Source organism: Kaistella pullorum (assembly GCF_014837035.1).
Classification (GTDB): Bacteria; Bacteroidota; Bacteroidia; order Flavobacteriales; family Weeksellaceae; genus Kaistella; species Kaistella rhinocerotis.
On the sequence record NZ_JACSPS010000001.1, the window covers coordinates 863,538 to 921,208 of the forward strand.

Consider the following 57,671-nt stretch of genomic DNA (forward strand, 5'->3'; position numbering starts at 1 on the left):
TCTGCGCGTTTTTAGGCGGATAAACATCAAATTCTTTCCATTCTTTCTTTCCGGTATCATACATCATCGCTTCGGGCAAACCGGCCTCAGCTTTGGAATTCCCTTTAAGATAATGACTGAAAAATTTCGTTTCCAGATTTTTTTGATAATAGGTCGCAATGCTGTCTCCGAAATAAATTTCATTGTGAAAATGTTTCCCGGTTTCCCGGCTCCACGCGCCGTGCGAGAATGGTCCCATCACGATGGTGTTTTTAGCTTTTGGGCTCGTTTTCTCAATGGTTTTATAAATATTTAGAGGTCCGGACAGATCTTCAGCATCAAACCAGCCGCCAACGGTCATCACCGCGTGCTTCACGTTTTTTAAGTGTGGTAGCAGACTTCTTTTTTGCCAGAATTCATCATAATTCGGATGATTCATAATCTCGGTCATAAAGAAATTGTCTTTGTAGTATTTATCATAGCCGTCTTTCAGCGTTCCCATATCACGGTAAAACTTTAAGCCGTCCTCTGAAGTGGATTTAATCATGCTGTCGCTGTACCACGCCTTATTTTCAGCTTTTGTCTTTTGGACGCCGAAAACCGGAAAGGTCTTGAAGTAACCCAGCATAAACTTGCCATTGTGCAGAAAATCATCATTCCAGAAATCTGAAATCGGAGCCTGCGGCGATGAAGCTACAAGCGCCGGATGATCCGCCAATATCCCTGCAGCCGTGTAGAATCCGGGATAAGAAGTGCCGTATTGGCCCACTTTGCCGTTATTGTTTTTTACATTTTTAAGCAACCATTCAATCGTATCGTAAGTGTCCGTGCTTTCATCAACATCTTTTTTGGTTTTGCGCTCCACCTGTGGCGTCATATTGGTGAAGGTGCCTTCGCTCATGTACCGGCCGCGCACATCCTGATAGACGAAAATATATTTGTCATTCATCAGCAACTTGTTGGGGCCCAGCGATGCACGGTATTCGTTTTCGCCATATGGCGCGATGCTGTAGCAGGTACGCTGCATGATGAAAGGGTATTTCTGAGACTTCGAAATGCCTTTTGGAATATAAATGGCAGTGAAGAGTTTTACACCATCGCGCATCGGGATGTACACTTCCTGTTTCGTGTAATTATCTTTTACAAATGTATTGTCGGGACGCGTCTGCGCGAATGTGGAGAGTACGCAGAAAATCAGCGCAAATTCCAGGAATTTTTTCATGAATGATAATTTTGTCCGAAAGTATAAAAAACATACTAAATTTAAGAGGTAAAAACGCGGAATAATGAGCTTATTTGATAATAATTCGGATCCAAACATCAATCTTTTGCCACACGACGGTACTGTAAATTACTATGGGAAGATTTTAACTAAAGATGAGGCCGACCGATTTCAACAGGCACTTTTGAATACCATCCAATGGCGCAATGATGAGGCCGTGATTTTCGGTAAAAAAATCCTCACAAAGCGCAAAGTAGCGTGGTACGGCGATGAAGAATTTAAATATACCTACTCTAAAACGACCAAAACCGCACTTCCCTGGACTGCGGAACTGCTGGAGCTAAAGAAAATTTGCGAGGCAGAAACAGGTGAGATATTCAATTCGTGTTTGCTCAATCTCTATCATTCCGGCGACGAGGGAATGGCCTGGCACAGCGATGCGGAGAAAGATCTAATGAAAAATGGCGCCATCGGATCCATGAGTCTGGGTGCTGAAAGAAAGTTTGCATTTAAACATAAATCAACCGGTGAAAAAATTGAGCTGATGCTGGAACACGGCAGTTTGCTCGTGATGAAAGACGAAACCCAAACGTTCTGGCTGCATCGGCTGCCGCCCACGAAGAAGGTGAGCGAACCGAGAATCAACCTTACTTTCCGCACGATTCAAAATATCTCTTAAGCGTGGGAACTAAAAAGCTTAAAATATGTCCGTTGAGGAAAAATACCTGAAAAATTGTGAAAAGTTTAATACTTGTTAGCTATTTGGCATCAATTTTAATGGCTAAATTTGAAATTACTAAATCATAAAATCATCAAACTATGAAAAAACTAATTGCAGCCTCAACTCTCGTATTGGCGGTTTCATTTACATCTGTAGCGTGCAAGAAGAAGGTGACTGATGCCGATCTTCAGACGCAGGCAACTACCGTAGTTACTGCGAATCCTCAGGCAACTGTGGAAGTGAAAGACGGTACGGCACATCTTAGCGGTACTTTTGAAGATGAAGCCTCACGTGATCAGATGATTGCATCTTTAAAGGCAATTCCAGGAATCAAAGACGTTATGGACATGTCCAAAATAGAGGCGCCTGTGGTAGTGGAAACTGTGTCCGCAGTAGATCCGGCTGTTCAGCAAAAAGTGACTGACGCCGTGAAAGACTTCCCTTCAGTTTCTGTAGAAGTTGTAAATGGCGAACTCACCCTTACCGGAAACGTTTCACCGGAGCAGGCAAGAAAAATCAAGATGTCTGTAGATGCCCTTCAGGCCGGCAAAGTAAATTATAATTATACCGTAAAATAATAGCTATGAGTACATTACAGGATAAATACGCCGGTGTAATCGCTGCAGCACAGTCTGCGGGAATCCGGAATCTTCAGATTGCCGAGCAGGACGGTATTTTATACGTTTCAGGCGATGCCGCTTCTAGCGCCGCGAAAGACAGTGTCTGGAATGCTTTAGGCGCGATCGATACAACGTATTCTGCATCAGATATTAATTTAAATGTGCAGGTTTCAGGCCTTTCGGCAGGCTCATCACTTACCGTGGCTACAGATAATTCAAACCTGAATATCCGCCAGGAAGCTTCTACCGACGCCGCAATCGTGGGCAAGGCAGGCAAAGGCGACAGCGTAACACTGGTGGAGCAAACCTCCGATGACTGGTGGAAAGTACGCACCGCAGATGGCGTGGAAGGTTATGCTTACTCGCGCTATCTCCGTTCATAGAAAGTCTTTTCGTTATATATTTGGTAACCTCTGGATTTGTTTCAGAGGTTTTTTTATGGGCCATCCCGAAAAATTGCCCGCGCTATTGTCCGCGCCAATTTTCGGGACCGCGCTCTCCGTTACAATCTCCGCGGTCTTTTCAGGCCGCGGAGGATTTTCACTGCGATCGCTTGTCCGGCGCAGTTTCCCAAATTTATGTATGTTAAAAAAACTATATTTGTAACCTTACACACAACAAAAATTAACATGAAAGGTCAAAACAAGCTTTTTATTGCCATCGTAGTGGCGCTCATCATAGGAGTGATCATGGGTGGGGTGGTACACACACAGTTTCCCGAAAATGCAGAAGGATTTTCCACCAACATCAAACTTTTGGGAACGATATTCATCCGTCTGGTGCAGATGATCATCGCACCGCTTGTTTTCACCACGCTTGTTGTAGGTATCGCTAAGATGAGTGATATGCGGATGATAGGCCGTGTGGGCACGAAAGCCATGCTGTGGTTTATCACAGCGTCTTTGGTTTCCCTGATGATCGGACTTATTTTTGTAAACTGGCTCGAACCGGGTTACGTAATGCAACTAGAAAAACCCGCGGCGGATGCAGCTGGAGATGTGGTGGCAAACAGCCAGGGACTTTCATTGGAACAGTTCGTAAAACACATCATCCCGAAAAGTTTGTTCGAAGCTTTCGCGACCAACGAGGTCCTGCAGATCGTCGTGTTTTCCATTATGTTTGGCGTTGCCCTCGCTAACATGGGTGAAGATTATACAAAACCGATCGTTCGCGCGCTCGATATCCTTGCTCACGCCATCCTGAAAATGGTAGGCTATATCATGTGGTTTGCACCTTTTGGTGTTTTAGGAGCTATTGCCGCAGTAGTTGCAACGAACGGATTTGATATATTCAAAGTATACGCAATTTACCTCCGCGACTTCTTCTTCGCGTTGGCCATCCTGTGGCTAGTTCTGTGTATTGTCGGCTATTTAATTCTTGGAAACAGACTTTTTGAACTATTAAGAAGAATAAAAGAGCCGTTGCTTATCGCGTTTTCCACCACAAGTTCAGAAGCGGTTTTCCCGAAACTCGTGGAAGAACTCGAAAGATTTGGCTGTAACAACCGTATCGTTTCCTTTATTCTACCGCTGGGTTACTCTTTCAACCTCGACGGAAGTATGATGTACATGACGTTCGCCGCGATATTCATTGCACAGATCTACGGAATTGATATGTCGCTCGGGCAGCAGATAATCATGCTGTTGGTTTTGATGCTTACCTCGAAGGGGATCGCGGGCGTTCCGCGTGCCAGCCTCGTGATCATTGTGGCAACATGCACAATGTTCGGCATTCCGCCTGAAGGAATCGCGCTAATTCTTCCAATCGATCACTTCTGCGATATGGGTAGAAGTATGACTAATGTTTTAGGAAATGCGCTCGCTACTTCCGCTGTTTCTAAGTGGGAAGGTCAGCTTGATAACCACGGCGGGGATCTTTAATACATTTATTTAGGTTTAAAATTTAATAAGTCAGCCTTGAAAAACAAACTGGGTACAGCGGTAACATTGGGTTTCGCGCTGTTTGCAATGTTCTTTGGCGCGGGCAATCTTGTATTGCCGCCCTTTATAGGCCTGCAATCCGGAGATGAATGGTTTGCTGCCGTTTCGGGTTTCTTCACTACAGGTATCATCGCACCATTTTTAGGTGTGCTCACCGTAGTGCTGTTCGGAACTTCTTTTACCGATCTTGGCAAAAAAGTGAACCCTACAATTGTAACCGTGCTCGCGCTGCTGATTATGCTCTGTATCGGACCTTTTGTGGCGATACCGCGTACTGCCGCTGCGACATTTGAAATCGGCATCCAGCCTGCTTTCACGGGTTTTAATCCGGTTGTCTTTTCGGTTTTATTTTTTTCGGTTGTGTTCTTTTTGTCGGTTTCACCGTCAAAGATCGTAGATATCATCGGCAATTTCCTTACGCCTTTTCTGATCATCAGTCTGGGGGTACTGGTGGTTTTAGGACTTTTAAATCCAACCGCAATTGCCCTCGAAACGGATCTGAGCGCGCAGGAGTCTTATGTTTACGCATTCCATCAAGGCTATCAAACTTTAGATGTTCTGGCATCTGTCATTTTCGCGGGCATCATCATTTCCGCCGCCATTGATAAAGGTTTTACCAACGCTAATGAGCGGTTTAAAATAACAGTTTTCGCCGGTCTTATTTCTATGATGGCCCTGCTTTTCATCTACGGCGGCCTGATTTATCTTGGTGCACATTCAGGGATTTCGGTGTCACAGGAGATTTCACGCGTGGATCTGCTGCTCTCTATTTCGAGAGCGGTGATGGGAACTAATGGTACAGTCGTAATTTCTATGGCGGTGGCACTCGCTTGCCTCACAACAGCGATTGCACTCACGGCCGCGATGGGCAGTTTTATCGATAAGTTGACGAAGGGGAAAATCAGTTACCGTGTTGCTGTAATACTTACATGCATCGTTTCGGGCTATTTTTCGGTGAAAAGCGTTGATGAAATCATCGAATATGCGGTGGTGATCTTAAGTTTTGTCTATCCGATCACATTCGCGCTTATACTGACACTTTTATTCTTTGGCAAAATAATTTTTTCGAAATCACCTTATATCGCAGCAATTGCAACAGCGGGCGTCGTGGCGTCGCTAGCGGTATTCAAACATTTCGGTCTGTTCAGTGAGCAGATTGATGTTTTGAACACCTGGTTGCCACTGTCTGAGCATGAACTTGGCTGGGTTTTGCCTTCCTTCCTTGCATTCTTCATTACTGCTGGCTTAAACCGTGGCCTGCGAAAGTCCCGGAATACGTCACCTTCCTGATTGATGTCAGGTTTAACTTACTTTTTATTCATTCTAAATTACAGATTAAATTACGTAAATTTGCCTTTCAATCAGAGCAAATATTATGTTGACCAAAGATAAAGTTCAGGCCTTTCTAAAAGAAATTGAAGTTGATGATTTAGTGCACAATTTCCAGGTAATGGGCAAAGATGTGTATATTGATATGACCGCGCATTCACCGGCCATGCATGAAAAAAAGAAACTTGAAGCCGCAATGAAACAGGCTTTTTCTTCCCAGTTCGGTGAAGATGTTGTCTTAAAGCTTAAAATAGCTTCACCGGAACCGTCGGAAATTCAACAAAGCCAGATCAAAGGCAAGCAGATTCCGGGAATCCAGAATATTATCGCAGTTGCGTCCGGCAAAGGTGGCGTGGGTAAGTCTACGGTAGCTGCAAATCTCGCGGTTACATTAGCCAAAATGGGCTTTAAAGTAGGAATTTTAGATGCCGATATTTACGGTCCGTCTGTCCCAACTATGTTTGATACAGAAGGTGCAAAACCTCTTTCTGTAGAGATCGACGGGAAGAATCTGATGAAACCAATCGAAAATTATGGCGTGAAAATGCTGTCGATTGGCTATTTTTCCGGTGCGAACCAAGCGGTGGTTTGGCGTGGTCCTATGGCGAGCAAAGCATTGAATCAAATGATTCGTGATGCGGCTTGGGGCGAACTTGATTTTCTGTTGATCGACCTTCCTCCGGGGACGGGTGACATTCACCTTTCCATCATTCAGGAAGTTCCGGTTACCGGCGCCGTGATTGTGAGTACACCTCAGCATATTGCTTTAGCCGATGTACGTAAAGGTATTGCGATGTTCCAGATGGAAAGCATCAACATTCCGGTGCTTGGACTCATCGAAAATATGTCTTATTTTACCCCTGAAGAACTTCCGGAAAACAAATATTATATTTTTGGCAAACAGGGCGCGCAGTATCTTGCTGAGGACCTCGGCATCCCGGTTTTGGGTGAAATTCCAATCGTACAGAGTATCCGTGAAGCCAGCGATGTAGGTCGTCCGGCATCATTGCAGGAAGGGACACTTATCGGTGATGTGTACAAAAAGGTTGCGCAGAATATGATAGAAAGTCTTGTGGAAAGGAATAAAAACCTGCCGGCGACAGAAGCGGTGAAAATCACTACCATGGCTGGCTGCTCTCCGAAGAAATAATTAAAAAATGCGCAAAGCAACATTTTGCGCAGCAAAAATAGAGTCTCTATGCACGAACAAACTGTAAATAATGTGATGTACGCCCTCGAAAAAATTCGGCCTTTCCTGAACAAGGACGGTGGCGATATAGAGCTTGTAGATGTGCGGGACAGCATAGTTTATGTAAAACTGCAGGGAAACTGCAATGGCTGCCCGATGAGTTTCTCTACCATGAAACTTGGCGTAGAGAATACCATAAAACAACATGCTCCTGAGATCCAGGAAGTTGTAAATGTGGAGTAAAATCTCTTCAGAACCTTACTCAAAAGCAATTCGTAACTTTGAATTGCTTTTTTTTGGCACTGAAGTTTTTTAGGACGCCACAACGGACAAAAATGGCGGAAACCTGCGGGTTTTTCGCGATATAATTGGTATTTTAGCGCACTAAACCTCACTGATATATGATTGCCATTATAGACGGCGGCTCTACAAAATGTGACTGGGTTATTCTTGAAAATTCAGGCAAACTTAGCCTTCGGACCACCACGCTGGGCTTTAATCCGAACATTATAAATCCGGATTTTATTCCACAGGAAATCAACCGCAATCAGGATCTGTTTTTTCTGAAAAATCATATCGAAAAAGTGTTTTTCTACGGTTCAGGCTGCGGAACTTCGCACAACTGCAAAAAAGTGTATAAAGAGTTTTCTGAAATTTTTCCGAATGCAGAGGTTTCAGTTCGGGAAGATATGACGGCTGCAGCGTATGCCGCCTACAACGGATCACCCGCTATAGTTTGTATATTAGGCACCGGCTCGAACTCGTGTTTTTTTGATGGTGAAAGAATCCGGGTTGATCTGCCTTCACTCGGTTTTCTTATTGGTGACGAAGGCAGCGGGAGCGCGCTCGGAAAACAGTTGCTTCGCCGTTTCTTTATGAAAAAACTGCCTAAGGACCTGGAAGAGGATTTTAAACAGACGTATAATCTGACGATAGAGGAGGCCATCCAAAAAATGTATCACAACCCGAGAGCGAATGCATATCTGGGTGAATTTAACCAGTTTATTGCCAACCGCAGGAAGCACCCGTATTTTCAGAATATGGTGTTTGATGAAATGAAGAATTTCCTTGATTATCAGGTTCTCCCATATCCGGAAGCGAGGGAAGTAGAGGTGAACTTCATTGGGTATATTGCCTTCATTTATGAAGATATTCTGCGCTCAGCCGCCGCAGAACTCAATCTTAAAATAGGGAATGTAGTGCAGAAACCCATTGAAAGCCTTGTGAATTACCATAAAAAGTACATGCTGAATCTTTAAGAGATCTCAGTTCAAATTTAATCAGGCCCAAGCGCCTTCGGCAATTTTATGTGCCGGTTTTTTTTTATTTAATTATGTCAAATCAAAACAACCGCGACGAAAAAGCGTTCAATCAGGCAGCGCTTGATTATCATCGTCAGCAACCCAAAGGAAAAATTGAGGTCATACCCTCGAAACCGCATACTTCACAGCGTGATCTTTCGCTTGCGTACTCTCCAGGTGTGGCGATTCCGTGCCTCGAGATAGAAAAAGACCCAAAGCTTGCTTACGAATATACAGGAAAAGGCAATCTTGTAGCGGTAATTTCGAACGGAACAGCTGTTTTAGGTTTAGGCGACATCGGTGCCGAAGCATCAAAGCCTGTGATGGAAGGTAAAGGACTTTTATTTAAAATCTTTGCCGATATCAACGTTTTTGATATTGAAATCGATGAAAAAGATCCTGACAAATTCATTGAGATCGTAAAAGGAATCGCGCCAACTTTTGGTGGAATCAACCTTGAAGATATCAAAGCGCCCGAAGCGTTCTACATTGAGCAACGCCTGAAAGAAGAGCTTACTATTCCCTTGATGCATGATGATCAGCACGGAACCGCGATCATTTCTGCAGCAGCGCTCATCAACGCACTGGAAATTGCCGGCAAAGATATCGGTGACGTGAAAATGGTGGTCAATGGTGCCGGTGCGGCTGCCATCGCCTGTACGAAACTGTATCTGGAACTTGGCCTTAAAAAGGAAAATGTGCTGATGTGTGATTCCAAAGGTGTCATCAGCCACACCAGAGAAAATCTTACGCCGGAAAAATTAGATTTTGTTCGCGAAACCGATTTGAAAACCCTTGAAGAAGCTACGCGTGACGCGGATGTTTTTATCGGACTCAGCAAAGGTAATGTACTCACGCCGGAGATGCTCTTGTCTATGGCGGACAATCCGGTGGTATTCGGGTTGGCCAATCCGGATCCGGAGATAGAATACGACCTCGCAATGGCCACACGTCCGGATACCATCATGGCGACAGGCCGAAGCGATTATCCTAACCAGGTGAACAACGTACTTGGATTCCCTTACATCTTCCGTGGTGCGCTGGATGTGCAGGCAACAGGAATTAATGAAGCGATGAAGCTGGCTGCTGTGTATGCCATTGCTGAATTGGCCAAAGAACCTGTACCGGAAGCGGTAATTTTAACGTATAATCTGAAGAGTTTGAATTTCGGTCGTGAATATTTTATTCCAAAACCGTTTGATAACAGACTCATTACTAAAGTTTCAATGGCCGTTGCTAAAGCTGCGATGGAAAGCGGTATAGCCGGCAAACCAATCGAAAATTTTGACGATTACGAAACCGCTTTGCTCGACAGGATGGGCCGTGATGAGAAACTGATCCGAATGATGCAAAACCGTGCGAAAGCCAATCCTAAAAGGGTTACGCTCGGCAACGCAGAAGAATATAATGTATTGAAAGCGGCGCAGATCCTCTATGAAGAAGGTATTGCACAGCCAATTCTCTTAGGCGATAAGAAATATATTCAGGAGCAGATGCAGAAATTCGGCATTGAGCTTAATGTTCCAATTGTAGATCCTGCCAGCGATGAGCAGGAAGAAAAGCGCAAAATTTACCGCGATGACTTGTGGAAACTGCGTCAGCGCAAAGGAATGAATGAGTACAAAGCGAAAAAATTTGTACGTCAGCGAGATTATTTCGGGCCAATGATGTTGAGAAATGGTGATACAGATGCGCTGATTGTTGGTTTTTCGAAAAATTATTCATCGACATTAAGACCTCTTCTGGAGACCATCGGTAAAATAAAAGGTGTAGATAAAGTTTCGTCGATGATGATGATTCTCACCGAAAAGAAGCCAATTTTCTTCGCTGATGCGTCGATCATTCAGAATCCTACAGCGGAAGATCTTGTAAATATTGCAAAAATGGCTGAAACTGTCGTGAAAAGTTTTGCTATCGAACCGCGCATTGCGATGCTTTCGTTTGAAAACTTCGCAGCGATTTCCGATACCAGCAAAAAGGTGGCAAAAGCCGTTTCTATTCTCCACGAGAAATATCCAAATATGATCGTGGACGGAGAAATTCAGCCTGATTTCGCGATGGATGCGGATCACCTTTCAGATTATCCGTTCTCGAAACTCGGTACTACGCCGGCGAACGTTTTCGTGTTTCCAAATCTTGAAAGTGCGAATCTCTCGTATAAAATCATTCGCGGGATGAAGGTTGCACAGGTAGTAGGCCCAATTCTGATGGGACTTCAGCATCCTGTCCATGTTCTGCAGATGCGCGCGAGCGTCGATGAGATTGTGAATCTGGCTACAATCGCAGTGCTCGATGCACAGCAGCGTCAAGAGCAATAAACATTTAAAATAAAAAAAAACTGCGGGCAGTGTTCGCAGTTTTTTTTGTGGAAAAATGCCGGATGCAAGTTGGCTTAATATTTAAATGTGTTCAAAAGTTTGATTTAAAGCTCAGCAATCCTCACAGCACACTTCCGTGATGCCCGTCAACTTGCTTGAGCGGTAAATCCGGTGTTGGCCAAGTAGGTCAGTTAACGGATTTAATGTACTTCGTGTGGCCAGATATTCTTCGATGTATGTGGCCTCTGACCCGCGTTTTGCGCCTTTGTCGAGTTGCCATTTGTTATCCATCGGGAAAATTTCCACCGCTATTGCGCTTATACTGTTGCTGCGCGGCAAACCAAGTGCTTCAAGCTTGTCACCGATTTCGCGTACAGATAATTTCGCTGTGCCCATTCGGTTTCCGTTTTCCTTTATGTATCCACCGTCATTTATTTTAGATTTTTTAGGGCGGTAAGGCATCGGACCGGAATCAATTAAAATATTTCGAAAAGATTCACCATCTGCCTGCATCACCTGTGTATAAAGGGAATACCACAGTGAAGTGTTTGGTGGAAATGCGGTGATATTTTCTCCATTCAAGACTGCGCTTGCGTGTGGCGCGGAAAGTTCCACGTATTTGTTTTTGCCAATTGGCGTTTTTATTTCACTTCGCACGGCGTGGCAAGCCAGTTCAGGTGCGGGATGCTGAACTCCGTTCACCTTCAGCGGTCTGCCATAGCGTCCCTGTGCGGTGGCCCAAACTTCTTTCCGGTGACCAACGCGGATTTCATATGTAAAGAAACCGAAAAGCTCGTCGCTGGCGGAGTGTAGACCGGGTGGCAGTGGCAGCAAATAACGGGTGGCGTTCTCTTCTTCCTCCGGAATCAGTTCCTGCATCACGCCTATTCCGGCAAAATCATTAGTCATTCCCGGAATTATTTCACGGATCTTTTCATCATTAATGTTGAACCGTTGATCTTCGGAAATATTTGAGATAAGTTCCCTGTCTACGCGGCACAGATACGGATCGGGTGAATAGGCAAGTATTCGTGCGTAGTAAGTAGTGCGTGGATTTTCCGGAGCTTTATCAAATTCAAGCCAAAGGTATTTTTGCCTTTCGTCCGAATACCGGTAGTTTTCCCGGTCATATTGGTAAGGTGTAAGCGCCACGCCGGCAGAAACCAGTTTTGGTACCTGATGCGGAATTACCGTTACAGGCAGTTGAATGTTTAAAGTCTCAAATTCATCTGTCACTGTTTCTTCATTTTTAAAGTTGAGCTTAAGGCTGTATTCGGCAAAAAGTTCACGCGGAAAATTCTTTTGATATTTTTTAGGATCTATTGAATCTAAAAACATCACGCGGGTAGTGGTTCTATCAGCATCCTGCAGCATCTGCATGTTTGCCGTATCTTTTAGCTGTACGCTGCCGATTTCCATTAATTCAGTATCCGCGGCATGCACTTTTCGCATTACTGTGATGCTGTCGGGTTCGAATCCCTGCCATGACCAGTCGCGCAGTACGCTGAAATCTACAGCAATGATCCATCGGTTAAAGAGTTCATTTACAGAAGATAGAGTTACAGAGCCACTTTCGGGTGCCAAAGAATGCCGGATTTCATTATTCACCCCAAACTGCACGCGCTGGCCGGGCTCGCCCTGAAGTGTTAAGTTATGTGAACTTAAATCCAATGCTTCCGCTAATCTTTTTAATTCGGGTGCGGTGACATTCACCATGGTTTTGGTGGAGGCAAGTTTTAGCTTGTTATGTTCTGAAACTTCAGGTTTGCTTTCAGGCTGCAGGTAAAATGCCCGCAGGCCGCCTTTGATGGGTGAAAGCAGTTCCGGCTCTTCCTCAGCTGCTTTATACGCGTTCAGAGATAGCGGTGTTCCGGATGTCACGAATTTGGCTGCATAATCGTCATCCGCAAAATCTACGATCGGAATGAAAGTTAGCCTTAAGTGCCGTGATGTCGGCAGTAACAGTTCATCTGCATCTTCGTCGCCTGTATAGTTGTTAAGTAAATCAAGTTGGTGGAAATCCTGGTAAACGATTTTGATACTCGCTGCTAAATCATAGTTTTCCGCGGCAAGATCTTTTGGTAGCGTAAATGTTTTTTCCTGCCACAAAATATAAGCTTCACGGCCGTTTTCCGAAAGCACGTTGTCCATTTCCAATGATTTCACTTCCACTAAAACTTTAAAACTGTTTACGTCAGGATCTGGCAGACCAATTGTCTGCTGAGAACGGTCTGCTGGGTCTGCCGGCACCGAAATTCCATTGATCTTATTTTTAAGAAGCTCACCTGCATCTTCATATTTTCCTGTATACGCCACACTCGGATAGCTGAGGTCTGGTCTTTTTATCCTGAGTATGTTGTCTTCGTCCAAAATATTTTCCAGGACACTGGTATCCCTTACCAGGGACGATGTCTGCATTCGTAAAAATTCATTGATGTTCGATATTTTCACCGCGCCAGCTTTGATATTTCTGCGGAAATGTGCTTGTGCAACAGATTTTTGACCCCCATTCAGCGGCTCGCTTTTAAGCTTTGGTGAACCTCCGGAAATGTCCATGAGGCGTATCCGAACTTCATAATCATGTCCATAGCGAAGCGCTACGGTTTGCTTGGGATCCTGATGGAATGGATGGAAATTTTTTTTAGGCTGAAGGTTTACCGCGTTTGTGCTGGCTAGGCCAGAAACCGCAACACGCGGCTTTTCCAAAAGGTGAATTTCCTGTGCCTCCCGGTCCGGAATCACCATGCACTTACCATTCCAGGCGGCAAAATACATAGGCAGCCAAAATCCTTCTTCCATTGTGTTGCCGTGCGAGGACGGATGCACTTCGGTGGGAAGTTCAAAAGGCCTGTTCTGTGCAAAAAGCACTTCGCCATTCTGCATTTTGATATCCTGAGATGCCATCACTCGGTTTTGCGAAAACCAGGTGGAATCTCCAAGTTTCCTTATATCGACTTTATATCCGAAAACGCCGAGCGGCGCATCTATCGGCAAATCTGTAAGTTCATCTTTCTGCCGCAGTTGCCGGTTCCCCCAGATGGTCAGCTGCTCATCATCCCAACCTAATTGCAGACCTATATCTTTAAGCGGCGGATTAGTGGTATCTGATTCCTGCAGCAAATCCTGGTTTACAGGTTGGTTGGCATGCACGATTTTAGCAAAACCGTCATTGTACAAAATCGCCTCCTGCATCACCGCATCATAGGTTGCATTATTGGCCGCAATTTCCGTAACCGGAAAAAGAACTGGCGCAAAAAGCGTACGGTCGTTTTTCAACGCGGGTAGCCGCGCAGCGTAAATCGCGCAATGCGTTGTTCCAAATTCAGAGCCTGAACCAAATCTGGTGAAAAGCCATCCGCCTTTTTTGAAGACATCACCGGAAACCGGGATGCTGGCTTTGTATATAAGCCCGGCTTTTTCGGCTAGAACTGAATTTCGGAGGATAAACCCAACTAATTTTCCCCACGAGATGTACCGGCGGTCCGTCAGTTCGTCGGTTAGGTGTCTATCTTTGTTTTTAATTATACATTCATAAGAATCGTCTGTTACGGCAAATTTTGTTCGCGAACTCGTAAAATTGAACGAATTGCGGTAGGTTTGGGGCAGGTATTTTTTGATTGCTACATTCTTTGTCGCATATTTCTGCGCCTGCGCGCGTGCCCCTGAATCTTTATTTAATGCTTGGTTTTCACTTATTTGCAGCCCGTCATTAGCTTCCATCTGGGCAATCACTTCATCTATCACCGCTTTTTTATTAACCGGAAGAATGGCTATCTGTGGCGTTTCCGTATGCGTGACGGTGGAAAATAAGGGCAGCCCGTCAAGCTGATTTATTATTTGGGTGTCGAACTGAAAAGTTGCGTCAACAAAAGCCGGTGCCCCGGAGGGCAAAGGGTTCCGAAGGTTGATATTTCTCGGAAGTACTACAATGTTGAAATGAAGCCGGCCTTCACTGAAATGTTGCGGAAAAGTGAGAATGCTATAAATTGGTTCCATGGTAATTGATTTTAATAAAAACTGCAGTTAGCTGATCTGACGTGTTTCTTCCCAGGTTTCAGTGAAGCTGATGTTCACCACAAACGCAATGGAAATATCAAGCGCGAAGGTGCACCTTGCGATACAGTTTGTAGGTCCGCCACCGATTTTTTTCTGAACCTCGCCCGCAGCTTCAATTGAAATAGTGATTGTTACGATGCCACCTAAAATCTCTGCACGACCACGGAAATAGATGAATGCACCTACCACAATATCGCCCGAAATCTTCATGTCTATTCCCACGATAAAAGTGACGGCTACTGAACCAATCACCGGAAGACCTACAGCCAGTTCTACACCGAAGCCAAATTTAAAATAGAGAGCCGGAGGTGACGATAGGTCTGCCGCCAGGCCTACTTCTGCACGTCCAATCGCGTAGATAGTTGCGGCCGCCACACTTACACACATCACGCGTATATCTGCGCCAAGCTCCAGATACGCACCTACCGAGGGCTTTATTTGGTCGATAGTTTTTGGAATTTTAATTGGCTGGTTAAAATAGACACCTACTTTGAAGTACGCGTCCATTTTCAGTGGTGTTGTCGGGGAGTTGTAATTGATGGGATCAAAAGGAAATTTCACCAGTGGAATCTCTTTGTCGGCTTTAAATTTATATTCCCAGCTGTCCGCGGAATTACTCATCGCGATTTTCAATGCTTTTTTCACGGCTTCGGACGGCTGCGTAGGATCAAGATTATTCAGGAATTCCAGAATGTCGTAAATCTTCTGCAGGGTTTTGTCAAGTTTAAGCTGAGGTCCGCTTCCAATGGCCATTCCGGCATTTTTCTTTTTCGCGTTGCTGAAGTTTCCGGAAATGTACATCAGCGGTGCAAAACCTGCCAGATCAACTGCAATCGTGATGTTATGCATCTGGTTAGCCCATTTTTCGATGGATTTGGAATCTGTTACATAATCGATTATAGATTCATTGGTGTTAGCCCCCTCTTCGTCAATTGCGGTATATTTAATATAAATCCTGAAAGCGTCACCTGGCTCGCCAACGATATCAAAACCGAAATTCGTCGGGACGGTATACTTGAAAACTTTTTGCACGCCATCCGGCAAAAGTGTCATTGTGGTTTTGGCCAGATTATCGATTTTAATAGCATCGGCAAGGTTCGGAAACGGTCCTTTTGAATTCATCAGCCGGAAACAATCAGCTAGCAATGCCGGGTCTGAAGTGTATTTTTCGATTTCACCTTTTGTATACTCAATGGAATTCAGCAGCAATTTCTGTGTATCGGTATTTTGAAGAAAGCCGTAGGTTTTACTAAATGTTGCAGCCGTATTTTTTAATGAATCAGGATATGCTAAAAGTGTTTTTGTGGTATTCAGGCTGAACGGTGCGCCGCTGTTTTTCGGCCGAAGGCCGTCTTTTATCAAACCAACGGAGGTTCCGGGCGCCAGATTTTGTACCGAACCCGAATTTTTATCAACATCCACCACACTCCAGCTTCCGTCTGCCGGCAGAACCGGCGATCCTTTTACCGATGCCACGAAGGCAGGCTGGGAAGTATTATCGTTTTGGTAGGATGCGGACATTTCCACCGCCGTTGTTTTAAACTTTTGCAGGGTCTTTTCTACAGATAAAATAGAGTCAACTGTGCCACTTACGGGGTTTTGGCTTTTATTTAAAATAGCTTTAAGTATACGCGCCGGAACCGGAACTCCCTGTGGTTTGATCTGCAGATAACCTTTGAACTGGGTTCCTGTAATATTTTCGTCTAATGGCTGCAAGTCTACGTCACAGTCAAAATAAACGGCCACAAATTCATAATCAACCTTGCGGCCTGGTGCAGAAGCTAACACAATCGGCACACTTTCATCCAGAAAATATTCGTTGCCCAGCGTCGTGTATTGTCCGCTGATGACGTCCGTATAATCTTCCCGGATGTTTTTCACTTTATACAATCCTTCCACAATTCCCGGATAGATGTCGTATGGATTATTAAATGCTAAAGTTTCTGTCGCGGTCGGCCACGTAAAACTGAAATCGAAGAGGCCTTCGCTTTGTGCTAACCAGCCACTGTCTTCACGGAAGATCACTGCATTATTGTTGCGCCGGAAGGTGACCGTACGCGTTACGCAGATTCCCCAGGGGTAGATGACGCTCACGGCCTGCACTATTTCGTGTGCCGTACGCCCTTTCATGACGTCAAATTTGGCCTGTGAGATTGACGCGAACTTTACTGCAGGATTTTTCCAGTTGCTGAAGGTACTCGCGCCATAGCCGGAAAAATCGAAATGGGTGAGCGGAACTCCGCGCGGCTTCTGTGGGGTAAAAACGCTGTTGAAAATTTCGGTAACGGTTTTTCCCAGTATGCTGATTCCCGGCTGATTGGTGATTGCCTCAAGCTGTTTCGTAAGGCCTTCCATACGCGGCGGCGCTTCAGGATTGGGATCTTTATATGCAGCGATCCTAAACTGTATTCCACCACGAAGTTTTTGGTTTTGGAACTTAAAATCGGGCTGAATAAATTCAAGATGACCGTTGCTGTGCATCGGTTCATTTTTATAAGGATACAGCGTAGCAAAAGAATATTTGGCATTCGGTAGAGTAAACAGCACTTTTCCGACCAGCTGTTGGTTCATCATGCCCGAACCGTTGAGATTGGCTTTGAACTGACGCATATAATCCGCCGGATGAATCCGCACCCAGTGATTATCTGTTTGGCTGAAAACGGTGGGTAAAGTATTCGGGGTTTGGTTTAATATGCCGAGATCCGGATCCGGAACTGGCGGATCACCCGGATTAATTGGTGCTGGTCTTGGCGTGATATTGTTTACAGGTTCCCAACTCACATTCGGTAAGGTGAGTCCCTGCAGAAAACCCATCGGAGCCTGCAGATAATTTCGGTTGACAGTAACTACATTTTCGCCCGTCACCGTTACATCATCACGGTAAAGTTTACGCATCTCCTCACGGTTTTGAAGTGAGAGCGCAACACCCCAATGGTCAGCCTGTGTACTTACGTCAAACAGCATGAAGTTGTTCTGTATTGCCGGAACTCCACGGATAAACGAACGTTCAGCGGTTGCCGAAAAGGCAGTGTTGGTAGGCTCCGCAAATGTATAGTTCATTTTAAACGTAACTTCTGCCAATGCAGTCCTGTCGATGGTATTCCAATTGGTGATGGCCTGCAGAGAACCTACAATCTGATCCCGACCTTGGCGGTCGTTTTTCAGATTGGTTGTGTAAGGGTGTGGCAGCGTGGGAAGTAGCGACAGGATGTAAAAATTGAGAAGCAAAGTAGCTTCGTAGATTTCGTTTTCATCCGTGTATTTGCCAGTCAGATACAGCCCGCTTTCTTTAGTTGTGGTGAAATATGCATTCTGCAGGGCAAACTGATATTTTTCAAGTTTATTATTGGCCTGGTTTGTATTGACAGTTGTATTCTGAAGATTTTCCGTGAGCATATCACTGTCGATGATCAGAATGTTTTTGGCGTTTTTACTCTGAATTTTGCTGTACAGACTTTTTTTTGAGACCGGATGAACCGGCGTATTATCGGCGTGAAGTGGTTTGTCTATAAAAAATTCGGTATCTGCAAAGCTGCTTACAACATCTCCCGTATCGCTCTGTGAGGCAATATTCAAAGTTTTATAATTCATCAGCCGGACATCAAGTGTCATCCGGTCTTTGTTCTCCGCAGATTTTTGCCATAACGTGAGATGGTCGCGCAGGTAAGCAAAATCAGTATTTTCAGAGGATAAATAAATCAGTCCATTCAAAACCATCAAAGTGCAGTTGTTCAGTTGTGCCTCTGAATTTTGGTTCCGAACACCGTCCCATGTTGCGGTGAGTCCTTTCTTTAAGCCTATTGAAAGTAAGCCGTTGAACTTCAGTTCAATGGATTGGTTATTCTGGAGAACGCGCGTCGGCAAAAGCCATGTTGCAGTTTCAATACGTGCTTGTCCGGAGAGTGAGTACAATACTGAATTTGATTTCCGAACAGTAAATTTTTCCTGGTTTGGCGTAAGCGTAAGACCTAAATATTTTTGAACAGGGTCCCAGGCCAGCGAGTGGTCTGTTGAGGTGAATCCACATTCCCAATCCAATGTTTTTACCGTGAAATTTCGGGTTTCCAGCACTAACAGTCTTGCGAAGTTTGTTTTTAAATGCAACCTGTCTGTAGGCAGAAACGTGGAGTTTTTTCCGTCTATTCCCACGGATTCCTCCGGCGGTGAATAGGAATTGTCCAGCATAAAATCAGCATCAAATATCGAGGCACGTGGTACCTGGATGCTATTATTGTCTAAAATATGAGATCCTCCTAAGCCCAGCGTCCCCGAAAGTATCCGTAAGCCGACATAAGTTGTGACCGGCGCGGCAGGATCCAGCAAGTCTGCACGGATCCACACATTTCCTGCAACCAATGTTAATGTACTTGCTCGCGGGTTAGCAGCCAGCAAACGCGGAATTTTAACCGGAATTATGAATGCGGCTCGTGCCTCGCCCGGGAAAAAAACTTTAAAGTCATCTATGAGTTTATAAAGATTGTACAAAATAGGTGGACCGTCCAGCGTGGGGAAGGGACCGAGAATTTTATCGGGAACGGTAAAGACTTGGTTGGCATCGAAGATTTGGTGTGCACCGAAACGCATGGAATTTTCGGGTAGTTTTTCAATTTCGAACTCCGGTTTGGGAGTTGACGCCGCGCGAGTAGGGTTCGGGACCGTTAGGAAGTCGCGCAGTCGGTTCGTGCTGAACGGTAGCTTGGACGCCCGTATTTCCTGGAAGTTAGTCGGGGAAAGATTTGATTTTTCGATGGTTTCGAGCAGAAACTCAAGATGTTCAGGCTGGTTTTGCTTCGCAGCAGCCAAGTCTAAATCCTGCAACAATAGTGTTGCAGATTTTACAGGATCTGGCATTTTTTTCAGTTTTTGTGGTTATTAGTTTCAGATCGTGGATCTTGGTGCGCGAACGTTAAGGCCGTTCACCTCACTGCAAGTAGATACTTGTGACGGTCGTAAATCGTTGATATATACATTGTTATATATCTTTAAAAACAAAGTTAGGTGTTTTAGGTAATACGTTGTAAATATTCCTTTAAGTAGTGCGAAAATTGCGTGAAATCACCTGATCAGAACCTGCTGATTACACCCCAGTGGATTTTAGTATCACCAAATCTGATCGGATTTCCAAACTGGTTTCCGTTTGAGATCTGAAAACTCATCAAACCGATTGGCAGAAAGAAATTAAAACCCAAACCAAAACTGTAGAGTTTAGGTTTTTCAGCGAGGGAACTGTTGTTCAGTCCGCCATATTGCCCGAAAATATCGAAAAAAGCCTGTTCTCCAACCAGATAACGGTATTCGGCAGTGCCGAAATAATAGAAATCTGCGAGCAGTGTGTCTTCATTGAAGCCACGAAGCGAATCCCAGCCGCCAAAGCGGAGCAGTTCGTTTACAGCTGGTTCTTCTTCCGAATTCATCAGGGCTGTTTCGGCTCGCAAATTCAAATAATGGTTTCCTTTTATAGCAAGATTCCGTTCAGCGGAAAAGAAGAAATTGTTTTGCTGAATGCTTTGTGGATCATTTGCATATCGTGTACTGATGAGGTCGACCTCGGCTCTGAGTCTCGATTTGTACTGAAACAGCGGAATCTCCGTTGGCTCCATGTAATCATACCAAACTCCGACACCTTTTTTATTAAAATCACGCCCGCCTACGAACAGCGAATCGGTTACAGCAGAGGTTTCAAAGGTTCCGCGAAGACCTATTTTCTGCCGAATGCCAAGATTCAGGTAAATTCCGGGTAAGAATTTAAAGGTGGCAAAAGTAGAATCCTGTCTGAAAACATTCACATTCAGTGCCATTCCGATGTTAGAACCGGCCACGTAGGGTATATCCGTTTTAAGGTCGAAGGTCTGTCCGCGGTCTGGGTTTCGCTGCCAGAATATGTTTACCGTCTCGAAACTGTTAAACATATTCCGGAAGTTTACATTCAGACTACCGTTAAAGCTGAATTTTTCGTTTTTATCATTCCCGAATCCCACGATGCCGTCGAATGTATTCGATTTTTTTTTCTGCACAAACAGGTAAATCTGTGTGGAATCGCGTGTGAAGAGCGTTTGTGGTGGTTTTTCGAGGGCTACAAAAGGATGGTTTTGGAGTGTTTGGTTCAGTTTTGAAAGATTTTTGTCATCGTAGACCTGACCTTTGAAATCGCGCTCGATGTTTTTAATAAACCGTTTCGGTACCTTCTCATATCCGCGTACCACAATGGCGTCCAGCTTTCGGCGTTCGCCTTCAGCAACGCTTAATTCAAGTTGCGGCTCACCATTTTTCAGACCCAGGAATTTCGTCTTCACCCTGTTGAATGCAAAACCGCGTAAACGGTAGTTTTCGCTGACGGCCTTTTTTAATGAGTCGATGTTTTGCGAGTACAGTTCGCGCGGTAGTTTTAAATTTAAAGCAACTTCATCTTCTAATTTTATAAGACCTCCATTGAAGTTTTTTCCTTTATCGTAGAAAATCTCGATGCTGTTCTCCGATTCATTTACACTTTTCAGTTCGGTCAGATAAAAGTTGTTCTGTGAAAGCGAATCCAGGAATTTCGCCGCAGTGGCAGAATCTTTCACCACTTTCCGCTGTCCGTTCGCAACATCGGTAAGCCAATACTCTTTCTGCTGCGACCAGAGCGAAACGCAACAAAACAGGGCTATAAGCGCGGCAAAATATTTCAATAGTAAAGACTTTGGAATTCTGAACTCAATATACGCAAGAATATTTTGTTTAATGTTAACTTTAAACGGCAATTGCATGGTTGTGTCCATATTTCCGCCTTTAATCACTATCTTTATCGCGGACAAAAAGCGTCTGCTAATGATGATTTCCCGCGTTTTATGAAGAAAGTTGGACTTTTTTTCGGCAGTTTCAATCCTATCCATATCGGGCACCTGATTTTGGCCAATTATATTCTCGAAAATTCTGATATGCACGAACTTTGGTTCGTGGTGAGCCCGCAGAATCCATTTAAAGAAAAAAAGTCGCTGCTGAGTGATCACAACAGATTGGATATGGTGCAGCTTGCGATCCAAAATTACCCGAAGATGCGCGCCTCCAACGTAGAGTTTTCGCTTCCCACGCCCAGCTACACTATTGATACACTCACGTACCTGAAAGAAAAATATCCCGATATTTCTTTTGCGCTGATCATGGGAGAAGATAATCTGAGCGGTTTGCACAAATGGAAAAATTCGGAAAAACTGATAGAAAGTCATCAGATCATCGTCTATCCGCGGCTGTTCGAGGATCAAAAACCAGCTTCGGAATTCCTGCAACATCCAAATATTTCATTGGTGAGTGCTCCGGTAATTGAAATCTCCGCGACTGAAATCCGGAATATGATAAAAGCAGGCAAAAATGTGCGCCCAATGCTTCCGCCGGAGGTTTTCGAATATCTTGACGGAAGTGCTTTTTACCGTTAATTTTAATTGATTGAGATGAAGATTTTAGATAATTTTTTCACCAAGTACGACGATGAGCAAATCAACCGCTGGTTTAAGAAAATTTGTGTAGCGGAAGCAATTTCGTGGCTTTTGCTTTTCTCCGCAATGATATGGATCAGATATGACAGGGAAGGCCTCGCGCCTACCATATACATCATCATCATGGGGAATATCCACGGGCTTTTTTTCACACTTTACTTGCTGATGGTGTGGCCGGCCAAGAAAATTTTCAGGTGGGATGATGAAGATTTCATTTTCGCGCTGATTGCGGCATTCTTTCCGTTTGCCACTATGTGGATCGACAAAAAACTCGCCCGGTTCGATCGGGAGTAACCGATTATTTAATAAATATTTTGAAGTGGCTTCGGTCACTTTTTTTTGTTTTTGGATGTAATGAAATGCATCTTTCAATAGTCTATTCCATAGTTCCAATATTTACATAAAAATTTATGCTGCTGATAACCAATACTTTAAATATATTTTTGCTTTTATTTTACTACTTTGCATTGCATGATACTAAATAATTGATATATCTTTGCAATGCAATCCTAAACTAATAACAATACATAACGCAGGGTCTCAAAACCCGTTCACCAAATCACTTTTCAAATATTGAAATCCTGCTTTTATTAAAACTTAAACATCATGAAAAAATTCACCGTAACATTGGCATTGATTACTTTTTCGGCAGTCTCGGCACAGCAAAGCGTAAAAAACGACAGTCTTAAAATCCACAGCGTACAGGAAGTGCTGATCAGCAAAAAAGTATTTAAAAAAGAAAGTGACCGTTTTGTGTATGACATTTCAAATGCACCGCTGGCGAAAGGAAGTTCCACTTTTGATATCCTAAAACAGACCCCGATGGTTTCTTCCAGTGACGAAAGCACATTGAAAATTGCCGGGAAAAACAATGCGGTAATCTATATCAACGGCCGGAAATCTAATATGGATGCCGCTTCGCTCGTGCAGTTCCTTAAAAATACACCGGCGGAAAATATCCAGAAAATCGAAGTGATCACAATGCCGGGCAGCGAGTATCAGGTAGAGTCTTCAGACGGAATTATCAATATCATTTTGAAGAAAAAATCAACTGACGGCTTCAACGGAAACATGCGCATGAGCAGTACTGCGAACAAGTACACGAATAATTCATCATCTTTCTCCGGAAACTACCGCAAAGACAAGCTTGGGATCAGCGCAAACCTCAGCGGTTCGGCGAACATCCAACCTCAATATTTCGATCTTCAGAACGGTAACAGCCTTGCTACGAACCGCAGCGTAGGTTTCATAGACGATCCCAACCAGAATCTCGGCGGTTATCTGAACATAGATTATCAGCTGAATGATAACAGCAATATCGCACTGAGCTGGAATACTTGGGCAAACAAGAGCTATGGCGCCACGATTAATCTCTTCAACACATTGAAAACGTTTGACAATGCGGGCAATCTTTTGTCCACGGAATACACAAATTCCCGCAACCGCGAAGATGCGAGATCGTACAATAACAATGTGAATCTGAATTATGAACTGAAAACCGATTCGCTAGGCAGTAAACTGAACCTGAATGCAGCTTACCTCAATTACAAGCGCTTCCAGCACGGAGACAATAACACTATTCTCGCCAATGCTGACGGTACAGACGTGCATGCAACGAAGAATGTTTTGCAAAGTCAACCGCAGATCATCAACAGTTTTGCAGCAACCGCAGATTATAATCGGAAATTTGAAAATGATTTCAGTGCTTCTGTTGGCGCGAATTTCAACAAGACCAATACAGACAACGACATACTGAGTATTACCACAGATTTCATATACGACGGCACGGGTCAGTTAATTGATAAAGATCCTACCGCCACACCCAATCATTTTATCTATGATGAAACCATTTATGGCTTTTATCTGACACTTGAAAAAAAGTTTTCCGATAAATTTTCGGGGAAAGCGGGCGCTAGATATGAAATTACAGGCAGCCTCGGAACTTCGGATAACAGTAAGGATCCGGCGCTGCGCAGGATAGAGCGCGAGTACAGCAATTTCCTGCCCTATTTAAGTCTTAATTATGCCATAAATGATAACCAGAATCTTTCCTACGCGTTTTCAAGCCGTATGCGCAGACCAAGTTTTTGGGAACTGAATCCTGTGAAAAACCTGTTAACCGAATACAACTATACGCAGAACAACCCTTTCGTGAAGGCTTCTGCAACCTATAATCAGGAGTTGACGTATATGTACAAAAATTCTTATTTCGTAGTTCTGAATCATTCTTACCTTAAAGATGTCATCACACAGGTTCCGCTTCAGGGTTATCCGGTTAGCCCCGATGGTACGGTGGGAGCGGTGAACGAGCTCAGATACATCCGCACCAATTTTGGCGACCAGCAGGAGATGTCCGCTGCACTTGGAGTGAACAAATCCTTTTTTAAACAGGCGGTTTCGGTGAATTTTAGCATCGGTATGCAGCACAATATCAACCGTGGATCGCTAAGCGTAGATCCTACTACCGGCGACCGTTTCCTCAACGCCAATGGTGATTTTGTGACCTATACGAACGAAACCGAATCCACCAGCCTGTTCATTCAGTCAAACAATACCATCAGGCTCGACAAAAAGAAAACCTGGTTCCTGGGTGTCAATTATTTCTATGTTGACAAACAGCAAATCGAGCTTGGCTTACTCAAAAATATGATGAGTCTGGACCTGAACCTTAAGAAAATCTGGAATGACTGGACTTTCAGCGTAAATGTAAATGATGTGTTCCGTACGAACGTCGTTGAAGTAAATGACCATCAGGCCAACGGAAACTTCAATTATATCCTGAATGATAGCTACCGCCAGAATTTTGGAGCTACAATTGTCTATAATTTCGGCAACAAAAAAGTGAAGAAAGTCCGCGATATCGAAGATGCAAGCAAGGATGTAAAAAGCAGGACGCGCTAAGTTATTTTTTCTAAATTTTTCATAAAACAAAATCCACGGTTTGCGCCGTGGATTTTGTGGTTGTAAAACGATATTTGTTTTTAAACTTTTGGCAAGAACACTTCTGCAAGCATGCATCGCGCGCTTCCGCCACCGTTGGTTTCGATTGTTGCTAAATCGGCTGATAAGATTTCGCAATATTTCCTGATTTTTTCAATTTGCTCGGCGTTCAGCGACTGGTGGGCGGTCTGGCTCATTACCAAATATTTTTTCCCGTCCTCACTTTGCACCTGCAGCATGTTTCCCGCGAATTGCTGCAGCTGGTCTTCGGAAATTTCAATGATTTCCTTATTGGTAGATTTAATGACTTCCTGCACTTTTTCACGTTCCAGCTCGCTGTCGATACAGTCCAGGCAAATCACCACAAAACCGTCAGCAACGCACATCATGACATTGGTGTGATAAATCGGTAATCTTTCGCCATCGGCATTTTGGTAAGAATGAAAAACCACCGGCGTGTATCCCATTTTATCACAAAGTTCACGGAAGAGCCCTTCGTCAAGCCGCATAGAAACTGACCCGTAGGCAATCTTGTAGTCGTGGTCGAAAATGATGCTTCCGGTTGCCTCCAGAAACTTGTTTTCATTTTCATAATGCGAATAATCTTCTACATTTTCTATTTTGAAACCGTCAGCTTTCAATCTTTCCAGAATGTCCGGACGTCGCTCTACACGGCGGTTTGGGGCGAACATTGGGTACAGGCGCACCATACCGTCGGGGTGAAAACTCACCCAGTTGTTTGGGAAAATCGAGTCGGGGGTGTGCGGCTCCGGCGTGTCTTTCACCACGATTACGTTGATGCCTTTGCTGCGCAGTTTTTCTACGAAATTTCGGAATTCACCGAGCGCTTTTTCCTGGATATCGTTGCCGGTCTGCTCTACCTGAAAATAATTGTTCAGAGCCGTCTGCTCGTTGTATCCAAATGCTACAGGTTCAATCATCAGAACCGTACTGGCTGTCTGCATGCTGAATTTTATTTTAAGAGTTAAAATTGAAGTCGGGCAAAAATACTTAAATTTAAAGACAATAATTAAAAAAGGTAAATGTTAGAAATAGCCTGTTTTGAAATGACTTCCGCCGAGACTGCACTGCGCTCCATGGCAGACCGAATCGAGTTCTGCACTGATCTGGAACTGGGCGGCACAACGCCGGATTTTTATGAGTTCCTGCATCTGAAACGCACGTTCAGCAAACCGGTTTATGTGATGATCAGACCCAAAGGCGGCCCGTTTTATTATTCTGAGACTGAATTCATTGAGATGAAAAAAAGCATCATCTCATTCGGTGAAGCGGGAGCAGACGGTTTTGTCTTTGGAATCCTAACGCCTCAGAACGAAGTAGATGTGCAAAGAAATGCTGAACTTATCACACTTGCAGCTGGTATTCCGTGTACCTTTCACCGTGCTGTAGACCGCACGGCGGATCTCGACAAATCGGTGGAAACATTGATTGGGCTTGGCTTTAAGACTGTACTGACTTCGGGCGGAAAAAAGAGCGCGATGGAAGGCAAGGAAAATTTAAAACAGCTGATCGGGAAATATTCCAATCAAATTGAAATCCTCATCGGAGGCGGCGTAAGGTCTGAAAACGTGGCTGAAATCAAAGAATTCACCGGAGCAACCAGCTTTCATTCCTCGGCAATTCTGAAATATGACACTCTCGCCAGTGCCGCCGAAATAAAAGATATTAAAAAGCTGATATCCTGATTATTCCCGGGCCAGCGGCAGGGTGGAGCAGCGCAGTAGACCGCCCATTTTGGCGATTTCACGGTACGGAATCTCTTCCACCGTCATTCCCCATTCGTTGCGCAAGTGCTCATTCATGCGTGTGAAACTTCCGTCAGACACCACAATATCGGGCGCGATGGAGAAAATATTAGGGTTCATCTCGAACATCTCCTCTTTGGTCACGTGGAAACAGTTTTCTTCGCCAAAAATATCGAGCAACAATCTGTAATCGCTTTCATCTACAAAGCCGTCTTTGTAAATGATGCATTTGTCTTTTCCGACAGGATTGAAAGTGCAGTCGAGGTGTAGAATTCCGGAGAAAGCGTCAAAGTCGTTTTTGGTGAGTTCAAGATCGATGATACGTTTTTTTGGGAAGTATTCTTTTAATATTTCAATAGCGTATTCATTTGTACGCGCGGTTTTATAATTTCGGTAATCTTCAGAAAAACAGGTCCCTACAAACAGAAAGTCATTCCAGATGATCACGTCGCCGCCTTCGATATGCGCTGAATCTGGCAGGTTGATAATATTTTTCCAGCCAACTCGCGCGAAGATTTTTCGGTAAGCATCCTGCTCATTATAGCGGTCCTGAATGATGTTTGAGATGATCATTTTATCATCGATGACGAAGGCCACATCACGTGCAAAAACCTGGTTGTAATCGTGGATCAGGTGCGGACGGAAAACTTCTACATCATGTTTAAGCAGTACTTTTTCGAATTCAGACATTTCCATGATGATGTCTTCTTCGCGTGGGTAGATCCCGTTTTGTATGGAGTGATAAGATTTGGCATCGTAGCTGTGCTCCAAGGCATGCACAGGTCCCATAGAGTTTGGAAGACCGAGCACCACGGATTTTAGCCGGCCGGTTTCGTTTTTAATGTTAAGTTTCATAATTTCGTGAGAGTTCCAAATTTAAACAAATGCTTTGAAGTAGCGAAATATTATATAAATGAGCGAAATATGACAAAACGGCAGTGCAAAAGACATTAATGCCTTTAACATTTAGCCTGGAATTGAATCAAACGTGTGTGCTAACACTAAAAATAGCCAATGATTGTTAAGGTTTAGTTAAAACTGAAACTATCCTGTAATAATCTCTACTTATTTAGCATTAAATTTGACAATCGCAAAACGAAAAATCGAAATAAATTTATGAAGATGAACATTATAAAAAAACTAATTCCGTATGCCTTCGTAGGTGTTATCTCCGGCGCTACTACTTTTGGTGCCATCAATTATTTTAACGAAAAAAACAGCGATTCCGACTTTTCCTATTTCGCGCCGAAGAACAGCGATGCGAGATATGCGTCATTTAATATGACGGGCGTTGGTGAAGATTTCGTGAAAGCTTCTAAAATGACGGTTCCGGCTGTAGTGAGTATTAAAAACTACGCGGACCGCACAAACCGCCGCAGCGAACAGGATATGTTCGACCTCTTTTTTGGGAATCCATTTGGCGGACAGCCACGTCAACAGCAGCAGCCACCTCAAAATATGCCCTCTGGAATGGGTTCTGGTGTGATCATTTCGCCTGACGGGTATATCATTTCAAACAACCACGTGATCGCAGGTGCCAGCAAACTCGAAGTGGTGCTTTCGAATAAAAAATCATACGTTGCAAACCTTGTAGGAACGGATCCTACAACAGATATCGCACTTCTAAAAATCGAAGAAAAAGGCTTGCCTTACCTTAATTTTGCAAATTCTGATAATGTGGAAGTCGGGCAGTGGGTACTCGCTGTTGGAAACCCGATGGGCTTGAACTCTACTGTAACAGCCGGTATCGTTTCCGCAAAAGGCCGAAGCATTGATCTGTTAAGCCAGCAATCAAGAACACCAATCGAGAGTTTTATCCAGACGGATGCCGCTATTAATCCGGGCAACTCTGGAGGAGCCTTGGTAAATCCTAATGGTGAACTGATCGGTATCAACTCTGCGATCTCATCGAAGACAGGATATTATGAAGGTTATGGTTTTGCAGTACCTTCAAATCTTGCCAGAAAAGTTGTTGAAGACATCAAGAAATTTGGTCTTGTACAGCGTGGTTTCTTAGGTGTGAATACGCTTGACCTTTCTGATACGCGCCAAGTAACTGCTTACAATCAGCAAAATAAAACGAATCTGAAAGCCGGCGAAGGTGTCTATTTGACTCAGGTTGTAGCTAAAGGCGGCGCTGAGGCGGCAGGTTTGAGAACTGGTGATATCATTACTAAAGTTGACAACACGGTGATTTCCAGTTACTATGACTTGTCTTTCGCAGTGGGCAGCAAACGTCCGGGGGACAAAGTAGCGGTGACCTACACCCGAAACGGCCGCAGCAACACCGTAGATGTGACGCTTCGTGATGAGCGTGGCGGAACAAGCTTTAGAAGTAAAGCCGATCTTACCGTAACTGAAAAAATTGGGTCAGAATTTGAACCGTTAAGCGACAGATTCAAAACAGATTATGGTTTAAACAGTGGCGTGATCGCGAAGAATGTTGTTTCCGGAAGTGAGATGGCTAAGATTGGTGTGGTAGACAATTACATCATCGTGGAAGTGAACGGGAAACCGGTAAACTCTCAGAAAGATGTAGAAAAAATCCTTCAGGGTTACAGCGGTAACGTTCAGGTAAAATATGTGGACGAATATGGCAGAATCACAACACGTGGTTTCAAGATGCCTTAAATAATTGGTAACAATATAAAAAAGCGCGACTCTTACTGGGCCGCGCTTTTTCTATGCATTTGGCGCTTGAGTCGGCGTTTTTTCCGCTCGTAAATAACTTCAGTGATCTTCCCGCCAATCCACGAAAACGGAAAGAAAGTGAGGAAAATCAAAATTTTGTAGAAAGTGGGATGATAGGGAAAAATTATGATGTCCAGCATCGCTATAAACAGGAGGATGAACCCAATGAGGATTGCATAGGCAACTTTTGCGTATTTCACAATGATAGCCGTGATGACGCCGCCTACCGTTGCTGCAATACCTGAAGAAATGAGCAGTGCTACGAAAAAGTAAGGTTTATGCTCCATTGCCATGAGAAGTGTTTCCCAATGCTGAAACGGTGCGAACTCATCGTAAGTAATCCAGGCCGAATTGAGTCTCACGCCAAGTGAGATCAGTACACCCGCTACACCGAGCCCTACCAGTACCCCTATCGTATTTCGAAGGAAATTCATTTAGAATTGATGTGCAATCATTGATATTTCGATGTCCACATTTTTTGGCAGGCATGAAACCTGTACCGTTTCGCGTGCCGGATAATGATCAGCATCCAGATAGGACGCGTAGATATCGTTCATTACCGCAAAATCATCCATATTTTTAAGGAAAATCGTCGCCTTCACCACATTTTTAAATGAAAGTCCTGCCTCGCTTAAGATGGCCTGCAGGTTTTTCATCACCTGGTGAGTCTCCTTGTCTATGCCTTCTACCAGTTTTCCGGTTTCCGGATTTAGCGGTATTTGGCCTGAAATGTACAGTATTCCGTTGGCGAGATTGGCCTGCGAATACGGACCAATTGCAGCCGGAGCGTCAGGAGTAGATATAATAGTTTTCATATCAAATTATTGTGTGGCAAATATAAACTAATGTTTAATTCTTTCAAAAATATTCTTAGAATGGCGCGTTCGGCTGGTTAAAGCTGCGGTCTTTGTACTTCAGCGCGTCCCGAAGAATATTTGCTTTGATGCCGATGAAGAAATCGTACACTTTATATGGGCCGTACGGGATCCAGTTGAAATTAATGGTGAAACTTCGCTGGTCACGTGAGAAACCTAGCTGTGTTGTGGCGATTTCCTTTGAAATCACGTCATAGTATAGGTTTCCGGTAATGTTCCAGTAAGGCGTGAGTTTTATGCTGCCGTCAAGCCCAATTGAAGCCATCTTGTTGCCGAAACGTGTGAGACTTCTTGTGTAGCTGTATTGCGCATTGATATTTAAAGTCCAGGGTTGTGAAAACTGTGAATAGTTATCCTCATCGAAATAATAGTTCTCATTCCGGATCTCACCCTTCTTCGTGTATTTTTTGGAGATATCTTCCGCATCTTTTTTCTTAAAGATATCGCTGCTCAGCGGATAAGAAAGTTGCGCATTGAAACCCTGAACACTGAAATGACCGAAATTCTCAGTCCTTACACCAATATTCTCGCCAGGTGCGAACGTGATTTCGTAGGGTTCAAGATTCAAACCTGTATTGATATTCAGCTTTTCAAAAATTGTCGTCTGACCATTAAATGAAAATATGGACCAACGGTTTGAAGGTGCAGCGAAGTTGTAATTCGTATTAAAATTTAAGCTTTCAAAGATCTTGATCTTGCGTGTGCCTACAGAATCGTTTTTAGATTTCACCTTCATCTCCAGGTTGTTGTTGATGGAAAAACTCAGTGCCTGCACAAGTCCGGAATTCGGCGATCCAATGATTCCACGGTCGAAAATGGAGTAGGGCGTCATCTCTCCACGGTCATTGTAGTAATTTTTGTAATACCCAAATCCCGGCGTAGAAAAATCGGGCGAGTACGTGAAACCTATCTGCGGTGTCATCATGTGCCTGATTGCCTGCACAGCCGAACTTCTTTTGAAATTCAGCATTCCGTAAAGTACAGTTTGAAGACTGGCACCTGTGGAAAAGGAAGAGTAGCCGGTGATTTTCTTATTAAAGGTATCTTCTACATTATTGGTTACAGGGTTATAAGCGCGCGACAGTGATTTGGTAGTCAGTGCGTTATCTACGTTTGCGTTTAGTGAGAAGGTGAAATATTTAGCAATTGTGGTATTGGTTCCAAGAACGATATTATTTTTAAGACCGGTTTGCATTTTATCCCACATTGCACCGGTAAATAGCTCGTTCTCATTGGTCTGAACGTAATTGTTAAAATTCAGGCCTGTATTGACGGTGATGTTTTCTAATAATCCCTGTCTGATGCCGGTTTTCGGCTTGAACAGATAAAATTGGTTAATGGCTACATTAAGTACCGGAAGTTTCAGATCTGCGAGTCCTGTAGAAAAGTTCTGCGAATATGATGATGTTCCAGTGATGGTAACAGGCAGCGTAAGGAATCGTTTTACAACACTGACACTGGAGTTTTGCTGTGCGTTGAGGTTGTTCTGGTTGAATGCGTAATTGTTGTTTACCGTATTGTTGTAAAATTTGTTGCTCACCACATCTACTGAGGCCGCAAATGTAAGGAATGGGTTGGCTTTCGCATCCTGCTGATGACGCCAGGCGATACGGTAGGTCCCGGTTTTCGAATAATCTGAAAGTCCTTTAATGCCACGTATTGTAGTACCTATATCCGCGGAAAAGTTGCCGGTGTAGCGGTAATTTTTCTTGTAATTGACCTCGGGCCTTAATGTCCAGCTGCCTTTTGTGTAAATATCTGCGAGTATTTTAAGGTCAAAATGGTCACCGATCGGCTGGTAATATCCCAAAGAGTTAAGGAAAAAGCCTACATCTTCACGCTCACCAAAACTCGGGATCAATATCCCCGCGCTGCGCTTGTCGGAGAAAGGCAAAATGGCAAAGGGCATGACGAGCGGGGTAGGAACCTGCTCCACATACAGTTGGATGGGCCCGGTGATCACCTGTGATTTATCTTTTCCTTTGATAAGTTTGATGTTGGGCGCCAACAGATAGTAATCGGCGATCGTATCTTTCTTTTGGATAAAATATTCGTCTGTGGTGTACTTTCCGCGACGCATATAGAAGACCGAATCATTGTATTTTTTGGTTCTTTCCGCGATGATCACACCTTCGCTTTCCTCCGTTCGGGCATTGAAGGCAATAGCTTGGCGCGTCTTTATATTGTAGGTAAATTCGTCGTATTCGTACTTTTTACCGCCCTGGTCGGCCACGGCCGGGGTTTTTATGCGGCCCAGAGAATCGAGCTCGCCGCGCGCGAAGATCAAAGATTTGTTCCAGTCGATCGATATATAATCTGCATCGATCTGCATATCCTGATATTTTACCTGCGCCTTGCGGTTGAGGTAAGTCATCTTTTTAGGGATGTCATTCCGGATGTTTTCCGCCTTCGATTCTACCACTGCCTGAAGTTGTTCAGGTGTGACCTTCAGTGTATCAGCGACTCTTGCGGTATCGTTAAGTGCCTTATTTTCAGACAAATTTTGAGCATGTATATTTGCTAAAATATTGTTAAAAATTAGGATTATTAGGAATAGAAATATATTTTTGAAGCCAGTTTTGACCAATGCGTTGTTTTTGTGGAATTTGGGGTCAAAATTAGCATAAATTTTAAACTTTGAAGATGATTAACTCCAGTTTTTCTCCTAAAAAATATTTTCTCCTTTTCGGCATTTTATTCTCCATTTTCAGTTTCGCTCAAAAGAAATTCACCATCGTGCTCGATGCGGGTCATGGCGGTTCAGATCATGGAGCCAACCGTTATTACGGTGACCTGGGAACGGTGCGCGAAAAGGATATTACGCTGTCCGTCGTGCTGAAGGTGGGCCGTATGCTCGAGAAAAACAAAGATTACAAAGTGATCTACACCCGGAAAATCGACGAATATCCATCGCTTACGGAGCGTACAACATTGGCAAACCGTAGTAAAGCAGATTTATTTATCTCCGTTCACGTAAATGCAAATACGAAAACTTCACCCTACGGAACCGAGACTTTCGTGCAGGGACCGGATCAGAACAAAACCAATTTAGAAGTTGCAAAGGCAGAAAACGACGTGATCTTCCTGGATGAGAAAGACCGTGAGATGTTCGCATCCTATGACCCGAAGTCTCCGGAATCGCTCATTGCACTGAAAATACAGCAAAGCAAGTATCTCGAGAGCAGCCTTCTTTTCGGGAGTTTTGTAGAAGAAAACTTCGTGAAGAGAGACAAGCGCTTTTCGCGCGGGGTGAAGCAGCAAAACCTTCACGTGCTGAGACTGAATGCAATGCCATCGGTGCTTATCGAAACAGGCTTTGTAAGTAATTATGACGAGGCGGTTTATCTGGCTTCAGAAAAAGGTCAGGATGAGATTGCGGAAAGTATTTACCAGGCGGTGCTGAGTTATAAAAAAGCGTTGGAACGCAACGGGTCTGCATCAGCGCCCCGCGAAGTGGAAAAACCGGAAGAAAAACCGTTGAAGAATGACTTCCGCATATTATTGATGTCTACACCTACTAAATATACCAGCACGGATCCGGCACTGAAAGGATTAAACTATATCCTGCCAATAAAAGAAAACGGCATGTATAAATATTATTACAGCACTACCAATCTCGCGTCGGTGCGGGATAATAACCTGAAAACTGCCAAAGATGCCGGCTTCCGAAACGCGACTTCTATCTCATTTGTGCCTAATCAAAAACTTGGTGTAGGTTATTACAGACTAGAGTTGGCCGTGACTGCGCAAAAACTCAGTTCAAATTCTTATATGCTGAATACAGTGAAAGATATTACGCGTACCAAGGAAAACGGCAAGTTTTACTACACTTACGGACGTTTCAGCACACTGGAAGAGGCTGTGAAGATGCAGAAAACACTGGAGGATAAAGGAATCAAGAATACCGTCATCGAAAAAGTTTTAAAATAAGACTTTTCGGTATTGCAGGATTAAAAGTTTATTGATAGTTTTGCAGTCCCTAAAACAAAGGCCTATTCGTCTAGTGGTAAGGACTCAAGATTTTCATTCTTGCAACAGGGGTTCGATTCCCCTATAGGCTACTAAAGAATAGAAAATTTAGAAAAAAAAGAAAATATATTTTGTAACTTAAAAAGATTTTATATCTTTGCACCCAAGTTTTTAAAAGGATATGGCAAATCATAAATCAGCGCTGAAGAGACTCAGACAAAACGAAAAGAAGAGACTAAGAAACAGATACTATCATAAGACTGCTAGAACAGCTTTGAAGGTACTGCGTAATGAAGAGGATAAGACTGCTGCTACAGAGCAATTGCCAAAAGTAATCTCTTTGTTGGATAAATTGGTGAAGAAAAACATTATCCACAAAAACAAAGCGGCTAACTTAAAAAGCAAATTAACTAAGCACGTTAACAAACTGGCTTAATTATATAAAAAGCGTCCGGCCCGTTCGTCTATCGGTTAGGACCTCAGATTTTCATTCTGGTAAGAGGGGTTCGATTCCCCTACGGGCTACAAAACTTCCGAATTTATTTCGGAAGTTTTTTTATGTCTGAATTTCCCATTGTCAGGCTGAAAATTCCCTTTAAAAAGGGAGAATTCTCTCTCTTCCTTATTCTTCTGTTTTCCTAAAATTTCAAAAAAACCTATCTTTGGACCTTATCGAAATTACTTATGGAAACCCAAAAATATTCTCCTAAAAACAAAATACGGATTGTAACTGCTGCTGCGCTCTTCGACGGGCACGATGCTGCCATCAATATCATGCGCCGCGTGATCCAGGCCACGGGCGTAGAAGTGATTCACCTGGGCCACGACAAATCTGCTGAGGAAGTAGTGAACTGTGCGGTGCAGGAAGATGCAAATGCCATTGCGCTAACTTCTTACCAAGGTGGACACAACGAGTATTTTAAATATATCTACGATCTTTTGAAGGAGAAAAACGCCTCTCACATCAGGATATTTGGCGGCGGTGGAGGTGTAATCCTTCCGGAAGAGATTAAAGATCTGATGGATTATGGGATTACGAGAATATATTCTCCGGATGATGGCCGTGAACTTGGCCTGCAGGGCATGATCGACGACCTAGTTCAGAAATCCGACTACGCGACGGGAGAAAATGTTACCGTAGAAAATTTAGATAAAATAAGCTTTGACGATGCCAGGTCGATTGCTGAAGTGATTTCAGCGGTTGAAAATTTCTCCGAAAGCAAAACCGATTTGGTTAAAGAAATAGACGCCAGAGCTGAAAATTCCACAATCCCGATTATTGGCATCACCGGTACAGGCGGTGCAGGGAAATCCTCATTGACTGACGAACTTGTGAGAAGATTCCTAAGGTCCAACCCTGAGAAAAAAATCGCCATCATTTCCATAGACCCGTCCAAGAAAAAAACAGGCGGTGCATTGCTTGGCGACAGGATCCGGATGAATTCCATCAACGACGCGCGTGTTTATATGCGTTCGATGGCAACGCGTGAGAATAATGTTTCAGTTTCGCCGTATATCCATTCGGCTTTAAATGTCCTGAAAATTTCAAAACCCGATGTCATCGTACTGGAAACTTCAGGTATTGGACAGTCCGGTTCGGAAATTACTGAAATTGCTGATGTTTCCATGTACGTCATGACGCCGGAATACGGCGCCTCTACCCAGCTGGAGAAAATTGACATGCTGGATTATGCCGACCTTATCGCACTGAATAAATCGGACAAACGCGGTGCGCTGGACGCGCTGCAGGCCGTTAAAAAGCAATATCAGCGAAACCATGTACTCTTCGAGCAGCCGCTGGAAGAAATGCCCGTATATTCCACAAAAGCCAGCCAGTTCAACGATTGGGGAACTACAGAGCTTTATAATGAACTTATTAAAAAAGTTAACGCGAAGTTTGAAGGTTTAAACCTCAGCGAATATGTGGAGCAGAATGTTTCAGAAGAAACGACCATCATTCCGCCGAAAAGAGTCCGTTATTTGTCTGAAATCGTGGACACGAACCGTGCTTACGATAAAGAAGTAGAAAACCAGGCACTCATCGCCAAGAAGATGTACCTCGTGGAGGGCGCGAAAGCACTTATCCAGGACGATCAGCATACGCATGACAAGCTTGAAAAAGTTTTCCTGAAAACCAAAAAAGAACTTTCCGAAGAAAACGCAGCCTTCCTGCACGGCTGGCATCATTTCAAAGAAGAGTTGGAAGCGGATACTTACTCTTACTTTGTGCGCGGAAAAGAAATTAAAGTTCAGACCAAGTCTGAAACACTGTCACACCTTAAGATTCCAAAGATCGCTTTGCCAAAATTCCAGGACTGGGGCGACCTCATCCGTTGGAAAGGCCAGGAAAATGTTCCCGGATCCTTCCCTTTTACTGCGGGAATCTACCCATTTAAAAGAACAGGTGAAGACCCTACAAGAATGTTTGCCGGCGAAGGCGGACCGGAAAGGACCAACCGAAGATTCCATTATGTTTCGGCGGAGATGGACGCCAAAAGGCTTTCCACCGCATTTGATTCGGTGACGCTTTATGGTCAGGATCCGGCTTTACCACCGGATATCTACGGTAAGATCGGTAACGCGGGTGTTTCCATCGCTACGCTGGATGATGCGAAGAAACTTTACTCCGGTTTTGATTTGGTAAATGCCATGACTTCGGTATCTATGACCATCAACGGTCCGGCGCCGATGCTGCTGGCTTTCTTTATGAATGCCGCCATTGACCAGAACTGTGAGAAATATATTGAGGAAAATAACCTTTGGGATAAAGTTGAGGCCAGACTCAAAGAAAAATTCGACGATAAAGGACTGAACCGCCCAACTTACAGCGGCGACTTGCCACCAAGCAACAACGGTTTAGGTTTGAAATTACTTGGACTTACCGGTGATGAAATTCTGGACGCTGATATTTATGCTAAAATTAAAGCAGAAACTATTGCAACCGTTCGCGGAACTGTCCAGGCGGATATCCTGAAAGAAGACCAGGCACAGAACACGTGTATTTTCTCCACGGAATTTGCGTTGAGGCTGATGGGTGACGTTCAGGAATACTTCATCAAAGAAAAAGTAAGGAACTTCTATTCGGTTTCCATTTCAGGTTACCATATTGCTGAAGCGGGCGCCAACCCAATTTCGCAGCTGGCCTTTACCCTGGCCAACGGTTTCACTTATGTGGAATACTACCTGAGCCGCGGCATGGACATCAACGATTTTGCTCCAAACCTATCGTTCTTCTTCTCCAACGGCATCGATCCGGAATATGCTGTGATCGGGCGTGTAGCCAGAAGAATTTGGGCCAAAGCAATGCGCGAAAAATACAACGCCAACGAAAGAAGCCAGATGCTGAAATATCACATCCAGACTTCCGGTCGTTCGCTGCACGCGCAGGAAATTGACTTCAATGATATCAGGACTTCTCTGCAGGCACTTTACGCCATCTACGACAACTGTAACTCACTCCATACCAATGCTTATGACGAAGCCATTACGACGCCAACTGAAGAGTCGGTAAGACGTGCGATGGCCATCCAGCTGATCATCAATAAAGAACTCGGTCTGGCGAAAAACGAGAATCCACTACAGGGTTCATTCATTATCGAAGAGCTAACCGATTTGGTGGAAGAAGCTGTCTATGCGGAATTTGACAGGATCACGGAAAGAGGCGGCGTGCTGGGTGCTATGGAAACGATGTACCAGCGTTCCAAGATCCAGGAAGAATCCATGCATTACGAATGGCTGAAACATACGGGTGAATATCCGATTATCGGTGTGAACACTTTCCTTGGGAAGGACGGTTCCCCAACTGTATTGCCAGGAGAAGTCATCCGTTCTACCGAGGAAGAAAAGCAGATGCAGATTAGAAACCTGCACAATTACCAAAGTTCCAATTCCGCCAATACCCAAAACGCGCTGAAATCCCTTCAGCATGGCGCCATCAATCAGCAAAACTTGTTTGAACTGATGATGGAAGCGGTAAAATACTGTTCGTTGGGTCAGATTACCAATGCGCTGTTTGAAGTGGGTGGTATGTACAGAAGGAATATGTAGATGGTTAGAAGTTAGAGGTTAGAAGTTAGAAGTTAGACTGGAGACCATAAACAATTAATCCATTTATATAAAAACCGTGTCAAGTGCTTTGCCTGACACGGTTTTTTATTTAGCCCTGATTGAGCGGTTTGTTTGAGCTCTTTTCCCTGGTGCGGCGGCTTCGCCGCCCCAGGGAAAAAGCGAGCCGCGAAAGCAGGTTCCCGGCTCCCAAAAATCAATTCATAAATGATCGGCAAGCTTCCGCACATTCGCGGCAGGCACGGGCACATTCGCGGCAGTGATCGTGTTCGTGCTTCTCACACTCTGCTGCACATTCGTCACAGATCCGGATGCAGACTTCAAGCAAATCAACAATGTTGGTGTATTGGGTCGCGGCCACGTGATGTACCGCCGTACACACCGCCGCGCAAACGCGGTCCGTACGGATGCAGTTGACCATATGATGCACATGTTCTTCTTCCAGACACGCATCTGCGCAGTGATTACATGCCGCGATGCAGGCTGCCAGTTTTTCTAATAGCATTTCCTTGTTCATAATTTTGCTTTTTTGGTTGGTAAAACTGCAACAAGGTTCCTGCCATGATGCAGAAATAAAATTTGAACCTGAATTTTGATGCCGTCATATTACCTTCTGCCACGGTTTTTGCACTTGGGAAGGAATAAAACTCAGCGTCTTGAAGAAAAACTATCTGTGGACCTTACTTATTTTAAGTATTGGAACGTCGTGCTCTACCGAAAAGGCGGTTCCCGCAAAACCGGAAATTTCCCAACACCAACTATATATTGATGCCTTAGCTGAAGTTCAGGAAAGAATATTGGCCTCGAGGATTGATTCTGTTTGCTCAAATTCAGGTTTTAACGGTTCTGTTTCGGTCACTAAAGCCGAAAAAGTCATCTATAAGCGGGTGGCAGGTTTCGAGGATTTCAGGACTAAAAAAGCCTTGACAGATAAATCTGTATTTGCAGTCGGTTCGGTAAGTAAGCAGTTTACGGCGGCGCTGATACTTGCGCTCGAAGAACAAGGTAAATTATCCACCGCAGATCTGGCGGGTAAATATTTGAAAAGTTTTAGCAGAAAGCCGTTCGATAAAATCACGATTCATCAAATTTTAAATCACACTTCAGGGATTACTGATGTGGGTCCCGGGCTGATATCTAAACCCGGAGCAGAATTTCATTATTCAAATAAAGGATATCGGGTTTTGGGCGAAATCATAGAAAAAGCTTCGGGCAAAACGTATGACGATAATTTCCGTGAACTTTCGCGAAAAGCAGGTATGGTTTCCAGTTTTACCGCTGACCACTTTGAAGGTGAATATTTGGCGGGAGCCTATTTTGGGAATCCAGAACGTTATAAATCGGTTCCGAATATGCCCGAACGCTTGGCCCAGGCCACAATATCGGTAGCCGCCGGCGGAGTTTTGTCCACTTCGGCAGATCTCCATAAGTGGAATCTGGCGCTGCACGAAGGAAAACTTTTCAAGCCCGAAACTTTAGAAAAGATGCGTACCAAAACCTCTGGTACCAAGCATCCGGTTTTAGGAGAAGTGGGTTATGGCTACGGCATTATGATGAGTGAAAGTCCAGAAGCGTACTTTCATTCAGGTTATGTTAAGGGTTCGCCATCGCTGCTGATTTATTATCCTTCGTCGCGAACTTCGGTCGTTATCCTCTCAAACATTGCCGATATGGATAAAGGTAAATCCTTTGTATTCCGTCCGCACAAGAAAATTAAAGAAATAATGGATGGTGTGGAACGTAATAAACTCTGGAATCTAAACTGAATCTGAAATTGAATAATGGATTGGTTTGAAAGTACCGCCATTGCTGTCCTCAGCGGAACAGGCCGTCAGGCATACAAGCAAATCCATCATCGCCTCAAAACGCACAAAGTCACCCGGTTTCGAAGTAGGTGGTAGGACGGAAATCTTTCCCTTTTCGTTAAACTGTACATTCATGAAAATGTTGAAAGCCGTTGGAATATCGTCCTGCGTTAAGCCGAAAGGTTCCAGATTCTTGGTGAGGTTTTCCAGGCAACTCGGGTGATAACCTGTGTGGTCATACATTATTTCAAATGTTTCCTTACTGCAGGGTGCGAGGAGGAAATCATTGCGGCCGTTGGTGTCCTCAATGATTTTCACCATTTTGTTTGATCGGTTGCTCCACAAAAAATTTCCGGCAGTCAGCAGGATTGATTCCTCAAAATCCAGCGTTTTTCCGGAAGAAATTTTCTCTGAGTGATCGTGACGGTTCAGCATCACCATATCGCTTACCTGCTGCCCTTGCGGATCAGTCACGGTGAGAATCTGACCTTTATTCAGTAGGAAAGCCTTTCCCGTTTGCGGCTTGATAATCTGTATTTGGTGCGACATTTAGTTGTGTTTGTGGTGAAAAGGGCATTTCCAGGCATCTTCTACGTTTCGTCCGCTATACTGCCGACTTTCTGAGTCATCACCGAAATCTTTCAGCACAGGATTAATGCTTCCCTGCAGATTTTTGTCATTCTGCCGGATCATGTCGCGCACTTTTTCGTACGTTCCCATTGAACGAAGCTTTTCAAACTGACTGTGCAGGTTGAAAGTTAAAGCCGTAAACGGCGCCTGCCTTGCCATTCGTGAACTTGCAGGATGCATGCCGATCACATAGAAAGCTTTGCCATGAAGACTGAAACTGAATTCTGCATCATCCGGATTGTGACTCACAGTTGAATCCCATTCACTTGGATCGGCATCGTGCAGAGACTGAAGGGTTTTCCAGAGCGCATTCTCAAAACCTACTTCGTCGCTGAAGTAATTATTCGGAAATACAGCAATGAACGACCGGAATTCCATCGTGTCATGTTTTACATTGCTTATATACGTTTTTATGTCATCGAGCAAAGTGGTGATGCATTCGGGAGTGTGCATGTCTCCATAGGTATGCATGTCGTAATTTTTCATCTTGAAGACAGATTTCGCCATGATGCATGGGTGCGCACCCTCCTGCACAAAAGCGCTGAATTTTGTCTCGATGTTTTTGTGATCAGTAGTCGATATAGTGGAAGTTCTCATCATCATTGATTTTACAGTTTGGCCTTTGTACATTAATTTTTAGTACGCAGTGCGACACTGTAAATACAACAATGATACCACCAAAGGGCATGGTATTGCTAAAACTGATCTCTTTAGCTCTCTAAGGTTTTGCGGAGTTCGGTGAGGAAGCCGGCAAATCTTTCGGGCGTCTTTCGGTTCTCAAATCCCGGAATATAGGCGTGTTCCTTTAATAGTTGCTCGGTAGATTTACCTTCCGCTAACGCTTTCAACATAAACGTATTTGAAGCTTCAAGAAAATTTATCATTTCCCGCAGATTTTCCTTTTTGCCGTTCGCAAGTTCAGGAGTGGGCGCATGACCAAAAATAAACTGAGTGTCATCACTGAAGGTCTCAAGGGTTTTCTCCAGTACTTTTATCCAGCTTCTCGAGTCCGATCCGTCAGGCGTTCGGTAGACTGGTATCATGTTGATAAACATCAGATCGCCCATATGTACTACATTGTCTTTTTCGAAATGATAGATTGCATCACCAAAAGTGTGACCGTTCCCGAAATGGTATGCACGTATTTTTTCCCGACCCAAATCTATGGCAAACGTTTCATCGAAAAGTTCCGTTGCGTACCGCTGCTCAGTCAGTTTATTGCTTTTTTCAGCTGCAAGCCGCTGAAGTTCGGGCACGCGGCTGTGTGCCACAACCTTTATTTTTTGATCTTTGAATGAAATGTTTCCCGAGGTGTGATCGCCGTGGTGATGGGTGTTCAAAAGATACAGGACTGGTTTTGCTTTGGCTGAAATTCCGTCTAACACCGGCTGTATCGAATCCGGAAACTGGGAATCGACGACCACAAAACCTTCTTTAGTTTCGAAAATACCTACAGTACCGCCTTTGTTGGTGTAGCGTGAAACATTTCCGCGAACAGTTTTTAAATCGCCACCTGATGCAAGTTCTAGCGGCTGATACAGCATGCGCTGAGGCGTACAGCTTATGATGGCAGGTAGTGTGGCGAGGCCAAGTCCGGCCAGCGCAGTGTTTGAGAGGAATTCTTTGCGTGTCATAATGAGGTGATTTTGGTTAAATTAAAACTACAAAAAATATTAATCCCGATTTGTGTCTCCACCGCATTAAGTTTATTTTTGGCGAAAATTATATATGAACAGAATTGTACTTGCTGCGGCGGTTTTCGCTGCTACTTTTTTAAACGCCCAAAAATTCGAAGCAGGAATTAAAGTGGGTTATGTAAACTCTACATTAGACCTTACTGTTGATGGCCAAAAGCAACAGGTAGATCCTAAGCACAACGTATATATGAGCGTTCCTATCGAGTACCATGCGCACAAAAACGTTTCAATATTCACGGAGCTTGCAATGGCAGGTTTGGGTGGTGAAAACCTGAATTTTGGTGGCGAACGCAGCAGACTACACCTAACTACAGTTTATTTCCCTGTGGGAGTAAAGCTTTATCCGGTAGAAAGATTTGCGTTGGTAGGCGCGTATAATTTTGGCTTTGTGACAAATGCTTTAGGCAAACAGGATGGCGAAGAAGTAGATTTTGAAGACCTTCACAAAGGCAACAGTTCGTTTTCCTTTGGTGCAGAATACCGTTTTACGCCAAACTTTTCGGCGGAAGCGAAATACAATATCGGAACCAGCAATATCGCAAAGGAAAGTCCGGGTGTGGTGATGAAAAACAATTTCCTGCAGATCGGTGTAGGTTACTATTTTCAAAATTAAATCTTCAATGATTAAAGCCGGATTAAGTTCCGGTTTTTTTATGCTGAACAGGTGAAGCGGTTTAATTTAAACCATCTATTTTTGTAGTGTGCAAAGCGAAAAAATAATATTAGGGATCGATCCGGGAACCACAATTATGGGTTTCGGACTCATTTCTGTAGTGAAAGGAAAGATGGAAATGATCTCAATCCACGAGCTTATTCTTAAGAAATATCCAAACCACGAAACCAAACTGAAAGTGATCTTCGACAAAACACTCGCGCTTATCGACGAATTTCATCCTGATGAAGTCGCGCTGGAAGCACCTTTCTTTGGCAAAAACGTGCAATCTATGCTGAAGTTGGGCCGCGCGCAGGGTGTCGCGATGGCAGCCTCGCTGCACCGCAACATTCCGATCACGGAGTATTCACCAAAAAAAATAAAAATGGCGATCACAGGAAACGGAAATGCGAGCAAAGAGCAGGTCGCCGGCATGCTGCAGAGCCTGCTGAACCTCAAAGAATTTCCTACAAAATACCTCGATGCATCAGATGGTCTCGCCGTGGCGGTTTGCCATCACTTCAATTCCGGGAATGCTGTGACAGAAAAGAATTACACCGGTTGGGAGAGTTTTCTGAAAGCAAATCCGGACCGTCTGAAGTAATTTTTCAAGGAGCAACACAGGTATTACACTTGCGGCGGGTGGTACCGGCTTTCAACTCTATCCCGCCGCGGCGGGGATGCCGTTTCAATCCGGGCTAAAAGACCGGAACCTCACCTTTCCACGGTAATGTGCTCTGTTTCAACAAAACGATTTTGTAAAACAATTTACACAGTTTATACAACACATTTACTTGGCTAAACCTAATACTATTTGTAACATTGATACGTTAAAAGCTACAAATCAGATTATGAAAGTTTCACAACCACAACCTGTCATCAGCCGCCGAATGAATTGGTTCCAGAAGTTTCTGCTCATCTGTTCGGGAGGCAATATTCATATTTTACGTAAAACACCGTCTGAATGGAACAAGTTCGCCGGCATCGGCGGCATCGTATTGTTCACGGCGATATTTGCTACGCTTTCCGCGGGTTATGCGATGTTCACGGTCTTTGACGATATCTGGATTTCGGTGGCATTCGCCATTGTCTGGGGATTGATGATCTTTAATTTGGACCGCTACATCGTTTCTTCTATCAAGAAAACGGGAACCTGGTGGAATCAGCTGTTGATGTCGCTGCCTCGATTGATTTTGGCTGCATTCCTGGGAATCATCATTTCTAAACCGCTCGAACTCAAAATATTTGAAAAAGAAGTCAACAAACAGCTCAACACGATCATCCAGCGCAATAAAACCCAGCTTCAGGCTGAAATGAACGGTCGGATTATGCAACAATCGGGTCCGTTTGAAACCGAGAAAAAACAGATTGCCGCGCGTGCTGCCGATTATCAGCGAGCGTATGATTCGGCTGCTGTAGAACTTGAAAAAGAAATTCTAGGTAAACAAAGCGGTCTTACTTCCGGCAAAGTCGGTTTTGGTACCAACGCGAAACGTAAAGCGGAACTAAAGGAACAGCGACGTCAGGATCTCGAAAATTATCAGAAATCCGTTGCGCCACGCCTCGAATATTTAGATAAAGAAATCTCGAAAGTCTATACCAATATTGAAACCGAAAGAAACAAAACCGAAACCTTCGAAGATAAATTCAATGGTTTTGCAGCGCGGCTGCAGGCACTCGACGAACTCGGGAAGAATTCTGCAGTCATCGCACTTGCAGCCGCGTTCATCATGGGTCTTTTCATAACGCTCGAGATAGCGCCGGTGCTGGTGAAACTGATTTCCGCTGCCGGACCTTATGATTACCTGCTCGAAAAGACCGAAAACGATTATCGGCTATATTCAAAAGAAAAAATTGAAAAAGGTAATGCCGGCACCGATTGGCGAATCGAGGATTTTAAAGATAAACTGGGCAATTAATTCAGATAAAAAATGTCATTGGAATTCCCAATGACATTTTTCTTTATTTTTGGATTCTTAGTTCAAGCCGTTCACCACATTCGCAATATCACCGGCTTTCACGGTTCCTTCTTCCTGACTCACCATTTCACCGTTCTTATCGAACACGCTGATGATATTAGAGTGTGAAAAAAGTATCGGCGTGATTTCCTTGTATTTCACCGCAAGCACATTGGCCAGTTCACGTGTTGATTCCAGATCTCCGCGGAGCAGCGTGTAGGGTTCGCGGTCGATATTTTCACGCTGTGCGTATTTTTTCAGGACTTCAGGCGTATCATTCACCGGGTCTATCGAAACCAAAACCAGCGTCGTTTCTTTCAGTTTGTCTTTGTCTATCTTCTTTTCAACGCTTTTCATATCAGCAACAAGAAGCGGACAAGCCGTTTGGCAAGAGGTGAAAATAAGTACAACCACAAGGTTTTTACCTTTCAGGTCTTTCAGGAACAGTTCTTTTCCTTCCTGGTTTTGCCATTTAGAATCAAGCTGAAAGATGGAGTTGGCGTGTTCGTCCTTTTCCATTGATTTTGCTTCGTTCTCTTTGCACGAAAAAAGCATTAAAAACGAAAATATGATCAGTGCTAAATTTTTCATTTGTTTGTTTAGTTAAGGTCCTTCGCGCACCGGAACCCGAGATTCGAAACCGTGAAATTAGCCTTCAGACTTGCCCGGAACGCGTAACGCATGTACGAAGCGTAATTGAGCGCGTCTGTCGACGTGGTAGCCGCTGCCGCACAGAAAAGCCCTTTGTCATCGAAGTTTCCGCTGCGGGTGTCGCTGGTGGTCATGATAGAATTAAAGTCATCCGTCCACTCCCAAACCAAATCGAACATATTGTAAGCACCCCAATAATTGGGTTTTGAGACCATCGTAGGTTTCAGCTGGCGTTCTTTTTCGTTGTAAAGATTGATCAGATTAGATGAGTAGGTGGGTTTTTCCCTTGCATTGGCGGTTTCTTCATCGGCCATCGCCACATATTCCCATTCATCCAGCGTCGGAAGTCTTTTGCCGGCACTTTTAGAATAAGCTTTTGCGGCAAACCACGAGACGTACGTCACAGCCGCATCCGGATCCGCATTTTTCGGGAGTGTTTCATCGTCCTGCCAATCCTGCAGATAGGTGTCATCAGCAAAGATAGCTTTCACATTGCTGCGTTTCCATTTAGGGTTTTTCTTTACAAAATAGAGAAACTCACGGTTGGTCACCGGTCTTTCATCGAGCAGGAAATCTTTAATTTCCACCAGCGAACTGTCTTCACCGTAAAATGGCTGATATTCGCCACCTTTGATGGTCACCATCTTTACGTCGGGCGTTATTTTTACTTCCTTCGCAATAGTACTGTAGTTATTCGCCTGGTTTTCGGCCGCGGCCTCTCCGCAGCTTTGCATCAGGAAAAAGAAACTGCCGGACCAGAGAATTGTTTTTAAAAATGCTTGCACAGCAGTTTCTCTTTAAAATGATTACTGAACTTTGTGATAAACTTTAGGGTTTTTCTCACCGGTCACTTTCAGGATGCCGATCGCACCCTTGTTGAATGCCCGGAAGATTGAGTGGTCTACCATGATATATTCTCCGGGTTCTTCCACTTTGAATTCTACGATGGTTGCACCACCTGCGGGAATCAGGGTAGTTTGTACATTTTCATTGATTTTGCTGCCGCCTTCCATATAAACGCGGTCGAAAATTTCACCGATTACGTGGAAAGAAGAGGCGAGGTTCGGACCTGCATTACCTACATATAGTCTTACGGTTTCACCCACTTTTGCTTCAAGTTTATTTTCACCCATCAACGCGTTTTTCTTTCCGTTGAAAACCACATAGGTCGGCTTTTCATCTACGCCTTTGTCCTGATCAAACTCCTGAAGTCCTTTTTCATCGGTTTTACCTTTTGTATAGAATTCAGACTGCATGATGTAATATTCACGGTCAACTTTTGGAAGTCCGCCGGCAGGTTCTACCAGGATCAAACCGTACATTCCGTTCGCGATGTGCAGCGGAACGGGTGCTGCGGCACAGTGGTAAACATATAATCCGGGATTTAAAGCTTTAAAGTTGAAAATTGCCGTTTTGCCGGGAGCCACATTGGTCGCTTCTGCACCGCCGCCCGGGCCGTTTACCGCATGAAGGTCGATGTTGTGCGGCATTACGCTGTTGCTGGCATTTTTGAGGTGAAGTTCTACCTCATCACCAACGCGCACGCGGATGAAAGAGCCCGGAACAGTGCGGTTGAAAGTCCAGAATTTATAAGTAACGCCGTCCGCCAGCGTACCTTCTTCTTCAGTAGACTCAAGATGAACGATGACTTTTTTAGCCGCACGGTCACCAATTGCCGCTGGAAGCATCGGAGGATTGAAATGTTTTTGAGTTTCGGTTTCACCACTTACTTTGATGTCCATGGCATTCTCGGTTGCTGTTGCAGAAGAATTTTCGGGATTTTGTTTGCAGGCATGCAGTGTGAGAAGAGCGAGTGCAAGGGTTGCGAGGATCTTATTCATGCTAATAATATTTAATCATTTTTAATAGGACAAAGATATCCGATTTATAGGAATTCTGAAAATTACCCGGTATGAGTTATGTCACCACACATTAAAATCCAGCTAAATTGCAACAGTAATCCCAAAACCACTGTATTTAATTTGTTCTAATCGTGAGGATTACAGAATCAAAGACGCTTTTTTGGGAATAGTATCTGGCAGTACACACATTAGATTTCAGCGTGTAATTTCCTTTATAGATCTTAAAATGATTTTTTGCTTTCCGCGGTACCGGCAAATTGTAAATATGCTTTTGATCTACTGCAATTGCACGAACGATAATGTTGCAGTTCGAAGTGTTTTCTATGACCAACGCGGTGAATGAATCTTCCGGATCGTTGTCATTGAGGAGATAATTCAGCACTTCAGCGGTTTCCTGGGTTTTGTGTTGCTGATCTTTCGCAAAAAGTGTAGCATATTCCGCGGATTCATCATTTATACTGCCAACAGTATTTCGGGGTCCTGCAACTGACGGCGCGGAAAGTGCGTCGCACTGCACAAGTAGGAGGGAGAGCATCGTCAGCGTCAGTAATTTCTTCATCGTCCTAACAAATATAACCAAATATCTCAAATGGAAAAAGAGGATCATTTTCCCAGTTAAACACGAAAAAAGACCGCAAATATTGCGGCCTCTGTTATATTTATTTTAAAAGCTTAAAGCGAATAGTTCGGCGCTTCCTGTGTGATAATCACATCATGCGGATGCGATTCTTTCAGTCCGCTACCTGTAATCATCACCATTTTGCCTTCGCGCTGCAGAGTTTCAATGTCTTTTGTACCGCAGTAACCCATACCGGCCCGAATTCCGCCGGTAAGCTGGAAAACCACTTCTTCCAGTTTTCCTTTGTGGGGAACGCGGCCTTCGATACCTTCCGGCACAAATTTCTTCGCTTCGCTCTGGAAATATCTTTCTTTGCCGCCACGTCTCATCGCCGAAAGTGATCCCATGCCCTGATAAGCCTTGAACTTTCGTCCCTGGAAGATGATTTCCTCACCCGGCGCTTCATCTGTACCTGCAAGCAAAGAACCGAGCATCACAGCGCTTGCGCCGGATGCTAAAGCTTTCACGATATCACCAGACAGCTTTATTCCACCGTCTGCGATCACCGCGACATTTTTGGTTTTTGCATATTCGAAAACATTATAAATCGCGGAAAGCTGAGGAACGCCCACGCCTGCCACAACACGAGTTGTACAGATCGAACCTGGGCCGACGCCTACTTTCAGGATATTTGCACCTGCCTCGATCAAATCTTTGGCGCCATCTGCTGTAACGATATTCCCGCCCACGATATCAAGGTCCGGAAAACCTGCACGAATTTCTTTGATCTTATCTAAGACGCCGCGCGAATGTCCATGCGCGGAATCTACCGCGATAATGTCTACACCAGCTTCCACCAATGCAGAAACCCGGTCCATCGTGTCTTCGCCCACACCGACGCCCGCTCCTACAATCAGGCGGCCGCTCTGGTCTTTGTTCGCATTCGGATATTCCAGTTGATTGTCAATATCTTTTATCGTAATCAAACCTACAAGTTTGAATTCTTTATCTACAATTGGCAATTTCTCGACCCGGTTTTGAAGCAGGATCTCTTTCGCCTGCTCGAGGTTGGTTTCTTTATCGGAAGTGATCAGCTTGTCTTTGGTCATCAGTTCTTCCACCTTAGCGCTGAGGTTTTCCTGATACTTCACGTCGCGGTTGGTAATGATCCCAACCAGTGTATTTTCCGCATCCACAACCGGCAAACCGGAGATTTTGAAATGTGACATCATTTCCTTTGCTTCGGCAAGGGTGTGATCTTTAGACAAAGTCACGGGATCTGAGATCATCCCATTTTCGGAGCGTTTTACGCGGTAGACCTGCGCAGCTTGCTCCTCGACCGGCATGTTTTTATGGATAAAACCGATGCCGCCAACACGTGCCATCGCAATTGCCATTTCAGCCTCCGTTACTGTATCCATCGCCGCGGAGACGATGGGTGCGTTAAGCGTAATTTTGTCGGAAAGTCTTGATTTTAGTGAAACCTGATTTGGTAGAACTTCAGAGTATGAAGGGATAAGAAGTACGTCATCGAAAGTGATGGCTGTCTCCACGATTTTGTTATGTATAGACATCTTTACTTTCTGTGCAAAATTAAAGTTTTTTTACCGAAAAGAAAAACAAGTTCGTCTCTTTATAAACCGCAGCATGATCTCCTTATATTTGCCACTTTTGCATGTCTTATGGGCATAACATGTTAATTTAAAATTTTATCTTTGAAATTCTTAAGATACAAATGATTTATTCGCTTAAAGGGACCGTTCAGGAACTTAATCCCACCTCTGTAATTATCGATGTAAACGGTGTAGGATACTATGTCGGCATCAGTTTGCAAACCTCTGAAAAACTGGTCCTCGGCCAGCCGACTTTCCTTCAGGTCCAGCAGATTATCCGCGAGGATGCGCACCTGCTGTTCGGATTTAACACAATTTCGGAAAAAGAAATGTTCAATCTGTTAATTTCTGTTAACGGTGTTGGGCCCGTTTCTGCAATCATCATGCTCTCGTCGCTTTCGCTTTCTGAGATTTCTGCGGCGATTATGAACAACAATAGTTTGCTTCTGCAAAAGGTGAAAGGAATCGGTGGAAAAACCGCGGAAAGAATCATCGTTGATCTTCGTGATAAGGTGCAGAAATTCACCGTTTCAGCGGAGAATATTTCTAACTTTGTGAATAATAAAGTGAAGGATGAGGCGTTATCTGCATTAGAGGTTTTGGGCATTTCACGCAAGATGAGTGAGCGGATCGCCGACCGTTTATTGAAGGCTGATGCTGAACTTTCGGTAGAAGATTTAGTGAAGCAAATTTTAAAAAATATTTAACATTTGGAGAAGAATACTTTTTTTCAGCATAAATTTTTCGTTTTTGTAATCCTGTTATTCTGCTCTGTTCCGCTTTCGGCCCAGGTAACGCCATCAGACAGCTCGTCTTTGCGTCAGGATTTTTCATTGCCCAATCCTATCAGGTACGATGCATTTTACGATGTATCAAGCAATATGTACGTGCTTTACCCGAAAATCGGGAATATGGTTGTAGGCAATCCGGTTTCAATGACTTCGGAAGAGTATTACCAGTATATGCTGAATAATCAGCTTGCCGAATATTACCGCGAAAAATCTTCCGTAAATAATTTAGGCTACCGAAAAGATAAGACCGATGCGCTGAGTAAAGGTCTTCTGCCAAGTGTAAACATTAAAAACAAACTTTTCGAATCCATATTTGGCGGCAATAAAATCGAATTGATCCCCCAGGGTTTTGCTTCATTTGATATTGGCGGACTTTACCAAAAAATTGACAATCCGTTAATCCTGCCTCAAAACCGAACCAATTTCGCGATAGATATCCAGCAAAGAATTCAGCTCGGACTTTTGGGTAAGGTGGGTGAAAATCTTCAGCTTAAAGCAAACTACGATACACAAAGCGGTTTCGCATTTGAAAACCGGATGAATCTCGTTTGGCAAGCCAAAGGAACCTGGCGTGACTTGCAGTCTAAGGGTTTAAATGACAAAACCACGGGCGGTGAAGATAAAATCATCAAACGTATCGAGTTCGGAAACGTAAACATGCCGCTTTCCACGAGCCTCATCAGAGGTTCGGAGTCGCTTTTTGGTTTAAAGACCGAATTTCAGCTCGGCAAAACCTACGGAACCGTAGTTTTCTCGCAGCAGCAGGGTGAGGCCCGAACCATCGTGGCGCAGGGTGGAGGCGTGATGAATACGTTCAAACTCAATGCGATAGACTACGAAGACAATCAGCACTATTTCCTGAGCCACTACTTTCTGAACAGCTACGATAATGCGCTGCTAAACTATCCGCAAATCAATTCCCGCATCAGCATTACGCGTATCGAAGCGTGGGTTCTTGATCAGGGTTCGGGTAATCTTCAGGATCAAAAAGGGATTTTGGGCATCCGGGATTTGGGTGAAGGCGTATCTGGTTTTCCTGATAACTCACAGAACGGACTTTATCAGGGAATCGTGAATCTTGGTGGTGGAATCCGGGATGTGAATACGGCTTACAACACCATCAACGGACAGTCTTTTCCTAATGCCAACGGCTCACCGGAAACTTATACAGACGGCGAACAGTTTATTTTCAACCGTAAAGCCCGAAAACTTAACCAAAACGAATTTAAATATCATCCGCAGCTCGGTTATATGTCTTTGAATCAAAGGCTGAATGACAATCAGCTGCTGGCGGTCGCATATTCTTACACCTTAAATGGTGATAACAAAGTTTACAAAGTCGGGGAATTTTCGGAGGAAAGTCCGGTTCTTGTCACTAAGCTATTAAAATCAAACATCAAAACCACAACTACAACACCGATGTGGAACTTGATGATGAAAAATATCTACTCGCTGAACTCGAACGATATCAATCAGGATGGATTTTTATTAAATGTTTACCTGCGCGATGCCCAAAACGGAAAAGTGAATTATCTGCCGAACACCTCTGTTCAGGACACTAATTTGCTTAAACTTTTCAATTGGGACCGTCTCAACATGAACAATGACCTGCAGCAGAACGGTTCTGTATCGGGTGACGGTATTTTTGATTTTGTTCCGGGTATCACTATCGATCCCGAAAACGGAAAAGTGATCTTCACCAAAGCCAAACCGTTCGGATCTTATCTGCAAGGTGTTTTAGGCAGCAGCGATCCGAAATTTGTGTTCAATGAACTTTATGACCAGTTTAAGAATGTAGCCTCAGAAAACCGTCTGGCACTGGCATATACACTTGAAGGACGTTTCAAAGGTTCTCAGGGAACCGGCATTTCTCTGGGCGCGATTAACGTTCCGCAGGGTTCGGTGAAAGTTACAGCCAATGGCGTTCAGCTTCAGGAAGGTGTAGATTATACGGTAGATTATATGCTCGGTTCGGTGAATATCATCAATGAAACGGTGAAACAGTCGGGTCAGGCGATTAATATTTCCCTCGAAAACCAGCTTTCATTCAATACACAGCGTAAACGTTTTTTAGGCTTGAACCTCGAACGTAAATTTAATGAGCATCTTACGGTTGGAACTACAGTGGTGAATTATGCCGAAACACCGTTAACACAAAAAGTGAATTTCGGTCAGGAAGCGGTGAATAACACCATGGCTGGTTTCAATATCCTTTATAACAATCAGTTGCCATTCCTCACGAGACTTACAGACAAAATTCCGCTTGTAAATACGGAAGCGCCTTCCAATATTAGTTTTGCCGCAGAAGCAGCGTATCTGATCCCGGGTCAGAACAAAGGTATTGGTGACCAGTCTTATATTGACGATTTCGAACAGACCACTTCAAAAATATCTTTGAAAGAACCTGCGATGTGGAGTTTGGCTTCAAAACCTGAAAAAAATCCGGAGCCTTACTTCCAGAATGGGACTTTGAACGATAACTTAGCGTACGGGAACGGTCGCGGATTGATTACGTGGTACAATATTGACCCGCGTTTCTACGGAATTGGCGGCACCGCGCCAAGCGGCATCAATGCCCAGGCGGTTTCGAACCACGCTTCACGCCGCGTGCAGACGCAGGAACTTTATAATTCGAGGGATTTCGTGGCGGGCGAACAACTGTTCACGAATACTTTCGACATAACTTATTTCCCGGCGGAAAGAGGTCCTTATAACGTAAATCCGGTTGAAGAAAGCACACAGCAGCGCTGGGCCGGACTTATGCGCCCAATTTCGGTTTCGAATTTCATTAATTCAAACATTGAATACGTGGAATTCTGGATGATGGATCCGTATGCTGACGGCAACCCGCTTGGTGCCAATCCTAAACTTTTGCTTCAGCTCGGGAATGTTTCTGAAGATATCCTCAAGGACGGCAAACTGCAATACGAAAATGGCTTGCCAACGCCGAATGTACCGGCAAATACAACAACCACGAACTGGGGAACACAGCCGAACCAATTCCCTGTTCTCTATGCATTCTCTACTGAAAATGAAGAAAGAACAGCGCAGGATTTAGGTTTTGATGGTCTTGATGCACTTGGCGAGCAGGAAAAATTTGGCACCAATTTCATCAATCCTGTAAAGAACACGCCCGATCCGGCCTCAGATGACTTCGTTTTTTATCTTTCAGATAAATTCCAGGGTGTTCAGGCATCATCGCTGACGGAACGTTACAAATATTTCCGCAACCCGGAAGGAAACTCCCAGAGCAACAGCCTCGAAGTAGCCACGCAAACACCGGATGCTGAAGATATCAACCGCGATTACAACCTTGACCAGAACGAAAATTATACGCAATACACCATTAATCTTGATAAGGCCAGTCTTGCAAAAGGTCAGAAATTCATCGTAGATGAAAAAGAAGTGGAGGTAAAATTCCAGAACGGGCAGACGGGCAGCAACAAATGGTACCTCTTCCGGATCCCTGTGACGCAGTTCGATGACGACCCGAATGCCGGTGGCGTGCGTGATCTGTCAATATTAAATAATGTACGTTTTGCGAGAATGCTTCTTACAGGTTTTGACCAAACTTCTACGGTTCGTTTCGGAACTTTAGACCTTGTTCGCAGCGATTGGAGAAAATACACCAAAGACATCGCGGCCTTAGGAAATGACAGCGAAGGTGTAAACCAGATCGACAATAAAAATCTGGATGTAGGAAGTGTGAATCTTGAAGAAAACGGCCTGAACCAGCCGCCATACGTCTTGCCTCCGGGAATCGACAGACAGATCCTCAGTGGAAATGCCGGCGCACAGAGACAGAACGAAGCATCATTATATTTAAAGGCGGCGCCGATGGAACCGAAAACGTCACGTGGTGTGTTCAAAAATGTTGCACTGGATATGCGCCGTTACAAAAAACTTGAGCTTTTCGTGCATGCGGAAGACCTTCGTGATGTGAGCAGCAGCCGGGTTGATCCTGATGCCAAATTCTTCATCCGTTTTGGTAGCGATGCGACGGACAACTATTATGAATATGAAACTTCGCTGAAATACACCGCGAAAAACGCTACTTCACCGCTTGAAATCTGGCCTTCTGAAAACAATGTGGATCTTATGATTCAAAGTTTCGTGGATGCAAAACTTCGCCGCGACGGAAATGACCAGATTCAGATCGATGAAAGAACAGAAGATTTCAAATTCGGAAGTTTGGATCCGGATAAGAAGATCTTCATCAAAGGTCGCCCAAGTCTCGGAAATGTAACGACTATTATGCTCGGGATGCGAAACAACGCCACAGCCGAAACAAAAGAAGTAGTTTTGTGGGTGAATGAGATCCGGCTTTCGGAAATCGAAAACAAAGGTGGCTACGCCGGAAACGCAAGCCTTAATTTCAATCTTGGGGATTTTGCACTGGTAAACGCTAACGCGTCTTACTCTACAATCGGCTTTGGAGGAATCACTGAAAAGCCGGCGGAAAGGGCACAATCTACCTTATCAGCTTACAACGTAAACACTACGGTGAACGTAGATAAATTCCTGCCGGAAAAATTAGGGATAAAAATTCCGGTGAATTACTCCTATACGCAGACCATCGAAGATCCAAAGTACAACCCACTTGATAATGATGTGACCTTCGAGGAGGCGCCAAACAAAGACGAACTGAAAACTGTCGCGCGAACTTACACGCAGCAGCGAAGCATAGGTGTGGTGAACATGCGCAAAGAACGTATGAATGCCGCCAAAAAACCGAAATTCTATGACGTGGAGAATCTTTCACTTACTACGGTTTATAATGACGATTATTACCGTGACGTTTATACCAAGAAAAACTATAGACAATATCTTCGCGGCTATGTAGATTACAACTACAATTTCAAACCATGGGTGCTCCGTCCGTTTAACAAAATCGTAAGCGATACCGCGAAATCTTACAAATATTTAAGGTTTATTAAAGAAGTCAACTTTAATCCGGTTCCGACGCGCTTGTCCTTCAGAACAGAAATTGACAGGAATTATAACGAGCTTGAATTCAGGAATATTGAAGCCATATTAAACGGAACCGGCGGACAGAATTTCGATGTGATCAAAAACCGGAATTTCTATTTCGGCTGGCAGTATGGTTTAGGATTTAATTTTACTAAATCTCTGAAACTTGAGATCAATTCGGCCATGCGTACGCTGAACGATCACCTCAACGTGGCGGATATGAACTCGAAATCGATATTCTCTGATCCGTTGCGTGCAGGCCGTCCGGTACTTTACAACCACCGCGTGCAGCTGAACTACCGCTTCCCGTTCGAATATTTGCCGTATCTCGACTTTATCAACGCAGAACTCGGCTATGGATTCACCTATAACTGGAATGCGCGGAGTACAGTGATGACAGGCTTTACGAATCCGGAAACCGGTATCAGTGAAAGCTTGGGAAGCATTGGGCAGAATACAAATAATGTGGTTGCAACTTCAACTGTTGATGTGCCTAAATTCTTCAGTAAGTTTAAATATTTCCAGAATATCAACGCCACGATGCAGAAACGCAAGCAGGAAATAGATTCCCTGAACAATGTTTACAACCTTGCGTGGCAGAAGAAAAATTCGAAACGGAACTTCAAATCCTACAAGTTTAAAAACAAACTGAACCCCATGCAGAGCATCGCGTATGCATTGACTTCGATAAAACAGCTTGACATTTCGTACAACGAAAACAACGGGACTGTGCTTCCGGGACTGCTTTCTGCGCCAAACTGGTATGGTTACGGCCAGACTTTGGGAGGCCCGACGTACGGATTCCTTTTAGGTTCGCAGGCGGATATCCGCAGAACGGTAATTGAAAACGGCTGGATCTCAGATTCTCCGTATATGAATGATCCGTACACGCAGCTGAAGAACCAAAACTTCCTCGCGAATGTGCAGATCGTGCCTGTGAATGAGTTCAGGATTGATGTAAATTTCCTTAAAAATTACAACAGCATCTTCACGCAGGGCGGTTATAATGTGGATGCAGATTCTAATCCGGCGAACGGTTTCCAGTTCTCTTTCGGTACGGATATGATCACGTATTCGCGCACTGCATGGACATTCGGAACGGCGTTCCAGGACGGCACAAACATCTACGAAACGATGGTGAATAACGCCCGCCAGATTTATCAGCAAACGGGTGCGTCCTACAACGAAGCTGAGTTTGCAGCCGGAAAAGGTCTTGGCAATGCGTATATTTTGATTCCGGCCTTCCAGGCGGCAATCGAAGGTAAATCTGTAAACGGTGAGCTCACGGATCCTAAAAAATCCGGCTTCCCGCTGCCGAACTGGCGTGTGACGTATTCAGGGCTTAAAAATATCCCGTTGGTGAACAGCCAGTTCTCTAAATTCGATATTCTTCACGGCTACAGTTCTACTTACACCGCTTCCGGGATCCAGTCGAGCGTTGACTATTATAACCTTCAAAACAATGCGGATGCGCCGAGATTTGATACTTTCGGGAATGAATTTAATCCGTACACGTTCTCGCAGGTCGGTTATGTGGAAACTTTCGCACCACTTATCGGTGCTGACGTTACCATGCGGAACAACATGCAGTTCCGTGCGCAGTATAACCGTGACCGTATGTATATGCTCGGACTCATCAATCATACTCTCACCGAAGACGCGGGTAATGAGTATATCGTAGGTTTTGGTTATATACTGAAAGATTTGAAGATGAAAATCAACTTTAAAGGTAAGGCCCGAAACATCAAGAGTGACCTCAATATCCGCGGAGATTTCTCACTTAGAGACAGCCAAACACGCATCACGAACATCCTGCAGAATGATTCTCAGGTGACGGGCGGACAGCGTATGATGAGCGTGAAAATTTCGGCGGACTATAATATGTCGCAGAATTTTAATCTAAGGTTTTTCTACGACCAGCTGCTCACGAAGTATAAAATTTCGACCTCCTTCCCGCTATCAACAATTCGGGCCGGAATATCGGCCACATTCACCTTCTCGGGTGCAGGCGGATTTTAATCAAACTAAA

Annotated in this window: 40 protein-coding genes, 2 tRNA genes and 1 pseudogene (1 of these 43 only partly in view); 25 read left to right on the forward strand and 18 right to left on the reverse strand. The window is 44.2% G+C overall.

The window, feature by feature from the left end; all coding sequences use genetic code 11:
* Nucleotides 1-1,201, reverse strand: partial view of a CocE/NonD family hydrolase gene (locus tag H9628_RS04085; RefSeq protein ID WP_251832841.1) — the 5' portion only. Its footprint begins 656 nt before the window's first position; the window shows 1,201 of its 1,857 coding nt (coding positions 1-1,201); it begins with the start codon at nt 1,199-1,201; its stop codon lies beyond the left edge, outside the window.
* Between the two features lie 64 nt (nt 1,202-1,265).
* Between H9628_RS04085 and H9628_RS04090 the strand changes: the two genes are divergently transcribed.
* The 9 genes from H9628_RS04090 (at nt 1,266) to H9628_RS04130 (ending at nt 10,619) form a co-directional block, all read left to right on the forward strand.
* On the forward strand, nt 1,266-1,880 hold the full coding sequence (locus H9628_RS04090; RefSeq protein ID WP_251832842.1) for an alpha-ketoglutarate-dependent dioxygenase AlkB family protein: 615 nt from the start codon (nt 1,266-1,268) through the stop codon (nt 1,878-1,880).
* Between the two features lie 140 nt (nt 1,881-2,020).
* Nucleotides 2,021-2,500, forward strand: a complete 480-nt coding sequence (locus H9628_RS04095; RefSeq protein WP_251832843.1) for a BON domain-containing protein — start codon at nt 2,021-2,023, stop codon at nt 2,498-2,500.
* 5 nt (nt 2,501-2,505) lie between these two features.
* Complete coding sequence (locus tag H9628_RS04100; RefSeq protein ID WP_251832844.1) at nt 2,506-2,925, forward strand: SH3 domain-containing protein; 420 nt, start codon at nt 2,506-2,508, stop codon at nt 2,923-2,925.
* A gap of 246 nt (nt 2,926-3,171) precedes the next feature.
* Entirely contained in the window at nt 3,172-4,422 is a 1,251-nt protein-coding gene (locus tag H9628_RS04105) for a dicarboxylate/amino acid:cation symporter (RefSeq protein WP_251832845.1), read from the forward strand.
* A gap of 36 nt (nt 4,423-4,458) precedes the next feature.
* Nucleotides 4,459-5,772 carry a branched-chain amino acid transport system II carrier protein gene (gene brnQ / locus H9628_RS04110; RefSeq protein WP_262891780.1) on the forward strand — a complete coding sequence of 438 codons (1,314 nt, stop codon included), beginning with the start codon at nt 4,459-4,461 and terminating at the stop codon, nt 5,770-5,772.
* A gap of 85 nt (nt 5,773-5,857) precedes the next feature.
* Entirely contained in the window at nt 5,858-6,961 is a 1,104-nt protein-coding gene (locus tag H9628_RS04115; RefSeq protein WP_251832846.1) for an Mrp/NBP35 family ATP-binding protein, read from the forward strand.
* Nucleotides 6,962-7,009: 48 nt separating this feature from the next.
* A complete protein-coding gene (locus H9628_RS04120; protein WP_251832847.1) occupies nt 7,010-7,243 on the forward strand; it encodes a NifU family protein in 234 nt (77 codons plus the stop codon).
* Between the two features lie 158 nt (nt 7,244-7,401).
* Nucleotides 7,402-8,259, forward strand: coding sequence for a BadF/BadG/BcrA/BcrD ATPase family protein (locus tag H9628_RS04125; RefSeq protein ID WP_251832848.1), 858 nt, complete (start codon nt 7,402-7,404; stop codon nt 8,257-8,259).
* A 74-nt stretch (nt 8,260-8,333) separates the two neighbouring features.
* On the forward strand, nt 8,334-10,619 hold the full coding sequence (locus H9628_RS04130) for an NADP-dependent malic enzyme (protein ID WP_251832849.1): 2,286 nt from the start codon (nt 8,334-8,336) through the stop codon (nt 10,617-10,619).
* Between the two features lie 111 nt (nt 10,620-10,730).
* On the opposite strand, the gene H9628_RS04135 is transcribed toward H9628_RS04130, so the two are convergent.
* The 3 genes from H9628_RS04135 to H9628_RS04145 all read right to left on the reverse strand — a co-directional run bounded on the left by H9628_RS04135 (nt 10,731) and on the right by H9628_RS04145 (nt 21,433).
* The gene (locus tag H9628_RS04135; protein WP_251832850.1) at nt 10,731-14,615 is read right to left on the reverse strand and encodes a hypothetical protein; all 3,885 of its coding nucleotides are present in this window, start codon (nt 14,613-14,615) and stop codon (nt 10,731-10,733) included.
* 27 nt (nt 14,616-14,642) lie between these two features.
* Nucleotides 14,643-19,526: a hypothetical protein gene (locus H9628_RS04140; protein ID WP_251832851.1), complete on the reverse strand. Its 4,884-nt coding sequence runs from the start codon at nt 19,524-19,526 to the stop codon at nt 14,643-14,645.
* A 212-nt stretch (nt 19,527-19,738) separates the two neighbouring features.
* A complete protein-coding gene (locus H9628_RS04145; RefSeq protein WP_251832852.1) occupies nt 19,739-21,433 on the reverse strand; it encodes a BamA/TamA family outer membrane protein in 1,695 nt (564 codons plus the stop codon).
* 69 nt (nt 21,434-21,502) lie between these two features.
* Here H9628_RS04145 and nadD point away from each other — a divergent pair, with 69 nt between their 5' ends.
* From nadD to H9628_RS04160, 3 genes are all read left to right on the forward strand, one after another.
* On the forward strand, nt 21,503-22,087 hold the full coding sequence (gene nadD, locus H9628_RS04150) for a nicotinate (nicotinamide) nucleotide adenylyltransferase (RefSeq protein ID WP_251832853.1): 585 nt from the start codon (nt 21,503-21,505) through the stop codon (nt 22,085-22,087).
* Between the two features lie 15 nt (nt 22,088-22,102).
* Nucleotides 22,103-22,441 (forward strand): DUF3817 domain-containing protein, encoded by a 339-nt coding sequence (locus H9628_RS04155; RefSeq protein ID WP_251832854.1) that lies wholly within the window; start codon nt 22,103-22,105, stop codon nt 22,439-22,441.
* A gap of 312 nt (nt 22,442-22,753) precedes the next feature.
* A complete protein-coding gene (locus H9628_RS04160; RefSeq protein WP_251832855.1) occupies nt 22,754-25,048 on the forward strand; it encodes a TonB-dependent receptor domain-containing protein in 2,295 nt (764 codons plus the stop codon).
* An 80-nt stretch (nt 25,049-25,128) separates the two neighbouring features.
* Here H9628_RS04160 and ctlX read toward each other — a convergent pair whose 3' ends face one another.
* The gene (gene ctlX, locus H9628_RS04165; RefSeq protein WP_251832856.1) at nt 25,129-26,052 is read right to left on the reverse strand and encodes a citrulline utilization hydrolase CtlX; all 924 of its coding nucleotides are present in this window, start codon (nt 26,050-26,052) and stop codon (nt 25,129-25,131) included.
* A gap of 78 nt (nt 26,053-26,130) precedes the next feature.
* Between ctlX and H9628_RS04170 the strand changes: the two genes are divergently transcribed.
* A complete protein-coding gene (locus H9628_RS04170; RefSeq protein WP_251832857.1) occupies nt 26,131-26,793 on the forward strand; it encodes a copper homeostasis protein CutC in 663 nt (220 codons plus the stop codon).
* Here H9628_RS04170 and H9628_RS04175 read toward each other — a convergent pair whose 3' ends face one another.
* Nucleotides 26,794-27,708, reverse strand: coding sequence for a dimethylarginine dimethylaminohydrolase family protein (locus H9628_RS04175; protein WP_251832858.1), 915 nt, complete (start codon nt 27,706-27,708; stop codon nt 26,794-26,796).
* Nucleotides 27,709-27,969: 261 nt separating this feature from the next.
* Here H9628_RS04175 and H9628_RS04180 point away from each other — a divergent pair, with 261 nt between their 5' ends.
* Nucleotides 27,970-29,484, forward strand: a complete 1,515-nt coding sequence (locus H9628_RS04180; RefSeq protein ID WP_251832859.1) for a trypsin-like peptidase domain-containing protein — start codon at nt 27,970-27,972, stop codon at nt 29,482-29,484.
* 32 nt (nt 29,485-29,516) lie between these two features.
* Here the strand turns inward: H9628_RS04180 and H9628_RS04185 are convergent, their stop codons facing one another.
* The 3 genes from H9628_RS04185 to H9628_RS04195 are packed head-to-tail and all read right to left on the reverse strand — an operon-like array spanning nt 29,517 to nt 33,006.
* A complete protein-coding gene (locus H9628_RS04185) occupies nt 29,517-29,978 on the reverse strand; it encodes a hypothetical protein (RefSeq protein WP_251832860.1) in 462 nt (153 codons plus the stop codon).
* Nucleotides 29,979-30,359, reverse strand: coding sequence for a RidA family protein (locus tag H9628_RS04190; protein ID WP_251832861.1), 381 nt, complete (start codon nt 30,357-30,359; stop codon nt 29,979-29,981).
* Nucleotides 30,360-30,414: 55 nt separating this feature from the next.
* Nucleotides 30,415-33,006, reverse strand: coding sequence for a putative LPS assembly protein LptD (locus H9628_RS04195; protein ID WP_251832862.1), 2,592 nt, complete (start codon nt 33,004-33,006; stop codon nt 30,415-30,417).
* Between the two features lie 56 nt (nt 33,007-33,062).
* Here H9628_RS04195 and H9628_RS04200 point away from each other — a divergent pair, with 56 nt between their 5' ends.
* The 5 genes from H9628_RS04200 (at nt 33,063) to H9628_RS04220 (ending at nt 38,435) form a co-directional block, all read left to right on the forward strand.
* Nucleotides 33,063-34,349, forward strand: coding sequence for an N-acetylmuramoyl-L-alanine amidase family protein (locus H9628_RS04200; RefSeq protein WP_251832863.1), 1,287 nt, complete (start codon nt 33,063-33,065; stop codon nt 34,347-34,349).
* Nucleotides 34,350-34,408: 59 nt separating this feature from the next.
* A tRNA-Glu gene (locus H9628_RS04205) sits at nt 34,409-34,480 on the forward strand.
* 89 nt (nt 34,481-34,569) lie between these two features.
* Complete coding sequence (gene rpsT, locus H9628_RS04210) at nt 34,570-34,824, forward strand: 30S ribosomal protein S20 (protein WP_015806952.1); 255 nt, start codon at nt 34,570-34,572, stop codon at nt 34,822-34,824.
* A 17-nt stretch (nt 34,825-34,841) separates the two neighbouring features.
* Nucleotides 34,842-34,913, forward strand: a tRNA-Glu gene (locus H9628_RS04215).
* A 159-nt stretch (nt 34,914-35,072) separates the two neighbouring features.
* Entirely contained in the window at nt 35,073-38,435 is a 3,363-nt protein-coding gene (locus tag H9628_RS04220) for a methylmalonyl-CoA mutase family protein (RefSeq protein WP_251832864.1), read from the forward strand.
* A gap of 214 nt (nt 38,436-38,649) precedes the next feature.
* Here H9628_RS04220 and H9628_RS04225 read toward each other — a convergent pair whose 3' ends face one another.
* Nucleotides 38,650-38,970: a four-helix bundle copper-binding protein gene (locus H9628_RS04225; protein ID WP_251832865.1), complete on the reverse strand. Its 321-nt coding sequence runs from the start codon at nt 38,968-38,970 to the stop codon at nt 38,650-38,652.
* 139 nt (nt 38,971-39,109) lie between these two features.
* Here H9628_RS04225 and H9628_RS04230 point away from each other — a divergent pair, with 139 nt between their 5' ends.
* On the forward strand, nt 39,110-40,219 hold the full coding sequence (locus tag H9628_RS04230) for a serine hydrolase domain-containing protein (protein ID WP_251832866.1): 1,110 nt from the start codon (nt 39,110-39,112) through the stop codon (nt 40,217-40,219).
* Here the strand turns inward: H9628_RS04230 and H9628_RS04235 are convergent.
* From H9628_RS04235 to H9628_RS04245, 3 genes are all read right to left on the reverse strand, one after another.
* Nucleotides 40,211-40,807 (reverse strand): DUF1989 domain-containing protein, encoded by a 597-nt coding sequence (locus H9628_RS04235; RefSeq protein ID WP_251832867.1) that lies wholly within the window; start codon nt 40,805-40,807, stop codon nt 40,211-40,213. The two genes, H9628_RS04230 and H9628_RS04235, sit on opposite strands and share 9 nt — an antisense overlap.
* Nucleotides 40,808-41,518, reverse strand: coding sequence for a guanitoxin biosynthesis heme-dependent pre-guanitoxin N-hydroxylase GntA (gntA, locus tag H9628_RS04240; protein ID WP_251832868.1), 711 nt, complete (start codon nt 41,516-41,518; stop codon nt 40,808-40,810).
* A gap of 80 nt (nt 41,519-41,598) precedes the next feature.
* Nucleotides 41,599-42,522 carry an MBL fold metallo-hydrolase gene (locus H9628_RS04245; protein ID WP_251832869.1) on the reverse strand — a complete coding sequence of 308 codons (924 nt, stop codon included), beginning with the start codon at nt 42,520-42,522 and terminating at the stop codon, nt 41,599-41,601.
* Nucleotides 42,523-42,616: 94 nt separating this feature from the next.
* Between H9628_RS04245 and H9628_RS04250 the strand changes: the two genes are divergently transcribed.
* The 3 genes from H9628_RS04250 (at nt 42,617) to H9628_RS04260 (ending at nt 45,156) form a co-directional block, all read left to right on the forward strand.
* Nucleotides 42,617-43,198: an outer membrane beta-barrel protein gene (locus H9628_RS04250; RefSeq protein ID WP_251832870.1), complete on the forward strand. Its 582-nt coding sequence runs from the start codon at nt 42,617-42,619 to the stop codon at nt 43,196-43,198.
* A gap of 88 nt (nt 43,199-43,286) precedes the next feature.
* Nucleotides 43,287-43,841 (forward strand): crossover junction endodeoxyribonuclease RuvC, encoded by a 555-nt coding sequence (gene ruvC, locus H9628_RS04255; protein ID WP_251832871.1) that lies wholly within the window; start codon nt 43,287-43,289, stop codon nt 43,839-43,841.
* A 247-nt stretch (nt 43,842-44,088) separates the two neighbouring features.
* On the forward strand, nt 44,089-45,156 hold the full coding sequence (locus H9628_RS04260) for a DUF4407 domain-containing protein (RefSeq protein WP_251832872.1): 1,068 nt from the start codon (nt 44,089-44,091) through the stop codon (nt 45,154-45,156).
* Nucleotides 45,157-45,213: 57 nt separating this feature from the next.
* Here H9628_RS04260 and H9628_RS04265 read toward each other — a convergent pair whose 3' ends face one another.
* From H9628_RS04265 to guaB, 5 genes and pseudogenes are all read right to left on the reverse strand, one after another.
* Nucleotides 45,214-45,786 (reverse strand): SCO family protein, encoded by a 573-nt coding sequence (locus H9628_RS04265; protein WP_251832873.1) that lies wholly within the window; start codon nt 45,784-45,786, stop codon nt 45,214-45,216.
* A gap of 8 nt (nt 45,787-45,794) precedes the next feature.
* Nucleotides 45,795-46,631: a formylglycine-generating enzyme family protein gene (locus H9628_RS04270; RefSeq protein WP_251832874.1), complete on the reverse strand. Its 837-nt coding sequence runs from the start codon at nt 46,629-46,631 to the stop codon at nt 45,795-45,797.
* A 36-nt stretch (nt 46,632-46,667) separates the two neighbouring features.
* A pseudogene (gene nirK, locus H9628_RS04275) lies at nt 46,668-47,687 on the reverse strand (copper-containing nitrite reductase); the annotation flags it as partial.
* Between the two features lie 136 nt (nt 47,688-47,823).
* Nucleotides 47,824-48,267, reverse strand: a complete 444-nt coding sequence (locus H9628_RS04280) for a DUF6759 domain-containing protein (RefSeq protein ID WP_251832875.1) — start codon at nt 48,265-48,267, stop codon at nt 47,824-47,826.
* Nucleotides 48,268-48,380: 113 nt separating this feature from the next.
* Nucleotides 48,381-49,841: an IMP dehydrogenase gene (gene guaB, locus H9628_RS04285; RefSeq protein WP_251832876.1), complete on the reverse strand. Its 1,461-nt coding sequence runs from the start codon at nt 49,839-49,841 to the stop codon at nt 48,381-48,383.
* A gap of 161 nt (nt 49,842-50,002) precedes the next feature.
* On the opposite strand from guaB, the gene ruvA reads away from it, so the two are divergent.
* Nucleotides 50,003-50,587 carry a Holliday junction branch migration protein RuvA gene (gene ruvA, locus H9628_RS04290; RefSeq protein WP_251832877.1) on the forward strand — a complete coding sequence of 195 codons (585 nt, stop codon included), beginning with the start codon at nt 50,003-50,005 and terminating at the stop codon, nt 50,585-50,587.
* Nucleotides 50,588-50,590: 3 nt separating this feature from the next.
* Complete coding sequence (gene sov / locus H9628_RS04295; RefSeq protein ID WP_394368173.1) at nt 50,591-57,661, forward strand: T9SS outer membrane translocon Sov/SprA; 7,071 nt, start codon at nt 50,591-50,593, stop codon at nt 57,659-57,661.
* Nucleotides 57,662-57,671: the final 10 nt, after the last annotated feature.

Coding starts and splice junctions, on each gene's coding strand:
- ctlX (WP_251832856.1), bottom strand. CDS start 26,052: ATGCAGACAGCCAGTACGGTTCTGATGATTGAACCTGTAGCATTTGGA.
- H9628_RS04175 (WP_251832858.1), bottom strand. CDS start 27,708: ATGAAACTTAACATTAAAAACGAAACCGGCCGGCTAAAATCCGTGGTG.
- H9628_RS04170 (WP_251832857.1), top strand. CDS start 26,131: ATGTTAGAAATAGCCTGTTTTGAAATGACTTCCGCCGAGACTGCACTG.
- H9628_RS04135 (WP_251832850.1), bottom strand. CDS start 14,615: ATGGAACCAATTTATAGCATTCTCACTTTTCCGCAACATTTCAGTGAA.
- H9628_RS04140 (WP_251832851.1), bottom strand. CDS start 19,526: ATGCCAGATCCTGTAAAATCTGCAACACTATTGTTGCAGGATTTAGAC.
- H9628_RS04125 (WP_251832848.1), top strand. CDS start 7,402: ATGATTGCCATTATAGACGGCGGCTCTACAAAATGTGACTGGGTTATT.
- H9628_RS04225 (WP_251832865.1), bottom strand. CDS start 38,970: ATGAACAAGGAAATGCTATTAGAAAAACTGGCAGCCTGCATCGCGGCA.
- H9628_RS04095 (WP_251832843.1), top strand. CDS start 2,021: ATGAAAAAACTAATTGCAGCCTCAACTCTCGTATTGGCGGTTTCATTT.
- H9628_RS04155 (WP_251832854.1), top strand. CDS start 22,103: ATGAAGATTTTAGATAATTTTTTCACCAAGTACGACGATGAGCAAATC.
- H9628_RS04250 (WP_251832870.1), top strand. CDS start 42,617: ATGAACAGAATTGTACTTGCTGCGGCGGTTTTCGCTGCTACTTTTTTA.
- H9628_RS04280 (WP_251832875.1), bottom strand. CDS start 48,267: ATGAAGAAATTACTGACGCTGACGATGCTCTCCCTCCTACTTGTGCAG.
- ruvA (WP_251832877.1), top strand. CDS start 50,003: ATGATTTATTCGCTTAAAGGGACCGTTCAGGAACTTAATCCCACCTCT.
- H9628_RS04190 (WP_251832861.1), bottom strand. CDS start 30,359: ATGAAAACTATTATATCTACTCCTGACGCTCCGGCTGCAATTGGTCCG.
- nadD (WP_251832853.1), top strand. CDS start 21,503: ATGAAGAAAGTTGGACTTTTTTTCGGCAGTTTCAATCCTATCCATATC.
- gntA (WP_251832868.1), bottom strand. CDS start 41,518: ATGTACAAAGGCCAAACTGTAAAATCAATGATGATGAGAACTTCCACT.
- H9628_RS04145 (WP_251832852.1), bottom strand. CDS start 21,433: ATGGACACAACCATGCAATTGCCGTTTAAAGTTAACATTAAACAAAAT.
- H9628_RS04130 (WP_251832849.1), top strand. CDS start 8,334: ATGTCAAATCAAAACAACCGCGACGAAAAAGCGTTCAATCAGGCAGCG.
- guaB (WP_251832876.1), bottom strand. CDS start 49,841: ATGTCTATACATAACAAAATCGTGGAGACAGCCATCACTTTCGATGAC.
- H9628_RS04260 (WP_251832872.1), top strand. CDS start 44,089: ATGAAAGTTTCACAACCACAACCTGTCATCAGCCGCCGAATGAATTGG.
- H9628_RS04200 (WP_251832863.1), top strand. CDS start 33,063: ATGATTAACTCCAGTTTTTCTCCTAAAAAATATTTTCTCCTTTTCGGC.
- H9628_RS04220 (WP_251832864.1), top strand. CDS start 35,073: ATGGAAACCCAAAAATATTCTCCTAAAAACAAAATACGGATTGTAACT.
- H9628_RS04245 (WP_251832869.1), bottom strand. CDS start 42,522: ATGACACGCAAAGAATTCCTCTCAAACACTGCGCTGGCCGGACTTGGC.
- H9628_RS04180 (WP_251832859.1), top strand. CDS start 27,970: ATGAAGATGAACATTATAAAAAAACTAATTCCGTATGCCTTCGTAGGT.
- H9628_RS04100 (WP_251832844.1), top strand. CDS start 2,506: ATGAGTACATTACAGGATAAATACGCCGGTGTAATCGCTGCAGCACAG.
- H9628_RS04115 (WP_251832846.1), top strand. CDS start 5,858: ATGTTGACCAAAGATAAAGTTCAGGCCTTTCTAAAAGAAATTGAAGTT.
- H9628_RS04105 (WP_251832845.1), top strand. CDS start 3,172: ATGAAAGGTCAAAACAAGCTTTTTATTGCCATCGTAGTGGCGCTCATC.
- H9628_RS04090 (WP_251832842.1), top strand. CDS start 1,266: ATGAGCTTATTTGATAATAATTCGGATCCAAACATCAATCTTTTGCCA.
- H9628_RS04265 (WP_251832873.1), bottom strand. CDS start 45,786: ATGAAAAATTTAGCACTGATCATATTTTCGTTTTTAATGCTTTTTTCG.
- rpsT (WP_015806952.1), top strand. CDS start 34,570: ATGGCAAATCATAAATCAGCGCTGAAGAGACTCAGACAAAACGAAAAG.
- H9628_RS04185 (WP_251832860.1), bottom strand. CDS start 29,978: ATGAATTTCCTTCGAAATACGATAGGGGTACTGGTAGGGCTCGGTGTA.
- H9628_RS04235 (WP_251832867.1), bottom strand. CDS start 40,807: ATGTCGCACCAAATACAGATTATCAAGCCGCAAACGGGAAAGGCTTTC.
- H9628_RS04160 (WP_251832855.1), top strand. CDS start 22,754: ATGAAAAAATTCACCGTAACATTGGCATTGATTACTTTTTCGGCAGTC.
- H9628_RS04120 (WP_251832847.1), top strand. CDS start 7,010: ATGCACGAACAAACTGTAAATAATGTGATGTACGCCCTCGAAAAAATT.